The organism is Maribacter halichondriae (assembly GCF_027474825.1).
Lineage (GTDB): Bacteria > Bacteroidota > Bacteroidia > Flavobacteriales > Flavobacteriaceae > Meishania > Meishania halichondriae.
Map to the genome: position 1 here is coordinate 2,080,758 of NZ_CP107030.1, position 57,671 is coordinate 2,138,428.

Consider the following 57,671-nt stretch of genomic DNA (forward strand, 5'->3'; position numbering starts at 1 on the left):
TGTACAATGGCTTGCACTTGCCAGATACTACCTATGCCTTTACGACCTTACGAGGAGGGTTGATTATCATTGGCGAAAATGGCAAAATACGCAGGACTATCACAACAAAGAATGGACTTTTAAATGATGAAATATATGGTATTTGTTTAGATGACCGGAATGGAATTTGGCTGGGGTTACAAACAGGAATTTCACATATTGAACATTTACGACCCTATACTTTTTTTGGCAAAAAAATGGGGCTCGGAGGAACAGTGGATGCCTTTGCAAGACATAAGGGAAAATTATATGTGGGTACCTACGACGGAATCCACTCTTGGGAACATTCGTCCACGGAGAACGGGTATCGATTCAAAAGAATAGATGAGATAAATAGTGGATGCACATCACTTCTTTCCACCAATGATTGCCTTTTGGCACTTACAGACGATGGAACGTTTGAAATCAGGAACGGGGCCATCGAAAAGTTGAACAATCTAAAGGGAGTTTTTTCTTACCGATCCCAAATAGACACCAATAGAATATTTATAGGCCACAAAGAGGGTCTGGCTACGTTATATTTCTTCGAAGGCGCATGGCAGAACGAAAGTACCATCGGACAAATTGACGAAGAAGCCATATCAATGACCGAAACAGGAACCAATACACTTTGGTTGGGGACACGAGTTGACGGAGTCGTTAAAATAGAATTTCCTTCGATGCGTGGCGAAAAATGGAAGCGGAACCCCGAAAATCTTAAAATTTACCACTACAACCAAAAGCACGGCCTGCCACATGGCTGGAACAAAGTTTATACCATTGACGGACAGTTGCGGGTTACCGCGAATACCGAAATGGGGCCACCCTTGTTCAAGTTCGATGCTACGGCGGACAGCTTTATACCAGATACCGAATTTGGCAAAAAGTTCGGATTGGATTCCGTAATGGTACATCCTTTGGCAGTTCAAGACAACGGCACCTATATGCTATTAAAATCACTTTCCATAGCAGGATGGCCGTCTAGATTTTCTTCGTATAAAAACGCACAAACAGGAAAATACAGGGTCACAAAACTACAGGATTGGAGGTTTAGTGGCCATTACAAGGTTTTTTGGGAAAATCAAAATTTGTTTTGGTTAGGAAGTGAGGACGTAGTACGTTACGAGATTCCAAAAAATCCCGAAAATGTTCCACCGTTTAAAACATTTATTCGAAAAGTAATATCCGGACAAGATTCCATTATATACGGAGGGGTGCAAGTCGCCTTTAACAATCCCAAGCTTAAACACTCCCATAGAGGGCTACGATTTCAGTTTGCGGCACCTATTTTTGATGATTCCCAATCCAAAACATATCAATATTTCTTAAAAGGATTTGATAAAGAATGGTCCAATTGGAGTCATGAAACCCAAAAAGACTATACGAATATATATGAGGGGGACTATCAGTTTTTGGTAAGAGCTAAAGATGTTCATGGTGAAGTAAGCGAACCCGCTTTTTTTCTTTTTCAATATTGCCCCCTTGGTATCGCTCTTTGTGGGCCTATTTAGTATACCTGTTACTTTTTGTCGGATTTTTTGGACCATCTTAAAACTGCGTTCCCGCCAATTGAAGGCACAGAACGAAGCCTTGGAAAAACTAATTGCCGTGCGAACATCCGAAGTACAACATCAGGCCAACCAACTAAAAATACAAGCAGAAAAATTGCAGGAATTGGACAAGGCCAAGTCCCGATTCTTTGCCAACATTTCCCACGAGTTCCGTACGCCACTTACGTTGATCAATGGCCCCATTGAGCAGATGGAACAGAACTTCACTGAAAAACTGAACATGGATACGGTAAAAATGATTAGACGCAATGCCAATCGCCTGCTCAATATGGTCAACCAATTGCTGGATCTTTCAAAAATAGACGAGGGCAGTTTAAAGTTGGCACCCACCGAGGGCGATGTCTATAAATGTATTCGTGCAGCGGCATCCTCTTTTAATTCGCATGCCGCACAACGCAATATGGATTATAGAGTAGAGATTCCCCCAACCGTGCTTTGGGCCTCTTTTGACCGGGATAAACTGGAAAATATAATTTATAATTTATTGGGCAACGCCTTTAAATTCAGTAGTGACGGTGCTAAAATTTCTTTTGTGACTGATTATAATAAATATGGCCTCCAAATTCAGGTTTCCGATGCGGGCAAGGGTATCGCTGCCGAGAAACTTCCTTTTATTTTTGATCGCTTTTATCAGGCCGATAGCAGCGACACTCGTGATAAAGGGGGTTCGGGTATCGGACTTTCACTGTCCAAAGATTTGGTGGAATTGATGGACGGCACCATCACCGTCTCAAGTGAAGAGGGTAAGGGCACCTTCTTTACCGTGCAATTGCCCATTCAAGAAATCAAAACACGCCAGAAGAAAACTTTAGAAGATGTTCCAACCTTAGAAATACCTGTGCTTAAAAAACCGTTCGCCTTGTCCAGTACCGATAAAAGAAAGCTGCCTACCATCTTGTTGGTAGAGGACAATAGCGACATGCGGTACTTCATAACGCAGCATCTGATTGAATTCTATAAGGTAAAGGAGGCCGTCAATGGTGAAGTAGGCCTGCAAAAAGCAATTGCCGACTCCCCAGATTTAGTAATTACAGATTTGATGATGCCGAAATTGGATGGGATAGAACTCTGCAAAAAGTTGAAGACCGATTTACATACCAGCCACATACCGGTAATCATGTTGACCGCCAAAGCGGGAATGGACAATAAATTGGAAGGTCTTGAAACAGGAGCCGACGACTATTTGACAAAGCCATTTGATGGCAAGGAACTACTTGTGCGGGCAAAAAACCTTATAGAGCAGCGACAAAAGCTCCGGGAGCTGTTTAGTAACAAAGCAGTGAAAATCGATCCGAAAAAAATAACAGTCACTTCCGTTGACCAAAAGTTTTTGGAACAGGTTCTGGAACTACTCGAAACGAATTTCTCCAGTCCCGATTTTGGGGTGCCCCAAATGCAGGATAACTTGGCCATGAGTAAAACTCAACTGCATAGAAAATTAAAAGTGCTGACCAACGAAGCTCCCGGAGAACTGCTCCGCAATTTTCGGATAAAAAGGGCTGCCCAATTATTGTCACAAAAAGAGGACAGTGTTACTCAGATTGCCTACAAGGTCGGGTTTAGCAATCTCTCTTATTTCGCAAAGTGCTTCAAGGAACTTTATGGAGTAGTACCGTCGGCATATTGATTCCCGATAGCTATCGTCAACATCTAAGAAATTTTAGGAATTTGTCATAACTTTTACAGTAGACCTAAATTTCTGTACCCGTTTACATATCACAATATCGAGCTTAAAAAATTAAGCATTTTAGAAACTTCAAACGGAGCGCTCACGGCCTGCTTTTTCACCATCCATCATCACAATATCTCCAGCTATAATTAAATAGCTACCATTTATCATTTGAACCAAGATTCCAACCCTGGAACCCTATTGTTATCATCTGGAACCCAGCTGTTAGCAATCTGGAAACTAATGAAATAGCTTTGATTCATCAATTGGTTGAAATAAAAAGACAACTAAAAAATGCTCCCCATATATAATGGTAAATCCAAAAAATCTACAGTTATGAAAACAGTAAGAAACAACAGGACTATTAAAGGCGATGTTTTATTTACGGCCATGATTCTTTTTTCAATGGTGCTTATGGCATGCAGTAAAAGTGACCCACCTCAAAACCCAGAACCAATACCCATTGGGGGGTCGGCCATAAAGGGTACGGTAAAAGATGAAAAAGGCAATCCCTATCCTAAAACTGGAGTTACATTTTCAAAAGGATCGGAGAAAGTTGAGATGATTACAAATGTCTCCGGCAATTTTGAAGGCGAAACGAAAGACCTCGGCACATATAGTGCTACCCTATTACCGCCCTTGTCAACCGAAATAGTGACCAACCTTCCCGTTTCGGTAAATGTACAGGCAAATCAAACGGCGACTGTAGATTTTGTCATTCAGCCACAATCTGTAAAAGCCCATTTGAACTTTGGGAGCGTCCAAATATTGGAAGAAATTGTCGATATGAATGGAAATACCCCAACAGATCCAAATGAACCGTTATATGCCAAAAACAACTTCGATGAACCTTTAGGCTTGCTCACTGAAATTAAGGCTCCTGATGGGCATCAGGTTATTTTGTCAGAATTTCAAACCGCACAAGGAAACATGATTGTGCATTGCAATGGCAATTCTTCTACTATTGAAATTGCTCTGGAGGGGATGATCCCTAATGGCACCTATACTTTTTGGTTGGCCTTTCTCAAAAAAACGAGAAAAGTAGGTGAACAGATTGATTTTGCCAATGATTTTGTCAACTTCAACAACCCACCGATAGGTGCATCCAACGGTACGGAGAACATTGCGGTTGCCGATGCTAGTGGAAAAATTGACGTGACTCTCGAACATGGTTCGTGCATTCTTACCGATGAAGTGGCCCTTGTAATCCCAGTCCTATACCATATAAATGGACAAACCTTTGGGGGCGGCCATGTGCCCGATCCCGAAGAAATGGTGCATATGCTGGTTTACTTTCAATAGGCCTTTGGCTAAATCTGGCAAAAAAAGTTCCTCATAATTAAGTAGTAAACTATTAAAAATTTAGATTATGGAAACAAAATTTCAAATCAAGAATCTCATAAGTTTGACTTTGGATCGGCGAATTAAAAATGCTCCATTTCTACTTTCGCTTTTAGGAATAGTTTTGTTCTTAGGGGCATTTATGGGTTGCAGTAAAAGTGAACCGGTTGAAAATCAAACTCCCGACCCTGTAGCGAAGAACCCTACGATAACATCGATTAGTCCCACAAGTGGAATTGAAGGGACTGAAGTAACCTTTACCGGCACAAATTTTAGCAGTTTTTTGGACGACAATGCTGTCACCTTTAATGGTGTGGCAGGTACCGTAAAATCATCTTCCACCAAACAATTGATTGCCGTAGTTCCTGCGGAGGCAACTTCGGGAGCTGTGGCTGTAACTGTTAACGGTAAAAATGCACAAGGACCCTCATTTACGGTTGTCACTGGTACCGCATTCGATTGCGGCAACAATGAGATTACCGAAGATACTGTTTGGGAAGATGTAGAAGCAGGTGATGCCATTGATTATATTGTCCAATGCGAAATTTTGGTTAAAGGAAATGCCCTGCTCACAATCGAACCCGGAGTAATCATTGCCTTTGAGGGAGAAGCGAGTGGCATTTTTACTGTTGAAGGGGGAGGATTAAAAGCCATAGGCACAGCTTCAGACCCCATAAAATTTATAGGTACCAGTGAAAACAAAGGAGTATGGAAGGGAGTTTATTTTGCCTCTAACCATCCTGAAAACCGGCTAGAACACGTTACCGTGATGAATGCCGGGAGGGTGGCATCAGGGCAATCCAAAGAAAAAGGGGCTGTTCAGCTAAGTCAAGGCGATGATTCGCGAGGCGCCATTGTGAACTGCACCATTAGCAACAATAACGGATTCGGAGTTTTTATTACGAATAATAGTGATTTGGACGAATTCTCCGGTAACAACATTACCAACAATGAAAGTGCACCCGTAGGCCTGTTTTTTAACCAAATCGGTGCGTTGGATGAAGCTACGGCATATACGGGCAATGGCAAGAATTACATAGAAGTTCGTCAAAATGACCTTGAGGAAGAAGTAAGTATGGCGACCTTGAACGTACCTTACCGTTTTGTTGAAAGTAATAGATATAATATCAACAATGCCTTGACCATTGGCGCAGGTAATATTCTGGAATTTACGAACGGAGCTGGATTTAGGTTAGGAGAACAGGCATCAGATTGTATTACCACCACAGGTTCCTTGAATGCCACTGGTACCGACGAAAATCATATTGTCTTTAAAGGTGTGACCGCGGGCAAAGGCACTTGGCTGGGTATCGGTTTTAATTCAACCAGTCCGAACAATAATTTGATTTACTGTGACATTTCTGGAGGGGGAAGCGCAAATCTTTATAATGGTTCTTCCTTTGCAGCCAATGTTACCTTGCAGTGCGAAGCCCGTGTGAAAATTCAGAATACCAGTATTACCGATAGCGGAGGTTTTGGTGTCTATATGTTGGATGAGGACACGAAACTTGAAGATTTTGAGAACAACATGCTGACCAATAATGAACTGGCTCCTATTTTGATCCACTTTCCCCAAGTAGACCAGTTGGATGTGGCTTCGTCCTATGCAGAAGGGAATGGCAGGGGCTATATTGAGGTAATGGGCCAGTCAATTACGGACGCCGACCTTACGATTGCGAAACTGGAAGTGCCCTACCGCATTGGAAAGGCTAGATCAGGAACGGCCCCCTATGTGGGAAGAGCATTGACCATAGAACCTGGGGTAATTTTAGAATTTGAACCCTCTATAGGAATAATTCTTGGGCATGCGAGTTTTGATTGTACACCGCTTACCGGCTCCCTGCATGCCGAAGGTACGGAGGAAGAACCTATTATTTTTAGGGGGATTACAGAGGGACAAGGAACATGGCGCGGTATTGGAATAAATTCGAGCACTTCTGCCAATGTTCTGAAGTATTGTGAGATTATAGGTGGCGGCGGCAACCAAATGTACAATGCCGGTGGGCAAGGTAACATAGTGATTCACTGTCAAGGATCCCTTGCTATTGAGAATAGTACTATCAAGGATAGTGGTTCGTGGGGTATTGATTTCGTACAGGGTGGCAACGTATTGAGCGAATCGAGTAATGATTTTTCCAACAATGCAGCTGGGGATATTGCCCCAAATTAGTTCTTTACAAAGAGTGTTTCAAAAAAAAGCCCCGCACTAGCGGGGCTTTTTTTTTGTAAGTAGGTCTATTCGTAAAATTTGGTCTAAGCTTTTATAGGTTCTAAAAGTTGGCTTTGGGGAAACCGGTTTTTAGATTTTCGGTCAAGCTCACAGTGCGATTTGGGGTCAACACTATCACTTAATTACATTGTAAATCTAAGCCGGTTTCCCGAGGTATCTAAATAATTGTTGTGAACTTACCTGAGAATGTTGTGAAAAATATGAGTGGTGCGATTTCTTGGATGAACTACATCTCAATTAAGAAAATGAAGGTCTAATTTACTTTGCACTTAATTCCAATTTCTACCCAGTTTCAATTTTTGGAACCTACCTGCCAGCAGCCAGGTTTGGCATTTTCTTCAATACTGATCTAAATGCTCCGGGTACAAGAAGTTATTGTATGGAAAACGCGTGACATGAATTTCACGAACCTCATCGTAGACCCGTTTTCGAAACTCGTCCATGTTCTCTTTGTTTAGGGCGGAAATAAAAATAGCATCCTTACCGACACGTTGCATCCAGGTGTTTTTCCATTCATCGATCGTGAAGTGCCTTTCGGTCTTTTCTGTGGTCAAGTCATCACTATCGATGGTCTCATGTTCATATTGATCAATTTTATTAAAGACCATGATTGTTTTTTTATCGGCACTTTCGATTTCTCCCAAAATATTGTTTACAGAATCGATTTGTTCCTCGAACTGTGGGTGCGAGATATCGACTACGTGAAGCAACATATCGGCCTCCCTTACCTCATCCAGAGTACTTTTGAAACTTTCGACCAATTGTGTGGGTAGCTTTCGAATAAAACCGACAGTATCGCTAAGTAAAAATGGAAGGTTTCCAATGACCACCTTGCGTACCGTAGTATCGAGGGTAGCAAAGAGTTTGTTCTCGGCGAAGACATCACTTTTGCTGATGACGTTCATTAAGGTAGACTTTCCGACATTGGTATATCCGACAAGGGCAACTCGAACCAAAGCGCCACGATTGCCACGTTGGGTTTCCATTTGCCGGTCGATTTTTAACAACTTCTTTTTGAGCAAAGAAATACGGTCGCGTACGATTCGTCTATCCGTTTCGATTTCGGTTTCACCGGGGCCACGCATTCCGATACCACCTCGTTGGCGTTCCAGGTGTGTCCAGAGTCCGGTCAATCGGGGCAACAGATATTCATATTGGGCCAGTTCAACTTGAGTTCTTGCATAACTGGTCCGGGCACGTTGGGCAAAAATATCGAGGATCAGGCTTGTTCGGTCGATGATTTTACAACGCAGTTGTTTTTCGATATTTCGTTGTTGTGCCGGGGTCAGTTCATCATCGAAGATGACCGATCCTATTTCATTTTCTTCCACAAACATCTCCACCTCCTTCATTTTTCCACTCCCTATAAGGGTTTTGGGGTCGGGCGGGTCCATGCGCTGAACAAAGCGTTTAACGACTTCTCCCCCTGCCGTGTAGGTCAAGAATTCAAGTTCGTCTAGATATTCCGTTACCTTTTCTTCATTCTGTTCGCGATTGATGACACCGATCAATACCGCCTTTTCATAGTCTATGTCTTTCTTCTCTAGCATGTGGTGGATTAAAGTGCAAATTTAATCAATACCAAGCTAGCTTATTTCGTAATTTTAGTATCCTTATCCCACAAGCACATGATTTTTTCATTTTTAAAACGGAAAAAAGGCAAACAGCTATTTACGATAGCCTTTTATAATCTGGAAAATCTGTTCGATACCGAGGATGATCCCAATACCTTGGACGACGACTTTACACCAACTGGTTTTAAAAAATGGACAAAAAAGCGATATAAGCGGAAGTTGTACAAACTGTCGAAAACTATTTCCGAAATCGGTCAAAAATCTTCACAAAAAGTACCTGTTTTGGTGGGGATTGCCGAAGTGGAGAACGAAACCGTGATCCGCGACCTGATAGGTGCCGAGCCGCTAAGGGATATTGACTACGGGTATGTGCATTATGACTCTCCCGACGAGCGTGGTATCGATACAGCATTACTCTATCATAAGGATTTTTTTGAAGTGCTCCATTCCGAACCCATAACCTTATATGTAGAGAACTTAAACGGCGAACGCGATACGACCCGTGATATTTTATATGTACATGGAAGGTTGAACGGTGAAGAAGTACATATTTTTGTAAACCATTGGCCGTCAAGAAGAGATGGCGCTGAAGAAACCGATTATAAGAGAATTGTTGCCGCCCATACCATCCAAGATTTTATGAAAAAAATCGAAGAACATCAAGAAATGCCCAATTATATTGTTATGGGCGATTTTAACGACGACCCTTCTTCGACCAGCATTCAGACCTTGATGAAATCAGGTGCGCTATATAACCCTATGGAAAAACTACATGCCCCGTTTGCGCGTGGAAGTACCACCCATAGACGAAGCTGGAGCCTGTTCGACCAGATTATGGTCTCGCATAATTTTTTCAACTATCAAAAAGGCACCCATAGCTTTGCCCATGCCAACATTTTCGACGACCAGTTTTTGACCGAATTCAAGGGAAAATATAAGGGCAGCCCCTTTCGTACGTTTGCAGGGAAAAAATATTTGGGCGGGTATAGCGACCACTTTCCGGTGTATATTCAGTTGAAGTTTAATGGTTAAATATTAATTTACACCTTCTTAATCTCCCCATCATCTAATAACTCCTCATTCCGCAACCGAAGAAATACCTGCGCCGTAGTCACTACATCCAATTCGCAATAGGTAATAATTCGGTCGAGGTCTTTTTCTTTATAGTAAACCTCACGCACCATACTACCATCGATATCCTGTTTAGGGGATGGTATGCCCAACACATTGGCCATCAATTTTAAGGAAGTATAATGTTTATAATCACCGAATTTCCAGAGCTCCATGGTATCGAGATGTGGAACTTCCCAAGGCTTTTTGCCGAACAGGTTCAGCTTATACGGTAGGTCGATACGATGGATCAACATACGACGTGCGATGTACGGAAAGTCGAACTCCTTGGCATTATGCCCACAGAGCAATTTTTTGGGATGGTTGAAATGTGAGTTCAAGAGGTTTTTGAATTCCTTCAATAATTTGGCCTCCTCGCCGTGAAAAGTGGTCACTCTAAATTCGCGATGGTCCCCTTTGATATTGAAATAACCGACCGAGATACAGATGATTTTTCCGAATTCGGCCCAGATGCCTGCACGCTCGTAGAATTCTTCCGCGGTCACATCCTCTTTTCGCTGATATTGCGATTTCTGCTCCCAAAGTTCTTTTTTGGCACCGTCCAGTTCCTCAAAATCGGAATGTTCGGGTACGGTCTCGATGTCAAGAAAAAGAATATCCTCTAAATTGATTTTTTGTAGCATCTCAGTCCAAATAAATACCAGAAGTGCGGCTTCAAGGTAAGAAATTTATTATTCTTGTTTTAGAAACATATAGGCTCGTGAATGATTAATGATAATCGAATCTTTACTTCTATTGAATCCCAAATCGGTAAAAATAAGTTGTACCAAAATACTATCATTTTTGAATTCCAGGGTCATTTCTTCGACATCCAATTGACCCAGGTCGGGTCCATGTTGGGTCAAATCGAGCAACTTTTGTTTGAGGGGCATATCCAGAACTTTTAGGCTGTCTTGATTTGCCCTTAAGGAAAGCGAAACCACATCTGTATCAAATAGAACGGTATAATCGCCTATTTTCATGTTATCCTTGGCATGACTACTGAAAGTAAGGGTCGATAGATATTGATATGCGCTGATATCATAGGTCATGTTTGAATAGTGGTCGCCATAATAATTATAGTACGTGCCATTAGGATTATTATAGCTCAATTCTTCGGCACTTATAGAGATCCCCAATGAATCCAATATTTTTTCGGTTTCGAGATAGCCGTAATCCTTGAACTTTGCGTTAACCGTATCTTTTATGGCATTTTCCGAGGAAATCTGCGTGGTTTCGTCCAATCGGGAAAGTGCCTTTCGGTCGTCAAGGTAGTTCAAGATGGATTTCAGTTGATCATATTCTTTAAAGGTCGCCACCTTGTTGTTTGATTTTACCTGTTCGTACACCTTTTTGAACTGGCTTACCTGACTGTTTTTTGATACGGTAAATGCGCCCCAAGGCCCAAAACTTGATGCCAGGGCCAGTATAAATAAGGATATGGGCAGCACTTTTAGACTTTTGCCTTTGCCAAATAAGAGGTAGAGCGAAATCCCCAGGATCCAGAAGGCAATAATCAATACAAAATATCGGTTTTCGGTAATGCCATAGTCCGCAATACGTCTAAAGATGGCCGTAAACAGCAATACGATAAGCGGCAGCAATAAAATATAGAACCATGGATAGAAACTGTTGATCGTCCATGATTTTATAGTTTTTTGTACAGGATTAATGATGACCTGTACCACAAAACCCAGAATGGCCAGAGCGGTGACCAGATACGAGACCCAACCTTGGGGAAGTTCCCATTGCAATAGAATCTTGATGCTGTACGCATATAGAATAACGATGTAAAGCATTACCAAGGGAATCAAGATATATTTTACAAATACTTCCAAGGCCTTGTCAAAGTGAATGGTCATATTCTCCAGTATATTTTTTGGAAAATCGGAGAGATAGATCCACGTATTCACAATACCCAAGCAAAAAATAAAGAGTTGTCCATACCGCTCACCGGGAATATGCACATTAAACAATGAATCGATGGCCAGCAAGGCAAAAACAAGGCCGAGGTAAAGCACCCCTGAAAAGAGGGCACTACGTACAATGGCGAAGGCAATGGACTTGAGATAGTTCCAATACGAGGCCTTGTCCCATTTCGCTATGAAGGGCGCAAAAAACACGAATAGATGTCCGGCGATGAAATAGAGAAAGAAACGACCTAAAAATATGGGATTGTCCTCAATACGTTCTACATCCGGCAAGTGCCAATAAAATAGGAACAAAAGCACGAGTACCACCAACTTCGAAAACTGCCACTTTTTCATATCGCCGCGCTGCTCGATATAGAATTGGATCCCGATAAGCCAACTGACCCCTAAAATCAGGGTCAAAAAGACATCGAGGTGGTCGTCAAAAAAATTGTTTGCGTTGTTTCCGATGTGATATATACAATAAAAACTGCCGAAAACCGCCCAAATCAAGGTGACCGGAAAACGCTTAAAAGCACCTTGCGCCTTGTCGGAGATTTCTTTGATTGAAGGGAATGCCATAGTATCTTTTTTAAAATCAGTACAACAAATGTACTCCTAACAACGATTAGACCCTACCCTGTTTATAGGGATTTTGTCATCCCAACGGTAAAATGCCCAATTACTATGGAACCAACTACAAAGTCGGTTTTTGTTGTTAAGAAAAAGAGTTTTTAAATTAAAACCCCTATAATTTACATGGCTTTATCGACGAAATGTAAAGAATTGGAATAATAAATCATCGATAAACACCTGAACAGACCGCTTGGTCTGAAAAAATTAGAACAAGGACTGCTGTTTTACAGGACTCTCATGCTCCAAAAGCCATTTTTTACGGTGCAATCCGCCAGCATACCCGGTTAACGAACCGTCGCTGCCGATGACTCGATGGCAGGGAACAATAATCCATAACGGATTCTTTCCGTTTGCCGCTGCGACAGCTCGAATGGCTTTGACATCGCCCAGGGTTTTGGATAATTCCAGATATGAGACAGTTTTTCCAAAGGGAATATTCAAAAGGGCTTCCCAGACCCTTCGTTGAAAATCAGTACCTTCGGGATTAAGTTCAAGATCAAAGACTTTTCGTTGTCCCTCGAAATACTCCTGTAGCTGGTACATGGCATCCTCTAGCGCTTCTGGGATGATTTTAGTGATTTCCTCCGAAGTATCAAGAACGGTAATGGCACTTAGGCCATCTTCATCACCCTCGATTTTGGCAATGCCCAAGGGGGTTTGTATAAAGGCCTTTTCCATTACTCTTTATTATTGTTCTTTTCCAAAACCCCAGAGCGTTGTGCCCTGGTCTCCCAATTTTTTCGGGCCAGTTCCTGTAGATCGGCGACGCTATCGCTTTCGTCCATAATCTCGAGCCCTAGAAGTGTTTCTATGATGTCTTCCATAGTAACCAATCCGCTTACCGATCCATATTCATCGACCACCAGTGCTATATGCTCTCGCTTGCTGATCAAGGTGTCGAAAAGTTTGGGAATCGGTGTATTTCGTTCTGTGACCAAAATCTCGCGTTTGATTTCGGATAGTGGAACTTCTCCATTGCCATTGACCATTTCCTCCAAAATATTGTCCTTGAGTACAAATCCCTCGATATGGTCCATCTTTTCTCCGTGTACCGGAATTCGGGAAAAGCGCATTTTAGGATTGTCCTCAAAAAATTCGCTTATCGTATTTTTCTCGGAGGCTATTTTCATGACCGCCCGGGGAGTCATCACGTCCTTCACCAAAACTTCTTCAAAACGCAACAGATTCTTGATTATGGTCGATTCCGATTTTTCGAATACCCCTTCTTCATGCGCGATATCGGTCATGGCCGTGAAGTCTTCGCGGCTCAGCACACTTCCATGATGACCTTTGCCACCTACCAGTTTGGTAAAAAGCTGTAAGATCCAAAGAAGCCCCGTCCATTTGAGCATCAAGACCATGATCTTGAGTGTTTTGGCGGTGAAGTTGGCCAATTGACGCCAATACGTTGCCCCAATGGTTTTCGGGATTATCTCGGAAGCGACCAGAATAAGAATGGTCATTAGGGTTGAAACCACGCCGACCATAAGATCTTCGGTAAATTCAATACCTAAAATAGATCGGGTAGTACTACCGTACATTTGGGCATAGGCGACCTTCGCCTGTACACCTACGAGAATGGCTCCCACGGTATGGGCGACGGTGTTGAGGGTCAAAATGGCGATTAACGGTTTATCGACATCTTTTTTTAAGGCTTCAAGGGTAAGGGCATACGATTTTCCCTCCTTTTTTTTCAGGTTGACAAAAGTAGGATTTATGCTCAAAAGCACGGCTTCTAGAATAGAGCACAGAAAAGAAAAAAAGATGGAAATAAGTGCGTAGAATACGAGTAACCCCATGTATCGTTTTTTGTGGCACTAAGATACGAATTCGACAAGAACCGAATGAGATTAATCGGAAGCAAGGTTACCTTGATAAAATATCTGTTGTACCGCCGACCGAATATTCAACGTATAGATATTGGAATGTTCCCTGCTCGGATAAACACGGTTGGATAAGAATATATATACCAATTGGTTTTCAGGGTCCGCCCAAACGAAAGTACCTGTAAATCCACTATGTCCGAAACTATCATTACCCACCTCAGGCGCGGGATACGAATCTTTAAGTGATAATTCTGAATTGTTCAGTGAAGGTTTATCAAACCCCAAGCTCCTTCGATTATCGTTTTCGGGATATTGAACCTGCGTAAATCCTTTTATCGTTTCTTCGGATATATACCGTTTTCCTCCATAGCTACCGTACTGCATATACATTTGCATAACCTTCGCAAGGTCGGTGGCGGTGGCGAAGAGTCCCGCATTACCGGAAACTCCGCCCAAAAGCGATGCGTTTTCATCATGTACCCAACCTCGCGTCAACGTATGGCGAAATAGCGTGTCGATTTCAGTAGGCACAATATTATTCGGATAGTTCTTGGTCATGGGCCGAAATCCTAAGGTCGTTGCACCCAAGGGGAGATAAAAATTCTTTTCCAAATAGTATTCGTACGACTGTCCTGTAAGTTGTTCAATTAATTCAGGGAATATCAGAAATGTAAGTCCTGAATACCTGTATTTCTTTTCACCGACCGAAGAGCGGTCTATGAGGCGGTACATTTTTCGATTGAAATTATTTTTGACGAAAAGTCCGTCGTAGGCTTCGTACTTAAACCTATTAGTTGGTACGGTTCGCACAAACCGCCTTTTGATCTTGCCATTTTTTTTGATGACTTCGTTCAAAAAAACAATATATGGGGTCAAACCCGCTTGATGTGCCAAGATTTCCCGCAGAGTGAGGTCTTTTTTATTTTCGACTTTCTGCCAAGGTTTCCAATAGGTACTAAAGGGTTTGTCCAAATCAAGTTTTCCTTCGTCGACCAACTTCATGATAGCGGGTAATGGTCCTATAATCTTGGTTACGGAAGCCAAATCGTAGATGTCTTCCAAACCGACTGGTTGAAGCGAATCGTAGGTGTGAAATCCGTATGCTTTGTGAAAGATTATTTTTCCTTCTTTGGCCACCAATATTTGCGCCCCAGGGAAAGCCTCCTGCTTTATACCGTTCGTTATGATAGAATCGACTTTGATGTGGATGTATGTGGGGTCGAGGCCCATGGAAGATGGGTGGGCATAAATTAATTCGTCGGCCATTGATAGGTTGAGGTCGACCGATGCGTTTTCTTGGGCTTTTAGAACAAAAGAAAACAAGCAAATTAGTATGGTGGTTATATTTTTCATACGATTATTGGTCCGCTACGCTCTGAATGACGCCAGCAAAGACTATCCCATCAACTTCACTGCGTCCTTTGCGAAATAACTCGCAATGATATTCGCCCCGGCCCTTTTAATGGCGATCAACTGCTCCATCATTACGGCATCATGGTCGAACCATCCTTTTTCGGCCGCCGCTTTGAGCATGGCATATTCACCACTTACTTGGTAGACTGCCACCGGCACATCGACCTCATTTTTGATTTCACGAACGATATCCAAATAACAGAGTCCGGGTTTTACCATGACGATATCGGCACCTTCCTCGATATCCATCTGGGTTTCCTTAATGGCCTCGAATCGGTTTGCCGAGTCCATTTGATAGGTTTTTTTATCCTTGGGCACATTTTTCATATCGACAGGAGCCGAATCTAAGGCATCACGAAATGGACCATAAAAAGCACTGGCATACTTGGCACTGTAGGCCATAATACCGGTATCATAGAGTTCTTCTTCTTCGAGGGCTTCGCGAATGGTAAGAATTCGGCCATCCATCATATCGCTGGGAGCCACGAAGTTTGCGCCGGCCTGGGCATGTGAAATGCTCATCTCGGCCAAAATTTCGGAAGTCTCGTCGTTCAATATTTTTCCGTCTTGTACGATGCCGTCGTGACCAAAAGAAGAATAGGGGTCGAGGGCAACATCGGTCATGACCAACATCTCGGGGCAAGCATTCTTGACGGTTTTGATGGCCAATTGCATCAGTCCGTTTGGGTTCAAGGCTTCCGAACCTTTATTGTCTTTTAGATTATCGGGCACCTTTACGAAGAGAAGTACGGCACAAAGTCCTAGGCTCCAAAGTTCTTTGACCTCTTTTTCAAGGTTGTCTAGACTTAATCGGTAGTAATCGGGCATTGAGGGAATTTCTTCCTTTACTCCTTTTCCTTCCACCACAAAAAGTGGGACCAAAAAGTCGCTGGGCGTTATTATGGTTTCGCGAACCAAATGTCGAATGGCATCATTGGAGCGGAGTCTTCTATTTCTTCGAAGTGGATACATGATTTAATGCTTGTTTTAAATTAGATATTTATTTCACCTATCAAATAAAGAATGGCTTTTCCGGCTATCTTGATCCGTGAACCGAGATATTCACAAATCAGGTCTCCACCCCTTGGCGACAACTGCTTTGCGGTCATTTTGGTCTTCCCCAAAACTTTGGACCAATAAGGGGTCAGGGTCGTGTGAGCCGAACCCGTTACGGGATCTTCGGGAATACCACATTGCGGAAAAAAAGCACGTGAAACAAAATCAACCTCATTGCCGGGTGCGGAAACAATGACTCCGCGACAATTCAATTGATCGAGCAAATGAAAATTCGGAGTAATTTCTTCGATTTCCTTTTGCGAACCATAAATTAGAAGATAGTCCGTTTTTCCTTGTATGGTTTTAATAGGTTCTGCACCTATTGCCTTTGTTATCTCTTTTACTTCGGCTACTTCTGTTGTTTCATCCCTAGGAAAATACAAGGTCAAAAAACCATCGTCACTTTTCTCAACGTTCAATATGCCACTTCTGGGAGAATAGAAATCAAGTTTCGCGACATTCTTTTCAATAAAACGGAACAAGACATAAGCCGAGGCCAAGGCAGCATGACCGCAAAGGTCGACCTCAAGTTCAGGGGTGTACCAGCGAATTTCATAATGCTCGGATTTTTTGACCAAAAATGCGGTCTCGGCCAAATTGTTTTCCATGGCGATCTGTTGCATGATCTTGTCATTCAACCAAGTGTTTAATACACAAACTGCGGCCGGGTTTCCCGAAAATAGTTTTTCCGTAAAAGCATCAACTTGATATAGGGTCAGTTTCATTATTTCATGGTCAATTACCAAGTTAAAGATATGGATTATTGGGCGGTTTACGAGGAGAGATTGACATTAGTGAATACGGTCCATTTCTTTTTTGCAGGCTATAATTCGTTGCAAGTCTTGGCCAAATCCTCGTTCTGCCCAAAGACCGATATCATCTTTAAGTTCGATGGGATTTTGGTCGGCATCTATATATTTTCGAAACGATTGGATCAAGGGGTCGTCGAAACCATTGATTTTTAAAATGGATTTTCTACCAGGAATACTATAATCACCTTCATAATCGTAACAAAAGACCAATACTTGGTCGCCCATTGACAAACCGGATTCATGAAAACAATCGGTCGAGAAGAATTTTTGATTGGCATAGGTGCTTTCGTCCAAATCCTTGATTTTGAAAACTTTTTCTAGCTCTATAATTCCCCTTTGCGAAGTGTATAAGGGGCCTGGGTCATCAGTAGGTGTTTCCAAGCTTGTTATAGTTCCGGTAAATACCAGGGAAAGCTCTTCGCCACAGTTACCAATAAAAGGCCCGTCTTGTGGCCACCAATAGGTGTAGCCCACATTTAAAGTGTCTTGGGTGAAGATGACATCGATATCGCTTTTTGATTTTTTGGTATTACAAGCAACGATTAAACCGACGAGCATATAAAGTAGTAAGGCATTAATTTTTTCAATCCAACCCGTATTTTTTATTAAAACGATTTGCTTTCTCTATCCATTTCTTTGGGGCATTAAAACGATATCCAAGATAAAGTTCTGCGAAAGTAATATAGTCATCTAATCGGGCAGTTTGGTCGTCTCCTTGTCCCAATGTCTGGACACTGAAATTTATTCCGGTAAAAAAACGTTCTGAGTTGTAGCCGATTACGGTTCGTAATATAACTTGAGCCAAACTAGAGGTCACCGTTTCACCTTCCGATCGCGTAAAATTCGCGCCTATTCCGACGGTCGCACCGGCCCCGATAATGAAATGTCGACCAATTACAAGATTGTAATAATACCCGGGGCCAATGGCAAGGTTGTACGAATGGTCGTTGGTTTGCTGACCGTCTTCATCAAGACGAAAGCGAGTGTAATAGAAGGTAAAACTCGGGATAAAACTACCCGCACTTTTCTTTTGCCATTCGTTCTGGAAACCAACCGCTCTGAACGAGAAGCGTTTGTTGAAAATGTAACTTGTAGAACCTCCTACTTTTAATGTACCGAATTCAGGAAAGGGCAAAGTCTCGTCATTGGTAATCGCAAAAAACCCTTTTTGATTGTAGAAGTCCAAGGTTTGCATCCATTTGCCCAAGAACATGCGAAAATTCAGCGTGAACAATTTAGATCCTTTATTGTCTTGATTCTCGGAGAAGAAATTAGGGGCATATCCCAAATCGATTTCAACAGATCTGAACAGCACCGAAAGCCCCAAATAAGTTTTGTCATTGGGTATGAGTTCTATTATCTCATTGTTCTCAATATCAGTAAGGATAAAGCTGTTCGAAGTATTCTGAATGCCGATACGTGTAGTCAATTTCTCTGGGAACGTTCGAATATAGTCTTCGACATTTTGGGAAAAGGAAGCAGAGCTAAAAAGTGCACTAAAACAAAAAATCCATTTTCTCAAACCCATTCTTTCGGCATTTTGAGAGTGGCCAACAAACGCTCCTCCTCACTTCCTTTTTTGGGATGATGGTCATAACGCCATTGTACATGTGGTGGAAGGCTCATCAAAATACTTTCGATACGACCGTTAGTCTTCAGACCAAAAAGAGTGCCCTTATCATGCACCAAATTGAATTCCACATAACGACCCCGGCGGATTTCTTGCCAATCACGCTGAAGCGTTGTAAAACCGATAGCTGAACGTTTTATAACAATAGGTATATATGCTTCCAGAAAACTGTTCCCCACCTCGGTTACAAAGTTGTACCAGTCTTGCATGCCCATATCTCCCGTTGCTTTACAATAGTCGAAAAAGAGTCCGCCTACGCCTCGGGCTTCATTTCTATGGTTATTCCAAAAGTATTCGTCGCACTTTTTTTTATAGGTAGGATAAAATTCAGGATGGTGTGCATCACAAGCCCTTTTACAAACGGAATGAAAATGAACCGCATCTTCATCGAACAGATAATAGGGAGTAAGGTCTTGTCCGCCTCCAAACCATTGATCTACAATATTCCCCTCTTTGTCATACATTTCAAAATAACGCCAATTTGCATGTACGGTCGGCACCATTGGGCTCTTTGGGTGGATGACCAAACTCAATCCACAGGCAAAGAAATCTGCATCTTCGACACCAAAATAGGTTTGCATGCTTTTAGGGAGTTCGCCGTGAACGGCAGAAATATTGACTCCGCCTTTTTCGAAAACTGCTCCATTTTCAATAACCCGCGAACGGCCCCCACCACCTTCCGGCCGCTTCCAAATATCTTCACGAAATTTGGCTTCTCCATCTACTTCCTCGAGTTTTGAGGTGATGGTATCTTGGAGGGTTTGGATGTATTGGTAGAATTTGTCTTTCATGCGTATAACTCATAAAGCTCCATATCCAAAGCAGGTTCATGGGGCGGGGTATGTTCTTTGAGCAATGTAGTTTTCCAAATATAGCCACATTTTTCCGCAACTTTAATGCTCGCTAAATTGCTTTCGTGAACAATGATTTGAAGGGTCTTCAATCCAAGTTTTTCAAATGCATAAGTAGAGAGTGCCTTGGTGGATTGGGTCATCCAACCTTTTCCTTCATATTGATAACCGATGCAGTAGGCCAGCTCGGCCTGTTGTCGCTGCCAATCCATTTTTTTGATATAGACCAGACCAATTACGGTTCGGTTTTCCTTTTCCTTGAGAACAAAAAGGAATTCCTCTTTGTTCGAAAATTGCTTGACCTTCTTTTCGACGAAGTATTTTGATAAATCGGGAGTCAGATTTTGCTCCAAAGTTTTTGGAAAAAAGCGCTTTAACCGATCAGCGTTCACCGTAACAAAATCGCAGATCCGCCATGCATATTTTTCATGGATGGGTTCGATGGTGTAATTTTCAAATTCTGCAATCATTGTAATTTTTTCAACTTTTGTATTGGAGAGACCTCCCTAAACCTGCCTGCCGGCAGGCAGGTCCCTCTCAAGGAGGGAGTTTACTCTTTGCAATATTTTAAAACCTTCGAATGGTTTGAAACATTCTAGTTTTTGTCCCTCCCCTTGGGGGAGGCTAGGAGGGGACTACGTCCGAGTTGTAGTTCTCCCGCCTGTGGCGGGGCTAGGGAGCTTCTTTCCACTCCTTCACAGCATCAATAAAAGCCTTCGCATTTTCAACGGGAATATTGGGCAGAATACCGTGCCCTAGGTTTACCACATACTTATCCTTCCCAAATTCATGGATCATTTGGGTAACCATCTTTTTGATTTCGGAAGGAGGTGACAATAGCCTAGCCGGATCGAAGTTGCCCTGAAGTGTGATATTCCCTCCGGTCAAATACCTGGCATTGCGTGCGGAGCACGTCCAATCGACCCCAAGGGCGGAAGCTCCTGATTTTGCCATATCGCCCAGGGCGAACCAACAACCTTTTCCGAAAACGATAACCGGGGATTCGTCTTTTAAAGCATCGATAATCTGTTGAATGTACTGCCAAGAGAACTCTTTATAATCGCTTGGGGATAACATACCTCCCCAAGAATCGAAAACCTGGACGGCATTGACACCAGCTTTGACTTTGGCCTTCAGATAAGCAATTGTCGTATCGGTAATCTTTTGCAACATCTCATGGGCAACTACAGGTTGTGTGAAACAAAACTCCTTGGCCTTGTCAAAGGTCTTACTGCCTTGGCCTTGGGTTGTGTAGCACAATATGGTCCACGGTGAACCGGCAAAGCCAATAAGCGGCACTTCATCGTTCAACTTTTCTTTTGTCGCCTTAATGGCCTGCATAACATAATCAAGTTCTTCATTAACATCGGGAACGATAACGCGATCCACTCCTTTTTCATCTCGAACAGGATTTGGCAAATACGGTCCGAAGTTGGGTTTCATTTGTACCTCGATGCCCATTGCTTGAGGAATTACCAGAATATCGGAAAAAAGAATAGCGGCATCCATACCATATCTACGGATGGGCTGTACCGTGATTTCTGAAGCCAATTCAGGAGTTTGACAGCGTGTGAAGAAATCATATTTCTCCTTGATTTCCATAAATTCAGGAAGATAACGGCCGGCTTGGCGCATCATCCAAACTGGTGGGCGGTCTACGGTTTCGCCTTTTAGGGCTCTTAGGAATAGGTCGTTTTTTATCATACTTGGCAGATAGCTTTTAGCCTTAGGCTATTGGCTATTTTTGATTTTACGAATTAGACTATTTAGCATTTTTGCCTCTTTATCGAGAAGGTCAAATGCACTTTTCAAACCTTCTTTAGAAATAAAACCCAATTCAACTGCTATAATAAGTTGGGTCTCTACTTCAAAAAGAGAACCTATTGCAATTTCCAAAAAACGTTTGAATTCTATTTCACTATTTCTGCTACACCCTTCGGCAATATTTGAGGGAATGGACACGGCCGCTCGTGTAACTTGACTACGAAGGCCGAATTTTTCTTGAGCAGGCAGCTTATCGGATAATTTATAAATTTCTTTAACGATTTGAATGCCGTTCTTCCAGATATCGAGTTTTCTAAAATCTCTCATACTTTATTTGCCAACAGCCAACAGCCAACAGCCAACAGCTAACTTCTATAACTTTCATTAACCAACTCGATCAAACTTTCCACATCGGGAATTTTCGCCACTCGAACATCATCAAAATGCTTTCGCGCCTCGTTGGCGGTGGTCTCCCCGATACAGTAGGCGATCTTATCAGGCTTATTCTTTAACAAATAACTCTCGACGGTAGACGGACTAAAAAATAGAACCCCTTTTACGGTATCATCGATTTTTGAAGGGGAATGTTTGGTCTCGTACGCCTCGATTTCAGTTACCTCAATATTATTTTCTGTCAAGATATTTGGTAAATCCTCCATTCGCAAATTGCTGCAAAAATAGGTTACCCCCAATCCTTCTATATATTCGACTAAATATTCGGCCAGTTTTTTTGCATTTTTTTCTTGATGTTTTACCGGACCTATACGGCGTTCTATCAAGCGTTTGGTCTTTCGCCCAACGCAATAGATATTTTTGAAGTTCAATTGATCGGCGCTTACGTTCGATAAGATGGCCTCGACCGCATTTTGACTGGTAATAATCACGTTCGTCATTTCTCGTTTCAACACGGCGGTGGAAATACGGTTCGGACTTATCTTGATAAAGTCGTCGGATTTGACCCGAATACCATTATTGAATGTCTGTAGCTGATCGGAAGTCAGTTTTTTGGTCGAAAAAATTTGGGCGCCGATGTTCACTCCGACCAATTTGTTCATCAAGGCCTTCCCACCACGACTTAGCATACTGTTTGCGCAGTCACGGCCGAGATTTTCGTGTTTTCCGATAGGAGCTTTAAATTCGGCTTCCAATTTTTTGCTTCCGTCAACGGTTAAAAGCACACCCTTTAAGGTTATTTCGTCTTCTTTGTCGATGGTCGCAAGGGCACCGATGGGAGCAGTACATCCTCCTTCCAAAATACGTAGAAATTCACGCTCTAGTTTGGTACAGATGGCCGTCGGTTCGTGATTGAGTTCTGAGCAAGCATCTCGTACAAAATCATCGTTCTCCATGGCTACGACCATGATCGCACCCTGCGCCGGTGCGGGCACCATCCAGGTGAGTCCGATGGTGTTTTCAGGTTCAAGCCCGATACGTTCGAGTCCGGCAGCGGCAAAAATGGCACCGTTCCAATCGTTATTTTTTAATTTTTCATAGCGACTGTTTACATTGCCCCGTAGATCGACAACGGTATGGGTTGGGTAGCGGTTGAGCCATTGTGCTTTACGGCGCTGGCTTCCGGTAGCGATAATAGCTTCACGTTGTGCCAAAAATTCCTCGTTTTTTTTGAAGGCAAGAATATCCCAATAGTTAGCGCGTTCCAAGACGGCGGCCTGAACGATACCTTGAGGAAGTGCCGTTGGTACATCCTTCATAGAATGCACGGCAATATCGATTTCGCCTTTGAGCATCGCAACATCCAAGGTTTTGGTAAAAATGCCTGTTATGCCGAGTTCATAAAGGGGTTTGTCGAGCACAAGGTCTCCGGTAGCTTTCACGGGAACAAGCTCGGTCTTATGACCTAGCGCTTCCAATTGCGATTTAACGGTGTTTGCTTGCCATAACGCCAATTCGCTATCGCGGGTGCCAATGCGTATGACCTTGCTCATCGTGGATTCACTTCAAGTTGAAACACCTTTTGAATGAGTTCTAGGCTATCATCCGCATCCGTATTCGAATCTTTTAAATGATTGGCGAATTGTTTGGTGATCTTTTGAATAATGCGATCGGAAATAACATCGGCTTGCTCCGAGTTAAAATCAGCCAGTTTTTTGGATTGGTAGTCGAGCTCCTCTTCCTTCATGGTCTTTAATTTCTTTTTCAAGGCCTTGATGACCGGAGCGAACTTTCGGGTTTCCAACCACTGTATGAAATCATTTTTCACTTCTTGAATGATTTCTTCCGCCTGCGGAATGAATTGTTTGCGCCGCTCCAAAGTCTCATCGGTCATTTGCGATAAGTGATCCAAATGGATAACGGTCACATTTTGCAGATCAAGAACATTGTCGGAAACATTCTTCGGAACGGAAAGATCAAGAATGAGCAATGGTTTTTTAGGATAGATCAACTCTTTTGAAATGGTGGGCGATTGCGCGCTGGTAGCGACGACGAGTACATCGGTCTTGCGTATTTCGGCCTGCAGGTCACCGTAGTCCTTGACCAGTAGGTTGAATTTTCCCGCAATTTTTTCGGCCTTGTCCTTGGTACGGTTGATCAAGGTAATATGTGGATTCTTGGTATGCTTTATCAAGTTCTCACACGTATTGCGGCCTATTTTGCCCGTACCGAAGAGTAGAATGTTCTTCTCGGAAATGTCAGGAACGTTTTTAAGAATGTATTGAACAGAAGCAAAAGCTACCGAGGTTGTGCCCGAGGAAATTTCGGTTTCGTTTTTGATGCGCTTGCTCGCCTGAATGACCGAATTGCAGAGTCGCTCGATAAACGGGTTAGCAAGATCATGCTTTTTAGAGCGATTGAAACTTTGCCGTAATTGGCTGATAATTTCGAAATCACCCAAGATTTGGCTGTCCAATCCAGTGCCGACACGGAACAAATGGTTGATGGCTTCATTGTTTTTATAAACATAGGCAACCTCTTGAAATTCTTCGACCGTGCCCCGTGTAGTATCACACAACAGTTTAATAAGCTGGAACGGATGTTGGGCAAAACCATGAAGTTCTGTTCGATTGCAAGTCGAGGTAATCAAGAGGCCATCGATATCTTGCGATTTGGCACCTAGCAAAATTTGCTCCATACCGGCATCGTCAACACTAAATTTTCCGCGTACCTCGGCATCTGCCTTTTTGTAATTGAGGCCAATGGTGTAAAATGAGTTGTGTCTTGAAATGTGGTAGTCTTTCATGTATCCATGCAAACGGACACAAAAATAAAAGCAATGAACGAATAAAAACAACGCTAGAGGAACAATAAGTATCGGATTATGACTTTTTGAACCTTTTTCGACATCTTTGCTGGTAAAATCCGTAAATTTATAGGAATCATTACGCTTAGGGTATTTTTTATTTAGAACGCTTCTAAATAAAAAATAAAATATTTATATAAAAATGGATAAAAAAAGTATCGCCAAAGGTTCATTTGATGAGGTGCTTATTGAGGATGGATTTTATGTATTGAAAATCCAAAATGATACCTCTGATATTCAAAAAATTACGCGTGATATCGATAGTTCTTTCATTCAATTTCATTTTTGTTTGAAGGGTCAAGCCAAGTTTATTTTTAATGATGGGCGATATGCCTTGGAGGTAACCGAGGAAAATTCATTGCTACTTTATAATACACAGCTGGATTTGCCCATGAACCTTGAATTGGCCTCGAATTCTTGGATGTTGTCCGTTGTCATGACCATTCGAAAATTCCACTCCCTTTTCTCGCGTGAGGCAGACTATATTCCATTTTTGAGCGATGAGTATAAAGAGAAAAAATATTACTCCCAAGAAGGAGTATCACCGGCGATCGCCGTGGTGCTCAGCCAGATAATGAACTATAATCTGCATCCATCAATAAAAGAACTTTATATAAAAGGCAAGGTGTATGAACTTATTGCGCTCTATTTCAACAAAAGTACCGATGCCGACATCGAGCAATGCCCGTTTCTAGTCGATGAGGATAATGTGAGCCGTATCCGAAAGGCGAAAGAAATAATGATAGCCCGAATGGCGGAACCTCCAACGCTTGTAGAACTTTCCGAAGAGATCGGACTAAGCCTTAAAAAGCTAAAAGAAGGGTTTAAACAGATTTATGGCGACTCGGTGTATAGTTTTTTGTTCGACTATAAAATGGAACATGCACGAAAACTGCTGGAAGCCGGAAAACATAATGTCAATGAAATTGGACTCAAAGTGGGGTATAGTACCTCGAGCCATTTTATTGCCGCTTTTAAGAAAAAGTATGGCACGACGCCAAAAAAATATGTGATGTCCATTGCTAATTAAGTTCTTTTTCAGTTATTAGGGCTAGTTTAGTCTCTAAGTATGAACCTCAATTCTCTTGTAATATGCGAATATTTCTAAAAAGCACCCTCCTAGTTTTTTCAGTTGTTTTGTTGAACGCCTGTGGCGCGGGCAAGATAGATGAAGATGTCAATTTTGTTGAACGTGAACCGGTCCAAAGAATTACTTCCCCCTTCTGGTATTGGAAACCGATTTGGTACTTGTTTTTACGAAGACCAATGGGTATCGTCACAAATCCATTGAAAAAGGGGTCAACACCTTAAAATTTTTGGGGTTGAAAAATGATTTTGTCATTACCCACACTGAGGATTCCTTAGCTTTCAATACCAAAAATTTAAAAAAATACGATTTAGTCGTTTTTTTGAGTACGACCCAAGATGTGTTGGGGCAGGAACAACAGGAGGCTTTTGAAGACTATATACAAAATGGCGGAAGTTTTATGGGCATTCACGCCGCCGCCGATACGGAATATGAATGGCCTTGGTACGGAGAACTCGTGGGAGCTTATTTTAAGAGCCATCCGAAACAACAGGAAGCCAAAATCGACGTGGTGGACAGAAATCATTCGGCAACCTCACATCTGAACAGTACTTGGATGCATTTTGATGAATGGTACAACTACAAGAATATCAACCCTTCGATGAATGTTCTCATGAGATTGGATGAAAGCAGTTATGAAGGTGGTGAAAACGGAGGCAACCATCCCATTGCCTGGTATCATGAATTCGATGGGGGGCGCGCTTTTTACACAGGCCTTGGTCATACTCACGAATCATATGACAATCCCGATTTTCAAAAACATTTGGTAGGGGCCATTCGCTGGTGTCTCGACCGCTAGAGCGGTCTGGCTACCATAATCCCGATATTATTCTTGATCTTCTTGAGGTAATCGGCCAAAGGAAGTTTTGAAACTTCGACCTCCATCGAGCCTGTAGAGGCATGAAGCAAATGAATACGCCCATCTTTTTCTCGGGTGGCAATTCCGGTATGGGTTACGTCGAGTCCATTGATGGAAGTGGTAAGGGCAATGATATCTCCAGATTGGATCAAATGTTCGTTCGCCTCGATCTGCTCTTGGGGCAAATAGCAAAAAGATTCATTGTTCAGGGCCTTTTCGGTTTCAACGATTTTTTCAAAATTAGCATCATCTTCAAGAAAGGGGTAGAGGTCGCGATGCGTGCCCATGAAATTAATCTCCTTTTTGATTTCGACGCCGCCGATGTCCGAGGTGATTTCTTTTAGCAAACCTTTTTGCTCATTGTTGCGGATCCACTCCGAAAAATAATGGAGGCGTGAGCCATACCCATCGAGGGTGCCATCTTTATACCGAATGGTTTCCAAGGTTTCCGTGAAACTATCAAAATCTGATTTTCCTTCTTTCAGAAGTAAGCCAAAGGCCAAGACATTTTCGACAAAAGTAGTGCAATCGAGTCCGTGTAGGTTGATGACCAGTGATTCGGTTTCGCCGATTTCCAGGGTTTTTGCAACGTACGGCGTACCCATAAAAGTTTTGCCGATAGCGACCAGTGTTTTGCCAAAATCTTTTTCTAGCAGGCCGTCAATTTCTATTGTCTTGTTTTCGAAGGCTTGTTTATCGGCGGGCGAGCAGGTGATTTGTTGGGCCGAACCGATTTTCAGCAATAGGAAAGCAAAAAATACAAAATAGGTCTTCATATCATCCCTTTCATCAAAAATACGAATATCACAGGTGTCAAAATAATATTAGGGCATAGATATGAAAAACCAAAATTAACGGCCTATTCAAAAGGTGCCCACATAGTAAATACTTCCTGAACGCCTGCTGACAATGGCACATACGTGCCATAAAACGAATTGAATTCCTTTTGAACGGTAGTTGATTTGGTAAAGAGATCGACATGTTGCAATTCAATTTTGTCAAGATTGAAGTCAGGATAATTCATAAGGATTTCTTGAGGTAGTTCTCCTATTTTATGTGGGTTTTCGGCTGGTGATATTACCGTCCATCTCGTAAACATGGGCTCGTCACCGTAAACATTATAGGACCATTTGGCGGTTTTCTTAATAAAAGTCTGATCGCTTGCAAATTCAAAATTATAAACTGAGTTTTCTACAATGGTGAAACTTGGTTTTGGCAGAATAGTAAGCTCCTCTATTTTATCTCCCATTTGCGAGTACCCATATGAATACCCATCCATTTTTATACCGAAATAAGTTCTATACGTTTTGAATGTATCGAGATAACCTACTTTCGCATTACTTTTTCCGTAAGTAAGGTCTCTACTTACCGTATGTTCATAGAGGTTGTAATCGGGCTGCTCACTAGCATATCCGGTACTCATAAACATAGAAAATGTATTCTCGGGCAGGTTGTCAAGTTCAAAGTAACTGTCGTACTCGGGTAGCTCTTCAAAAGCGAATTCATATTCCATGCCATCCACAGGATTCTCAATCATCACATATCTCAAATTATCCTGATTATCATAAAGACTGAGAATGTAAGTTTCATTTTCGTACAATGGAATTTGGCCCAGACTTAAAATCTGCAATCCAGCAGTTCCTTCAAAATCCGTACTTCCAGTGTTTAGATTGCCATACGAGTTGGATATAGAATAATCGCGAACGCCCCCCATAATATTCGAAACCCTAATATTAAAATCACCAATTATAGGGTTAGGGTTATTTCTGAAATTATGATTTCTATTCCAAATACTTCCGCTTTCAAGATTTGCGTATGTCACCAACGAGTGATCAGGGTTAAATCCACCTCCGCTTAAAAAGTAAAAAAACTTTGTGGCAGTAACACTTTCGGGAACCTTATCTTTTTCAACCTTAAACCCAATGCGTTCACCATAAACAACCTTTCTATATTCCAGAATATCGCCATTCTGATCGTGCAAAATAATCCACTCATCTGCATTTTCGTTTAGAGAATTACTCTCGTAGGTAAAATAGACTACATTTTCGGAATCGTTCGGATTTTCGGTTTCCTGTTCTTTTTGTTCTTTTTCGGTTTCTGGTATCAAGGTGTCTTCTTTGCCGCAGTTGGCTAGAAGAAACACACATGAGATTACTAAGGCGAGTTTAGTAATTTTCATAAAATGGTTTTTTTGCCTGGCTAATGGGCTAAAGAAGCCGTTAGTTACTAACGTAAACCTTCTCTAATTATTTTGGTAGAAAGCTATTTAGAGGTATCGGGTAAGATTGGGCAAGATGAAGTTCTGTCGTTTTAAAAACATGGATTAGGGTTATGGTTTAATACCCATGAAACCCATACGCCCCGTACCCACCGGGCCGATATACGATGGCGCGTTGTCTTTTTTTGAGTAGAAACTCTTCGGTCACGAACTCCAAGGCATCGGCGTCGGTATCGGTGTCCTCGATTCGAAGCCCGTCATTTTGATAATAAGGCTTCGTACTGAACCCTTTTCCATTTTCGAACACGACCAAATGCATTTTAAAATTCTTGTCGTAATCTTGGTTGTTGCGTACCTTAAAGTAGTAGCCTGTATACCCTTTGCCGTTATATTGCAACGGCCTCTGTTCCAAGAATACCGTTTTATAGTACTTTTCATCATACTTTTTAAATTCGAACAACAACGCTTCTGCGATTGATTTCTCCGTGCGGTATACGGAAGGAATACGGTCTAGTTTTCGAATTTTCTTGAATTTATTGAGCAAGAGATTACGGCTGTTGATATTCGAAGCCAAGGAGTCCAACATGCCCAACGGCAGCCCAATGTCATCTTTGGCCAATAGGGCGGCATAGGTCGTCTGGATTTTCTCGTTTTGAACGAGCTTCAATCGTTCAAAAAACTGTTTCACCTCTTTCTCCTGAATGAACGGATAGAGCAGTACGGCATAGTCTTCAAGAAGGTCGTTGCCGTTATTGCGATTGCCATTGTTCTGATTACGGTTCAGGTGGCGATAGTTCGACATTCCCAATTGGCGCTTCAGTTGAATTTTGGCGTCGTTCAACATTTGTTTTCGATACTTTTTATAGCTTTTTGGTTTGATTTCATCGGCTGCCATCAACTGGGCGAGCATTGAAAAAATCGGAAATTTGTATTCATCGATTACACTATAGTCCAATAATTCGGGATATAATTTTTTCGCCAAGGGCAGACTGTCCAAATAGGGTTGGAAAATGGAATGGATCTCAAATTTGTTGGAGACCAATGGCAGATCTTTCGAGAGCAGTTCCAACAGCAATGAAACGGATGCATCATCTGCCTTTTTAGAAACGGCCTGTAATATTTTGGTCTGGGCGTACGAGTTGTTATACGATTTGGTATAGAAATCCTGAAAAAAGGGAAACACTTCAGGACTAACCATTTTTCCCAGTTTTTGAATGAGATGTGATTGGATGTTCTTTTTATCAGCCGGGTAATCGAATTCCGAAATATAATATTTTAAGGAGTCGATATGCTCGGGCCCAAACTGAATGAACCTATATCCCTTATTCAAAATACTATCATTGGCTCGTAATGCGGAAAAAAATGCGGGTGTTTTATCCGTTAAAATTCCAGTGCCTATGAGCGTATCGTTCGGAGTGAAATTCGCAAAAAATTCACTCACAAAACGACTAGGGGTTCCCTCGGTATCTACAGTCGTCTTGACTTCATAGAGCAGTCCTCCCTTAACAACATTCTTGATTAGAATTCCACGTGTGCTAGCGGTGTCGCCCAAGACCAATTCTAGTTCGTGACGCCCATCGGCATAACTGCTATCTTTCTCTCTAAGAATATTGAAACGGTCGTCGGCCAAGATTTTTTTTCTCAGCGCCCAAACGGAGTCAATGCTCGGAAACATCAAAAAGTCATGTGACTTATTCAACTCGACGGTGATGGCCTCATTGTTCTTGTTTTGGTATACCGTCTTTTTATTGAAGGCATTGTAGGGTTTTGGTTTATTCCTTCCGTTATTGTAATTATTGCTGTTCTCGACGAATTTTGGGGGTTTTACCGAACTTATTGTCGTAAAAAAAAGCGCGGTATCCTGAACTTTTTTGAATACCGAAGTATCGTCGGCCTCTTTGATTTTCAAAGATTCGAAATAGGAAGTTGCTTCCTCATCATTCTGTGTCACGACTCCCATTAAATAATAATCGCCCTTTCGAAAAGTAGTTTTCAGATGCAATTGCTTTCCGTTGACAGAATCAATAATGGCCTTTGAGGTAAGTGTATTTACAGTATGCTTGCCATATGTGGGATTTATTTCTAAATCTTGATAGAAACGCTTTTGAATCTGCTTTAACTCAAAACTGTCTATTTCTATAAAATTGAAATCGTTCAACGTGGCCTTCTTCAGAAAATAGTACGAACCTGATATCGAATCATATCCTTGCAATAGTCGGTCACCGCTGCGATACTTGTTCGGAAAGGTATGCTGTGATGGCATACGCACCTCGAAATCATCAAACCCGGAAACTATGTTCTCCAACTTTGCACTAGGTTGTCTAAAGCGTAGACTGTTGAAAATGCTATCGGCATGTTGCAATACAAAATCGCCTTCACCGCCCATTTTAAATATGAGTATCTCTAAAGGAGTGACATAAATCTGGTAGCGTTGATGATCCCCATTTTTCAGTTGGTTCTTGATATCAAGGCCTTTGAAACCATTTCTTGTAATCTTGGTCTTTTCCAAAATTGTTCCAGGGATGTTCTCGAAAAGTAACTTATCGAGATCCTCCAAGATATAGGTGGCATCCTGTTTTAAAAATTGAAAGGTCGGAATTCGATTGACCATGACATAACTTCCGTTGGCCAGATCTGGCGAAATATAAGTGGTGTTTACAAATTCGGAAACGGGATATAATTTATTGGTCAAGTTCAAGCTAAAGTAGCCATCGTCCGGTCGTGCCGTTTCATAGGAATTTTCGCGAATCGAGTTTTCGAATTTTTCCTTTAAGCGCTTTCCTTTTGAAGTAGATCGTGACACCAAGGGGTTTACGGTATAGCCCATACTGCGTAACATTTCGATGACCCCTTTCTCACCGGGGAGATGGGCTGCGCCTATACCGGTGAATACCTTTCCGGAGTGCATGAGCGAGTCTAGTTTTTTGGCCATGTTCCGATTTCTGATAAAGAGCATATTTTTTAGGTAGTGCTCCGTGTACATGGCCTTGTCGATACTGTCGAGCAATGCGATATTGCGATTGCGATAGGCATCTTGCAACAAACTCATGGGGTCTTGTTGTTGCATTTTCTTCTGGAGCCACTCGTCCGGTTTTCGCTTCATGGCATTCATACTGGCACGGCCGACGAGTGCCGAAGACTCTTCAAGGTCTTCAAGTGCGATGACCGGCTTCTCGAATTTCTTGCCCGCCTGATAGATGAACATATCCAAATAGGTCTCCTCTTCAAAATTTTGGGAATATTCATCGGTACGGTAGAGAATGTTATTGACGCGATTGTCCTCAAAGGCCAGATAGGCACCGATTTCTTCTTTTTTGGGATTTTTAACTTGAAATGGATAGGTATAAAATCCTTTGGCTACGAAACCATTTCCTTGGCCATATCCCATAAAACCAAGATTATCTGAATTTTCGAGCCAAGTACCTGGATCCGATTCCAAAGCGACGATCTCACTTTGGTCTAGGGCCTCGTAAAAAACATCGTCCAGCCGGAAGGCAATACGCTTGCTTACATGCATCGTTCCATAGAGATAAGACGATTCTTGAAGTCCGTTGCCTGAAATTTCCCAAAGCAGACTGTTCTCTTTTTGAGCGGAGAGAGCGGTTATCGTAAAAATAAAAATTAGTGTAATAATCCGCATAGATGCAGCTAGTTTGATTTAAAAATGGCCCAAAAAATAAAATTTCGAAAATGTATTGTGCCAATTAACTTTTAATTGACAATTTCGATTCGAACTCGACATGATCAAAAATCCTTATGATACCATTGATACTATATTGAATATTGCTAACGTATTTTCATGGCAAGTAGTATTTTTGCGCTCACAAATTCGGTGGGTTGTAACATGCTGCAAATGCCCAGAGGATTAAACTAGTCGTTTTAAAAATATCCAAAAATGAAAGGAGTACTACTCGTAAATCTAGGTTCGCCCGACAGCCCGACGGCAAAAGATGTAAAACCTTATCTTGATGAGTTCTTGATGGATGAAAGAGTCATTGACGTACCGAAAATTTTACGCAATATATTGGTTCGGGGCATTATTTTGCAGACCCGCCCGAAAAAGTCGGCAGAGGCCTATTCAAAGATTTGGTGGGATGAAGGTTCGCCGTTGGTCGTGATCTCGGAGCGATTCGCTGAAAAACTTGGAAAACATACCGAGATGCCCGTAGCTCTTGGAATGCGGTATGGAAGCATGTCCATCAAAAAGGCGCTGCAAGAACTACATGAAAAAGGAGTTGATGAGGTGTTGTTGGTGCCGCTATATCCGCATTACGCCATGTCGAGTTATGAAACAGTGGTTGTCAAGACGATGGAAGTGCAAAAGGAGCATTTTCCGAAGTTGCAAATTACCACGCTTCCCGCTTTTTATAAAAACCCTGATTACATTAAAGTACTTTCCGAAAGTATTGCAGAAGGGTTAAAGGGGTTTGACTACGACCATATTCTTTTTTCATACCATGGTATTCCTGAAAGACATATCCGAAAAAGTGACCCAACACGCTACCATTGCAAAATAGATGGGAGTTGTTGTAGTATAAATTCGGTTGCACATAATACTTGTTATCGCCATCAAGTCTACGAGACGACTGAATTAGTAAAGGCTTATTTGAATCTGCCCGAGGAGAAAGTCAGTTCTTCTTTTCAATCGCGGTTGGCGGGCGACCCATGGTTAAAGCCATACACCGATTTCGAGTTCGAAAGGTTGGCCATGGAAGGAAAGAAAAATCTAGCCGTTGTTACCGCTGCTTTTGTCAGTGATTGTTTGGAGACCTTGGAGGAGATTGCCATGGAGGGCAAACACCAATTTCAGGAAGTCGGAGGTGACAATTACAAACATATTTCCTGTTTGAACGATGGTGATGCTTGGGTGAAGGTGATGGCGAAGTGGGTGAATGAATGGGAGAACAGTGGGGCGTTGCCTGTTTGATGTCTTTGCGAGGAGCGAGACGAAAGGGTATCGTAAAAACTAATTTTTCATCGCGATGCGGCAAACTGTTGAACCTTGATTAAAAATTCAACAGATTGCCACGCTTCGCTCGCAATTATATATGGCAAAAGTATCATCGGAACAACTCGGTTCGGAACCCATTGGCAAATTGCTCGTAAGACAGGCGGTACCTGCCAGTATTGGAATTCTGGTGATGTCTTTGAATATTCTCGTCGATTCGATATTTGTCGGTAATTGGATAGGCTCGATTGCCATAGCCGCAATTAATGTGGTACTTCCCGTTTCCTTTTTTATCGGAGCATTGGGTATGGCAATCGGTGTCGGAGGATCAAGCATCATCTCTCGTGCACTTGGGGCCAACAATAAAGAGAAAGCACTCAAAACTTTTGGAAACCAGATTACCCTAACGCTATTGGTCACGATTTCGATGGTCGCTTTAGGACTTTACTTCGTTGATTCATTGATTCCGGCTTTCGGCGGAAAAGGAGCCATTTTCGAGCCTGCCAAAATTTATTACGTCATCGTGTTATATGGAGTGCCCTTACTGGCGCTCTGTATGATGGGCAATACGGTCATTCGGGCCGAGGGAAAACCCAAATTTGCCATGATTGCCATGATAATTCCCTCGGTAGGAAACCTATTGATGGATTATATTTTCATCTATATTCTTGATTGGGGCATGCATGGTGCGGCTTGGGCCACTACTATAGGTTACTTCTTATGCTGTGCCTATGTGGCCTACTTTTTTCTTTCCAAAAACTCCGAATTAAAATTGGATTGGTCGCATTTTGGATTGGACAAACCCATACTAAAGGAAATTGGTTCATTAGGTTTTGTAACCTTATCGAGACAAGCTGTGGTCAGTATTATTTATTTGTTGATGAACAATATCCTTTTCGGGCTGGGCGGAGAGGCCATGGTCGCGGTATATGCCATTATCGGTAGAATGCTGATGTTCGCACTTTTTCCAGTGTTTGGGGTTACTCAGGGATTTCTGCCCATTGCAGGCTATAATTATGGGGCATATAAATATGATCGTGTGAAGCAAACCATTTATACGGCCATAAAATATGCGGCGATACTAGCTACGATAGTATTTATTGGCTTGATGATATTTCCCGCCGAGATTGCGGGACTCTTTCTTAGCGACCGTCCCGATCTTTCCGAAATCGATTTGGCCACTAATGCTTTTGTTTTGGAGCATACGCCGAGTGCAATGCGTTGGGTCTTTGCCGCTACCCCGATTATTGCCTTGCAGTTGATCGGTGCGGCTTATTTTCAAGCCATCGGAAAAGCTGTGCCTGCGCTTTTGCTTACCCTTTTGCGCCAAGGGTTTTTCTTTATTCCTTTGATATTGATATTGCCTAATTTTTTAGGAGAATTAGGGGTTTGGATTTCCTTCCCAATCGCCGATGTGTTGGCAGCCATTGTTACGGGGTTCTATTTGCGAAAGGAAGTAAAAACCACTTTGGTCAAGAATAAAGGGTAACAGTACACCGTATGTGCAAAATTCACCTTTTCAAAAATCCAACAATCCAACAATCGAACTTGTCACTCTATCCCTTCGGCATACAACAATTCCATTCCCGTAGAAGATCTGGGTTTGAAGCCCGGCCAAGTCTCCTCATTGGAATTTTTGGGAATATTGAGATATTTCGAATGGTCCTCTCTTTTTAAATGAGTACCCAAAAAAGCGGTCACGAAATGTTGATTGACATTGTTGATTTTACGCTGGTCCCATGACGAATCCGCGTAGCGATAATATTCATCGATATGGAGTCCCGGTGCCAAGGATTTTGCCGGAGGAGGATTCGGCGCCACATTATGCCGTGCATTTTTATAAGTGAGCAAATAGCGGTCAGAGTTGATTGCACCTTCATAAATCGCCTTTATGCCCTTTTCATACCCTGAAATATCGTCTTGGCTTCCGGCGATGAACATGGTCGGTTTTTTAAGTCCTTTTAATCCTTCGGCATTCCAAACGCCGCGCTCCATGCCCCATGGGGCAAAAGCGACCACTGCTTTGATTCGAGGGTCTATTGAATTTTGATACTCTGCGTTACTGGCCACCAAACTTTTGATTGCAGTACTGCCGCCCGTCATTTGGGTAAAAAAGCCGGCGGCCCCATCGCTATATCCTGCACCGCCCACGTTTAAAACTCCGTATCCACCCATGGAATATCCAACGATACCCGTGTTGTCCGAATCTATGAGTTCGGCTAGTGCATCTTTGCTATTTGTGGCCCCCAATTTGGCCATGGCATCAACTACGAAACGTATGTCCTTTGCTCGATTGAGCAAGGTGCTATGAAAGGCATTTGCATCCTTGAAGGTGGAATCGGTATGGTCAATGGAAACGACCACGTAACCTTTTGATGCAAGATTTTCGGTCAAATAGGTCATCAAATATCGCGAGCCCACATAGCCATGTGAAACCACTATTAATGGAAATTTCCCCGCGGTTGTCTTTGGTTGTGCATCACGTATGGCCCTGCCCTTGATGGTAAACGGAACCAAAGGCCGTAGCGAATCACCTCTAGTGCCCATAACTTCTTCATAATTTACCGAGGCTTCCGTGCCATTGGACACATCTGCCGGATACCAAATCTCAACCGTCAAGGGTCGGTCGTATATGGGGTCTTTTCCTTCTTTGGAATTTAAAATATCAATTTGGTTTTTATTGATCAATTGCATCGTTCGCACTCCGATGGTATGTTCACCACGCGCGGAAAGTTCTGGCGCGTCCGGTAACGGATCGCCATATAGAAATTCGTGCTGAGCGCTGAGTGTGGCACTTGAAAAGAACAAGAAAATAAAAATCATGTAAAACATGTACGTAGAATGGCCTTTCATACTTTAAAATTTTGGTTCTGTCTAAATGTACTGAAATAATTGCTGATCGGAAGATCATGTGTTTTTAATCATTGAAAGATAGATTTTAATTCTAAGTTATAAAATCACAAGCTGAAACTTGCTTCGAGACAAGACTACAAAATCGCTAAGACCTAAACGATTTGTGAAGGGGTGTTTACCCCTTTTTATCCCGCTACACCGCCCTTTTCCCTGTAAGAATGAAATCGCAAATAATTGTTTTTCAACTGGTTACAAAAATCATTATTTGTAAGTCAAAAATCCATATGTTTTTTGGGCCGTCTAATACAGTATCTTAGAGGTAAGAACCTTAAATCATATACTATGGAAACTTTATTGAACCAAAAAGTTGTACAAGCCATTCCGTATGCCATTTTATTGAGCATGGCGGCTTTGGGTATTGCCTTTTTTATTATCGGCCTGTTGAACATGGCCAATTAGACCTAAAAGATTTCCCTCAATGCAAAGAAAAATGACATATTCCATACCAAATCGCCCACAGCAGTTTACTGTTGCTGGGCTTTAGGTGTCTGGAAGCCAAACAATTCGTAAATTACGTTGACACTAGTTCCACATACTAACAACCTAAATAACTAATATCATGAGAGAAAACAGAAGCAACAACAACATGTTAATGGTCTTGATGGCGGTCATCACAATAGCCGCGCTCATTTTTGCCTTTATGTTTCGGGGGCCCTTGCCAGAGGGCGAAGTTGGCCCCAAAGAAGTGCCTGCCCCAGCTCAGGCCATCGATTTAAAAGTGGCTCAAGAACTTCAACGGGAATTTGTAAGCACAAGGGCAGGCATCATCAATGATAGCCTGAAAATTACAGATACACGGGATTTTTGGTTTTCTTTGGAGACCATGGAACAGTATATTGACTACGTCAAAAGCGAAGGCCAAAAAAAGGAGTATAAAGATATGGGCATTCGTATTTTTTATGCCGCCTACCCGAAGCACAGTAGCGACAAACGGGCAGATGCGGGATATTCGACGGTGGTTTTAGTGCCTACGACGGGAAAAGAAATGGTCGGCAATGGATTTTTCCCGATGGCACCTTTTCAAGAAACAGCTGGAGGTATAAAATCTTTGAATTATGGCCATGGAGGAAGACCTCCGACAAATCCATAATACATAAATGGAAGTTTTTTATCTCACGTACTTAATTACGCTAGTGCAACTATTGGCGGCGATTTGGGCTACTATTTCCTTTAAAAAGTATAGACATTCAGCCGAACGTTATTTTCTTCATTTTTTGTGGTTTACGGTCGGCATTGAAATTACGGCCGGCGTGCTCTCAGATGTTTTTTCTATAGATACGTATTGGCTCTATAATTTTTATATGGTTGTAAGTTTTTTGTTCTTTTTTTATTGGTACTATACAATTCTTAGAACAAAAACGCAGAAGAAGGCAATATTAGTTTTTGTATTGATTTTTATAGGAATGGTCATCTGGGATTTTATGTATCGTGATGAATTGGGATATCAAGAGTTCACTTTTGTTTCTGGGGCTTTCTTGATTATGATTTGCACGATGTTTCACTTTCGGCAATTGCTTTATAGTGATGAGGTTTTGGTTTTAAAGCATAAGCTCAGTTTCTGGATATCGACAGGGCTCTTACTTTTCAATATGGGTATGATTCCGTTAATGTTGCTTACTGATTATTTTGATTTCGGGGCAAACAAATATTACTTGACAACCATAATAGGTTTAAACTTTATACTTAATGGCTGCTACATAATCGGTTTTCAATGGACCAAGGAGAAATACAATCGTTTCTAATAATATTTTCCGTAATCGCCGTTTGCTTGGCGCTTACCGTGATTATATTGTTCATTCTTTTTCTAAGGAGGAAGAATGCCCTGCTATTGGAACAAGCCAAAGCCAAGGAAACATACGAACGTGAACTCTCGGAAACACAGATTGAAATTCGCGAAGAAACCTTGCGCAACATCAGTTGGGAGCTCCACGACAATATCGGACAATTGATGACCTTGGCAAAGATTCAAGTGCAAATGGTACCTGATAAATCAGAATCTCTTGAAGAAGCCTCGGAAACCATTGGAAAGGCCATCAAAGAATTGCGCGTGCTCTCCAAATTGATAAATCCAGAGGCGTTGAAGAATCTTTCTCTGGAAGAGGCGTTGGAATTGGAAATAGAGCGTTTCAACCGGTTGCAATTTATCGAGGCTTCCCTAACGGTTGATGGCACTCCCAAAGCGCTAAATCCGAAGGAAGAAGTGATTATATTTCGCATTTTGCAGGAATTTTTTTCGAATACCATCAAGCACTCCAAGGCATCCACATTGTGTGTTGGAATCGATTATATGGATGGTAACCTGACCATCACTGCCGATGACAACGGCATAGGCTTTGACGAAAATCTTGATTTTGCGGGTATCGGTATCAAGAACATGAAAAACAGGGCGCGATTGATCAATGCGGATCTGCAGATAGAATCTGAAAAGAACAGGGGTACGATGCTCAGGTTACAATATAATTTTTAAAGCGGAAAACTTCTTTGTGGGGAGCCTCAAAGATGTCAATTATAAAACAAAAAAAGGTAAGGGCAACATGGCAAGCTATTGAAATTGATTAAGTGACAAACAGATTGCCGCGCTTTGCTCGCAATGACGTAAAAAATGAGCTATACAGTAGCCATAGTAGACGACCATACCCTTCTTTCGCAGGCCATCAGCGATTTGGTACAAAGTTTTGATCAGTTCAAGTCTTTGTATATATGCAAAAATGGAAAAGAGCTTCTGGACCGATTGGGAGAGCCTAGCAACATTCCCGATATCGTGCTGATGGATATCAACATGCCTATCTTCAATGGGATCGAGACTACTGAGGTCCTCACGGAAAAATATCCCGATGTAAAAGTATTGGCCCTTTCAATCGAAGAAGACGAAGATACCATATTAAGTATGCTAAGGGCAGGAGCCCGGGGATATCTCATGAAGGACACAAAACGTGAAATATTGGAAGAGGCATTGATTCAAATTGCCGAAAAGGGATATTATCATACGAATACGGTGACCCAGATTTTGGTTGGCACCCTGCATCACAAAAATAAGAATACCGAACTCAAGGAGCGCGAACTTGAATTTCTGAAACTGGCCTGTACCGAAATGACCTATAAAGAAATCGCAGAGGTTATGTTTCTTAGTCCGAAGACTATTGAAGGGTATCGCGATGCGCTTCATGAAAAACTACAGGTCAAAAATAGGATCGGACTAGTACTCTACGCCATTCGGAACAAAATTTTCATGCCTTGAGATTTACCCCGCAAAATTGTCTCGAACGATAATTTATTTTTACATTTAAGCTTGACTAATTAAGAACGCTAATTCAAATTTGAGATGAAAACTTTCTACACTTGGGCAAGCCTATGCCTCATTGCCATTTTTTTAATCCCTATAGAATCACAGGCGCAACGCCGCAAAAAGACAAATACCGTCGCACCACAAGTTCCGCAAGAACTATATTCTAGTGCGGAGTACCGTGAACTAGGTCCGTTTCGTGGAGGTCGTTCCGCAGCGGTTACAGGCGTGCCCGGAGAACCCGATCTCTATTATATGGGCGCGACCGGTGGCGGTGTTTGGAGAACCACCGATGGTGGTAAGGAATGGGAAAATATTTCCGACGGCTTTTTCGGGGGCAGTATCGGCTCCGTCGAAGTCGCCCAGAGCGATCACAATGTGATTTATGTAGGCGGCGGGGAAAGCACGATCCGTGGAAACGTTTCCTCAGGATATGGTGTCTGGAAGTCCGTCGATGCCGGAAAAACATGGACTTTTGCCGGTTTGCCGGAAAGTCGGCACATTCCGAGAATCCGTATCGACCCTAAGAATCCCGATATCGCGTATGCCGCGGTTTTGGGCAATCTTTATAAACCTACCGAAGAAAGGGGCGTATATAAGACGACCGATGGCGGCAAAACATGGAACAAGACTTTGTATGTTACCAATGAAGCGGGAGCCGTCGATTTGATTATCGACCCCAACAACCCACGTGTGCTGTACGCATCTACATGGTTGGCCAAACGTACTCCTTATAGTATGATAAGTGGTGGCAAAGGTTCCGCACTTTGGAAAAGTACGGACAGCGGTGAGACTTGGACCGAGATTTCCAAAAACGAAGGTTTTCCAAAAGATACGTTGGGAATTATAGGAGTAGCGGTATCCCCATTGAATTCCAATCGTGTGTTCGCCATGGTCGAAAACAAGGAAAAAGGTGGGCTCTACAGAAGTGATGATGGCGGAAAAAAATGGACCATGATCAACGATGATCGCAAATTGCGCCAGCGTGCCTGGTATTACACGAAGGTCTATGCCGATACGGAAGATGAAGATGTGGTCTATATCATGAACGTATCGTACCATAAATCAACGGATGGCGGTAAAATGTTCGATAATCGCAATGCACCTCACGGAGACCACCACGATTTGTGGATAGCGCCCGAAAATTCCAAACGAATGATTATTGCCGATGATGGGGGTGCACAGGTCAGCTACGATGGTGGCGAAACCTGGAGTACCTATATGAACCAGCCTACGGCGCAGTACTACAGGGTTACCACCGACAATTCTTTTCCATACCGTATTTTGGTGGCCCAACAAGATAATTCTACCCAACGTGTACGTCACCGCAGCGACGGTAGTGGTATTTCAGAGGATGATTGGGAAGAAACGGCCGGTGGCGAATCGGCATGGATAGCCGTGGATCCCACGAACGACGATATCGTATATGGCGGAAGTTATGGCGGATTCCTGACCCGTGTGAACCATGAAAAAAATACGGTTCGCGGCATCGATGTCTGGCCCGACAACCCCATGGGGTATGGTGCAGAAGGTTTCAAATACCGTTTTCAATGGAATTTCCCCATAATTTTCAGTAAGCACGATCCTAAAAAACTATATACTTTCTCGCAACATGTACACATGAGTACCAACGAAGGACAAAGTTGGGAATTATTGAGCGATGACCTTACGCGTAATGACCCCACAAAACTCGTTTCGAGTGGTGGACCGATAACGCAAGACAATACGGGCGTAGAATATTATTGCACCATCTTCGCCGCTAATGAGAGTCCGTTGAAAGAAGGTCTTCTATGGGTCGGTAGTGATGACGGCTTGATTCATGTCACAAAAGATGGAGGCGATACTTGGGAAAACGTTACTCCGTCGAACATGCCCGAATGGAATATGATCAACAGCATCGAGCCTTCCGCTTTTGATGAAGGTACCTGTTATGTGGCTGCGACCCGTTATAAATTAGGCGATTTTCAGCCCTATCTCTATAAAACTACCGACTACGGAAAAAGCTGGACGAAAATAACGAACGGTATTCCCGCAGAACACTTTACTCGTGTCGTCCGTGAAGACCCGAAGCGTAAAGGCCTGCTTTATGCCGGTACCGAAACGGGTATGTATATTTCGTTTGACGATGGTGCCAACTGGAGTCCGTTTCAATTGAACCTTCCTATCGTTCCGATTACCGATTTGACCATCAAGGATAATAGTTTGATCGTAGCCACCCAGGGCCGCAGTATCTGGATGCTCGATGATCTTTCCGTAATCCATCAGGCAGAAAAGGCAGATCGAAACGCCGATATGATTCTCTACAAGCCAAAGGATTCTTACCGTACCCAAGGAAGGGCACGAACGGAGCCTTCAAAGACGGAAGGCCAGAACCTTCCCAATGGTGTCATTTCCCATTACTACCTGAAAAATCTATCGGAGAAGGACAGCATTTCGATGACGTATTTTTCAATGAAGGGCGATACTTTGGCATCCTTTAACAATACCGCCAAGGACAAGGATAAAAAACTGGAGGTCGAAAAAGGAGGCAATACCCATGTTTGGGACACCCGAAGCAAAGGTGCTGAAAAACTAGATGGTATGATCCTTTGGGGGGCGAATTTGAACGGGGCAAAAGCTGTTCCCGGAGAATACAAGGTAACCCTGAACGTCAACGGAAAAGAGTCTTCCCAGAACTTTACGATTTTGCCAGATCCACGTGGCGAATCAACGGTCGAGGATATGCAAAAGCAGTACGATTTTATCCATGAAGTCAACACCACGGTCGACAAGGCGCATCAATCCATAAAAAATATGCGAAAGGTCAATGCGCAACTCGATGCCTTTATGAAACAGTACAAGGGCAATGCGCAAACAAAGGATTTGGTGGAAAAAGCCAAAACGATGAAGGAAAAATTCGAAACCGTTGAAAAGGCATTATACCAAACACAAAACCGAAGTCGTCAAGATCCCCTGAATTTTCCCATACGTCTGACGAACAAATTGGGCGCATTGACGGGAATGATGGGCTACGGAGATTTTCCGCCGACCGATCAAGATATCGAGGTAAAGAATGAACTGACCGGAAAGATCAACGAACAGCTCGCGACTTTTGATGCCCTGATCACAAAAGAAATCGGAGAATTCAATGACGAGTTCAATAGTTTGAAATTGAATTATTTGTTTGTGGAGGAATAGGCGAATGAATAAAAAATATGGCTCTTTTTTCGTCATGGCGTTTTGGGTGCTGCATTTTGCGATGTGGGCCCAAACCTCCGAACGACCCAATGTCATCATAATAATTACCGATGACCAAGGGTATGGTGATTTGGGTACAAACGGTAATCCGCATGTAAAAACACCGAATCTCGATGCCTTCGCCAAAAAAAGTGTTCGATTCAATAATTTTTATGTTTCCCCGGTCTGTGCACCCACAAGGGCTAGTCTGATGACTGGGCGCAATTCATTGCGCACAGGCGTGCGGGATACGTATAATGGGGGTGCCATCATGGCAACCGGTGAGGTGACCCTTGCTGAATTATTGAAGGAGGCGAATTACCGCACGGGCATTTTTGGAAAATGGCATTTAGGGGATAGTTATCCATCACGACCGATGGATCAGGGTTTCGATGAATCGGTCATTCACCTATCCGGTGGAATGGGTCAGGTTGGTGATTTTACGACTTGGTTTCAAGGTGACCGCAGTTATTATGACCCGGTATTGTGGCACAATGGCAAACAAGAATCCTATAAAGGGTATTGCAGTGATATTTTTACCAACAAGGCTTTGGATTTCATAGCTGCGAATCGGAAATCACCTTTCTTCTGTTATCTTTCCTTCAATGCCCCGCATACGCCCTTGCAAGTTCCTGATAAATACTATCAAAAATATAAAGATATTGACCCATCCTCAGGGTTTGATGATAATCGACCTTTTACCGAGATGAGTGAAAAAGACAAGGAAGATGCCCGAAAGGTCTATGCCATGGTCGATAATATTGATGACAATATTGGAAGATTGCTGAATACTTTGGAAACGCTAAAGATTGCCGATAACACCTTGGTCATTTTTATGACCGATAATGGCCCGCAGCAAGTGCGCTATGTGGCCGGTATGCGTGGCCGAAAAGGAAGTGTCTATCGTGGCGGTACCCGAGTACCTTTTTATCTTAGATATCCGAAACTTGCTAAAAAGGGTTCCGATATCGAAGCAATGTCGGCTCACATTGATGTACTTCCAACAGTGGCCGAAATATGTGGTTTGGAAGTTCCTCAGGATCGAAAAATTGATGGAAGAAGTCTCCTTCCCTTATTGACCGATGGAACGAATGGTTATGAGGACCGTTCTTTTTTTCATACTGGACAAGGCGATATCCAGAGAAATATCAAAATGTTTCAATTCAAAAAGGCAACTACAAATTAGTTGGTCGTACAGACTATAATGCTAAACCAAAAGATTTTGAACTCTTTGATTTGAGCAAAGATCCTTACGAACAAAAAAATATCGTCACTGAAAATGGTTCTATTGCCACTGGCCTCTTGGAAGAGTTGGAACGGCTTTTTTTTGAATTGACCGCTTCCGAAAATTTAATAAATCCTCCGAGTATTCACATAGGCACCCAGTATGAAAACCCAGTATTTTTGAATCGAAATGACGCAGGCGGTGAACGTAACATTTGGGATCAAGAGGAGGTCTATGGAAAATGGAGGGTCAAAATTGAGGAAGGTCATTATAATGTCAAATTCAAGTTCATTGAACCTTTAGATGAGATTGGTAAAATGTACATGGAAACTGGAGCGATTATTAATCAATTTGAAAATAATCGAACCAACATTGATATCCTTGAAATGAAAAATGTGCATCTGCCCAATATTGATGGTGATCTGGTCCCTTTTTATACATCAAAATCGAAAAGGATATTTCCGTTTTGGGTAGAGATTGAACGTATTGCCAATTGAAATCAGAGAAAAACTAAACGTGTAAAACCTATATCTCAATGAAAAATTCAATCTTTCTTCTACTATTCTTAACGAGTGTTTCGGCCTTTTGCCAGACAGCAGAAGAATATTTCAAACCCATGAAGTACCGAAATATTGGTCCCTTCCGTGGTGGGCGGTCCGTTTGCGCAACGGGCGTGGTTGGCGACCCGAGGACCTATTATATGGGTACGACGGGTGGCGGACTCTGGAAAACCACTGATGCCGGACAACATTGGAATAATATTTCCGATGGATTTTTTGAAATGGGATCCGTGGGCGCTGTAGAAGTTTCCGTCTCAGATCCGAACGTAATTTATGTAGGTATGGGCGAGCATGCGCCCCGGGGTGTCATGGCCTCTTATGGAGATGGGGTCTATAAATCTGCCGACTCGGGAAAGACTTGGAAAAGGATGGGATTGGAAAAGACCCAACATATTTCTCGTATCCGTATCCATCCTAAAAACCCTGATATTGTTTATGTCGCGGCCCAAGGAGCTTTGTATGGCCCGACCGAGGAACGTGGCGTTTATAAAAGTACCGATGGAGGAGTGACTTGGAAAAAGACACTTTACAAGAACAATCTTAGCGGGGCAGTTGAACTTTCGATGGATGCCAACGCGCCAGATATTTTGTACGCGGCACTTTGGCATCATGAACGGGATCCCAATGTAATGATCAGCGGTGGCGAAGGTAGCGGACTCTACAAATCAACGGATGCTGGAGAAACTTGGACGGAGCTGATGGAAGGTCTTCCCAAAGAAAAAGGGAAAATGGCGGTAGCCGTGAGTCCTGAAAATTCGAATAAAGTTTGGGCTTTGATTGAAAGCGATAGCAATAAGGACCAAGGCGGACTTTTCGTATCGAACGATGCCGGAAAAAACTGGAGTATGGTCAGTGGCGACAACCGTTTAGTACAAAGGGCGTGGTACTATATCGAGGTATTTGCGGATCCCAACAACGAGAATGTGGTCTATGTGATGAGCGCACCATTTTTACGGTCCATCGATGGTGGAAAGACCTGGGAAGATCTGAATGTTGCCCATGGCGATTACCATGATCTTTGGATAAATCCGAACGATTCGGACAACATGGTCTTGGCCGATGACGGTGGCGCCGCCATTACGTTTGACTTCGGGCGGCACTGGTCGACCCAAGATATTATGCCCACGGCCCAATTTTATCGTATCGATTTGGACAACCTTTTTCCATATAATATCTATGGAGGACAACAGGATAATTCTTCGGTAAAGATAGCTAGCCTTTCCTTGGGAAGCAGTGGCATTTCGGAGCGCAACTGGAGTGCTTCCGCTGGTGGTGAAAGTGCCTTTTTGGCCTTTGATCCCGATGACCCGAGATTTGTTATGGGCGGAGGATATTTAGGAAGCCTTGAGCTGCTCGATGTGAAATCGAAGGCGACGACAAATGTCTTTACGGCACCGATCCAATATTTGGGCCGTGAGGCGCGAGACATGAAATATTTATACAATTGGAACGCGCCCACCTTAAAATCGGTTCACGAACCAGATACCTATTATCACTGTGCGCAACTCGTTTTGCGTACGAGAGACAGAGGTATAAATTGGGAAGAAGCCTCACCAGACCTTACCCGTGACATTGATGAAAAACAGGGCAATGGTGGCGCCCCATATACTAATGAGGCCGTAGGTGCAGAAAATTACGGCACGATTGCCTATATGGTCGAATCGCCCCATGAAGCTGGTATTTTTTACACGGGCAGTGATGACGGGCTGGTACATATTACCAAAGATAATATGGAGACGTGGCAAAATATCACTCCAAAAAATTTGGGAGAGACCTTGGTCAATGCTATGGAAATTTCTCCACATGACCCGGCTACGGTGTATATTGCCACTACAAAATATAAGTTTAATGACCATACGCCCGCACTATATAAATCCACCGACTATGGCAAGACTTGGGCGAACATCAGCACAGGCATACCCTATGGCTCTTTTACGCGTGTTGTTCGAGAGGATAAGGATCGAAGGGATTTATTGTATGCAGGAACCGAAAAAGGGGTCTACCTCTCTTGGAACGGCGGAAAATCTTGGGAACCCTTACAATTGAATTTGCCGACCGCACCGATTACCGATGTAAAGGTACATCGCGGTGATCTGGTCGTTGCTACTTCTGGAAGGTCTTTTTGGATTTTGGACGATATTTCGGTCTTGGCACAAAAAAATACCGAAAAAGGGTTCAAGATTTACAAACCTGACGATGCCCTGAACGGTTCGTGGGGCAGCCCCATGAGCGGTAACATCGACGAGTTCGATGGCAGTACTGACTTTGTAGGAGTTAACCCAGCAAGTGGAATGGTGCTCTATTATGAGCTTCCGAAAGGGTTGGATTCTGTGCCTGTTTCCATGGAAATTAAGGATGCCAAAGGAAATCTGGTGCGCAGTTTTTCCTCGGAAAAAGATAAAGACTACAAACCGCACAATGGAGGTGGACCACCGCCTGCCCCAACAATTTCTAAAAAAGAAGGTCTCAACCGTTTTGTATGGGATATGAAGACCGATTTGCTTCCTGGTATTCCCGGGGTTTATATGGAGGCCAGGTTTAGAGGGCATGTCGTCCCTCCTGGGGATTACACCATAACTATAAAAGTCGATGAGAAGACCGTGAGTATAAAAGGTACGATTGTCCCTAACCCCTTATTTGAAACCAAGGAAGGGCAATATGAAGAATATCACGGCTTTATGAACGAACTGGAGGCAAACCTGACAGAAATGCACAATACCGTCAATACGTTGTTCAAGGCGCAAGGGCAACTAAAAGAGGTATTAAAAACCTTGGATAATGCTTCCTTGAAAGCCGAAGGTCAAAAATTATTGGAAGAAATGGATGCTTGGGACGAGGATATGGTGCAACGAAAATCCCAAGCTTACGATGACGTGGAAAACTTCCCGAATAAATTTACCGCTGAATATCTTTTCTTGATCGATGCGACCAACAGTAGCATTCCAAGGGTAAACAAATCGTCGCACGATCGAAGAGCAGAACTGGATTCGCAATGGAAAGGTTTAAAATCAAGGGTCGATGCATTAAGCAAGACAGCTATTCCTGCCTTCAATAAAAAACTTTGGGAGGCCGGTATCGGGGCGATACGGTTCTAAAGGTTCAAAGTTTAAGGTTCAAGGTTGATTCGTTAACTTTGAACCTTTAACGTTAAACCTTGAACTTCGTTGTACAACTATATCAAAGCCCTACATCTGATTTTCGTCGTGACCTGGTTCGCGGGGCTGTTCTATATTCCAAGATTGTTCATTTATCATATTGAGGCTTCCCAAAAACAATCTCCTGAAAAAGAGATTTTGACGACCCAATTGAAGTTGATGACGAAACGGTTATGGTACATTATTACATGGCCTTCAGCGATTTTATGCACCCTATTTGCGATTTGGTTGTTGGTAATCATGCCCCAATGGCTACAACAACCTTGGATGCACGTAAAGTTGGCGTTCGTTGTGCTTTTGATAGTTTATCATATAAGAAACCATATCATTTTCAACCAATTGCAGCGTGATGAGGTAAATTACACCTCCAACTATATGCGTATTTGGAACGAAGTGGCAACAATTGTTCTTTTTGCCATCGTCTTTTTGGCCATCTTAAAAAGTGCCGTCAACTGGATTTTTGGAGTTGTAGGAATAATCGTTTTAGGCATTCTACTGATGCTAGGCATCAAACTCTACAAACGGGTCCGCGAGAAAAACCCTGAAGCCTAAAAAGTTCAAGCTCGAACAGCGTAGCCTTATAAAATTTTGAACTTGCGCTTGACACTTGAGCTTGCTCTTGATATGGCGTGATATTTGCTACCTTTAACACGAAAAACCAAGACACTTGTTCAAAAAGTTATCTCTTAGATTTCGCATTTTCTTTGCCATGATCTTATTGGTGCTGATATCTTCTGTCTTGATATCGGGTATTGCGGTCTATCAATATCGTGAGCAACTACGAGATTATCATGAAGATCGTATGGAGCGCAAAGAAGAACAGATTCGACAAAGTATTGAATATACCTTGCGTAAAACTACCTATCCGCCGACGACAGAAAATTTAGGACTGATTTTCAGGGATGAAATTTATGAAATTGCCGATGTGCAGAACAAGAATTTCAATATCTATGACTTAGAAGGTCAACTTATAAAGAGTTCCAGACCTAAATTCGAAAACGACTCTATTTCCAATTGTTTGGATGCCGAGGTGTTGAATTATCTACAGGGTAGTGCCGACAAGCGCTATGTAGAGGAAAAATCAGCTGCAGGAGATCGATATCAATCTTCATATTCATACATCACCGACAGAAAGTTCAAAACGATAGGCATTTTGAATATGCCCTATTTTGAGGACAATACTTTTAATGATATGGAACTCCGAGAATTTTTGGCAAGATTGGGCGGAGTTTATTTTATTATGTTGCTTATTGCAATAGGACTGGCCTATTTTATCTCAAAATACATTACACGATCCTTGCAGACGGTTTCCGATATGATGAGCAAGACAGATTTTACCAGGAGAAACGAGAAAATCTTTATCGAGGGGCCCAGCGAAGAAATTGCAAAACTCGTGGACTCTTATAATGCCATGATCGACGAACTTGAGAAAAGTGCAGTGAAATTAGCGCGTAGTGAACGAGAACAGGCGTGGCGCGAGATGGCTAAACAAGTGGCGCACGAGATTAAAAATCCGTTGACCCCCATGCGGTTGAGTGTGCAAAGCTTTCAACGTAAGTTCGACCCTAAAGATTCCGATATCGAAAAAAAGTCTCTGAATATTCAAAAACATTGATTCAACAAATCGATACGATGAGTAGTATCGCCTCGGCATTCTCGAATTTTGCCGAGATGCCCGCCCAACAGAATGAAACATTGAACGTGGTGAAAATCGTAAAATTGGCCCTCGATATTTTTAATGAGGATTATATCCATTTTATTTCCGAGGAGAAAGAAATCATTGCGAAGTTAGATCGTACACAGTTAATACGTGTGGTTACCAATTTGGTGAAGAATGCGATACAGGCAGTTCCTGAAGTTGAATCGCCCCGAATATTGGTGTCTGTCACTTCGGAAGAGAATATGGTCAAAATCTCGGTGGCCGACAATGGTATTGGAATATCCGACGATTTCAAGGAAAAGATTTTTGAACCTAAATTCACTACGAAGTCCAGTGGAATGGGTCTTGGCCTCGGAATGGTCAAAAATATAGTGGAAACGTATAGGGGAAGCATTGACTTTACGTCACAGCCAGGAAAAGGCACCGTTTTCACCGTCAAATTTCCGAAGGGAGAGTTAATGAAAGCTGTTTAGTTTACTAATCGAATCGTAAGAGTTATGAAATTCAATAATCTATTAATTGCCGAAAAAACGCAATGGGCCATAATCACTATAAATAGGCCAAATAAGCTGAACGCACTGAATCGAGAAACTATTCAGGAATTGCACGATGGGCTTAAAATGTTGGATGAAGACAAAAAAGTTAAGGCCATCATTGTTACAGGTAGTGGCGAAAAAGCATTTGTTGCTGGTGCCGATATTGCCGAGTTTGCCGATTTTTCGGTGAAGGAGGGTGGAAAACTAGCTAAAAAAGGTCAAGAGCTGTTATTCGATTTTGTGGAAAACCTCTCCACTCCCGTAATTGCAGCGGTAAATGGTTTTGCCTTGGGTGGCGGACTCGAACTTGCCATGGCCTGTCATTTTCGATTGGCCAGTGATACTGCAAGAATGGGACTTCCCGAGGTGTCTTTGGGTGTCATTCCAGGGTATGGCGGCACACAGCGGTTACCACAATTAATCGGTAAGGGCCGGGCCATGGAACTCATCATGACGGCGGGAATGATAGATTCTGAAAAGGCCAAGGAGTATGGTTTGGTGAACCATGTCGTATCCCAAGAAGAACTGTTACCCTTATGCGAAAAGATAGCAATGAGAATTGCCAATAATTCCCCTGTGGCGATCAGTAATGCAATAAAAGCGGTAAATGCGGGTTTTAAACATAGTAACGACGGATTTGCTTCCGAAATAGAAGCTTTTGGAGCTTGCTTCGGAACGGCCGATTTTAAAGAAGGAACTACGGCCTTCCTCGAAAAACGAAAAGCTGTGTTTCCCGGCAAATAGCACGTCCCCAAACAACCTACTTATGAACCTGCGAAAAAGTCTAACCACACTTTTTTTCCTAGTGGCCTTTATAGCCCCAAAAGCTCAGGAAATACCTGTCAAACATACGCTTGGAGAAAAATATAGCGATAGGTATAAATATTCGAACCTATTGACAATTTCCGATAACGAGAAAGGTGGAACTGTCTTGGTACGAGCCTATTTTACTGGAATGATCCTCCGACCAAAGGGATATTTTATAGAGACCTACGATGAGAATCTACAGTTGGTTTCGGAATACAATTACAAGCTGAAAAATGCGAATTTCGTGGACGGCTATGTAAGAAACGGACAAATTTACCTGCTTTTCTTAGACTATAACTACGATTCGCTTTCATATGAATATATCGTGCACCGTAGTCCGATGGACGAGATAAGTTTTACAACTGAAACGATTCTTTCGATACCTTCAGATGAGGTACGCGAACCTTTGGACAGAAATTACTACAATCGCAATTTTACTTCTGGGTTTACGACTTCGGTCTTATTCGATGATGCGAAATCCGCTTTTGTAATTAGCGCGCATTTTAAAAAAGGAAAGAATAACCAACATTTCATTTACCTGTTCAATTCAAGTCTAAAAAAGGTGATAACCCATGATTTTTCGGCCGAGGTCGAAGAAAAGAATTATTCCTTTGAAAATATCGCCTTTTCAAAAGACCTTCAGAAGGCCTATATCGTTGGCAAGGCCTACTTCAAGAAAAAGCGTTTTCAAGCGACCGAGCGTAAGTTTCAGTACGAAATGATCCAAATTTCCAGCAGTGGAGCCAAAATACAGACGTTCGACGACCCCGGAAAATATTCTGAAGCGCTAAAACCGGTTTTTGCCGGCGACAAACTATTATGTCTTGGGTTCTATGCCGATAGAAAAGATAATCGCTACAACGGCCTCTCATATTTTGAGCTCGATCCGAACAGTTTGGCCATAAAATCCAAAAAATACAACCCGTTCTCAGCCCAATTCATGATGGATAAGTTCGGTCGTGAAGATGATAAGGAAATCAAGAACCTTGTCTTTAAAAATGTTGCCGTAACCAATGATGGATCCATACTGTACAATGCCGAAGAATACTTTGTTACGACAAGTGTACAGTCCAATTCAAGTGGTGGTAGGGTCAAAGTAGAGCGTTTTCACCATAATGACATTGTCAGTGCCAAGTTGAGCGCGTCAGGCGATGTGGCTTGGATACGGAACATCAATAAGGCAGAAGTTACCCAGGGCGATGGTGCCTATGCTTCCTACAGTTCGATAAGTAAAGATGGTAAGACCTATTTTTTCATTAGTACCGCATCAGAGAATCCACAATTATTGAGTGGGGAGCGCTTACTCTTTAAACAAGGGTTGAGTCGTAATCGAAATGTTTTTGTGATACAGTTGGACAAGGCAGGAAAAATCAGCTTTGAAAAACTCATCGATGATAAAGACGCAAGATTACCCTTAATGGTTTCGACACCTTTGATCAACGATTCTAATGACAACCTACTGTTTTACGCCAAAAGAGGCACAAAAAAACAGCTGGTACGGGTCGCAATTCAATAATATATTCCTTCACACAAGAACGTATCGAACAGACTACTTGGTCTGTTTGATTGTTTGTCAGAATACAATAGATGTTGACAACTCTGGATGTAATATTGATTTATATCGATAAAATTCAGTGCCATGTTGGTCTATATCCTATAAAGAGACTCTAGAAACCGATCGGTTTGTAAAGAGGAATAAATTGCTTTCCGGAAATAATCAAAGTATATCATTTACCCACCTTTCTTTAACATATAGAATATTTCATATTATGGAAATATTCCATAAATTTGGAATAAATCCACATATTGAAACAACAAGAATTTCGTAAAGGAAGAGGAGCGCAACAGAACACGCCCAATCGTTTTTTGGAGCATATTTACGAGACCCGAGATGATTTTTTAGAATTCTGCCGTATCGAAGGAGAGGAAGCCGATAATAATAGAACGCAGTACATTCCTATTTTCCCCAAGACTATTGTGAACAAGGTGACGAGTCCCGATGTGGGGATGATGTATTCCATGAATCCATATCAGGGTTGTGAACATGGATGTATCTATTGCTATGCCAGAAACACCCATGAATTTTGGGGATATAGTGCCGGATTGGACTTTGAGCGCAAAATTTTGGTCAAGAAAGATTCCGCTAAGCTTCTAGAATCCAAATTAAAGAGCAAGAACTGGAAAGCCTGTACCATAGTACTTTCCGGAAATACGGATTGCTACCAGCCAGCCGAAAAAAAATTTGGTATTACCCGAGAGTGTTTAGAAGTATTCTTGAAATACCGGCATCCCGTCGGGTTGATTACCAAAAACGCCCTAATTTTAAGAGATTTGGACATCCTTAAGGAATTGACAAAAGATAATCTGGTCGGAGTGAACGTTTCGGTTACCTCATTATCGGAGGAAACAAGACGAATTTTAGAACCAAGGACCGCCACCATAAAAAGGCGTTTGCGGACCATCAAAATCCTTTCGGAAAACAACATTCCGGTCAATGCGATGTTAGCACCTATCATTCCGGGCATAAATAGCCATGAAATTATGAACTTGGCCAAGGCGGTTTCTGAACATGGGGCATCTTCTTTCGCTTTTACCGTAGTACGTCTGAACGGTGCCATCGGGGGAATCTTTACCGATTGGATAAAAAAAACCATGCCCAATAGGGCCGATAAGGTATTGCGCCAAATCGAGGATTGCCATGGCGGAACTCTGAATGATAGCCGATTCGGTATCAGAAGCCGTGGCGAGGGCAAGATTGCCGCTCAAATCCATGATCTTGTACGTTTGGCAAGACATACTTATTTTAAGAATAAATCTTTTCCTAAATTGAATACTGAATTGCATGAACATTACAAGGATAGGCAAATGCGCTTGTTTTGAAAAATTTTAAAAAATTGTCCAATAGGGCTTTGGCGGTACGTCTTTAGCTCGTAGTAACATATAAAACAATATAATCATGAGTAATTTTTTGTATTTATTTAGGGGCGGAGACGCAGAATGGAAGCAGCAACCACCAGAGGTAGTTGAGGCCCATATGCAAAAATGGGGCGCTTGGATGGCCGGCCTTAAAGAACAAGGCAAACTGGTGGATGGTCTACCATTATCAGGGGATGGAAAAGTAGTCGAAAAGGCCGGTGAAGTCATTACCGATGGACCATTTGCCGAAGGGGCCGAAGTCGTTGGTGGCTACCTGATAGTCACAGCGGACGATTTGAACGAAGCCGTAGAGATTTCAAAAGGCTGTCCAATTTTCGAGCATGCCGGTAATGTCGAGGTTCGCGAAATCATGTCGATGAACATGTAAAGATTGCATAGAAAATCAAACCAAAGTCCGATAAGATTATCGGACTTTTTACATGTAAGGTATGGAGCAGTCAAAAAACAATCATTTCGTAGCGCATGTCTTTCGACATGAATACGGTAAGATAATCTCCTACCTGGTTCACAAATTCGCCCCGTCCTATTTAGAGAAAATAGAGGATGCCGTTCAGGAATCTTTAATAAAGGCCATGCAGGTCTGGGGCTATAAAGGGCCACCGAAAAATCCCACGGCTTGGCTACTTCGGGTAGCAAACAATCAACTGATCGACTCACTTCGAAGGGATAAAAAGATAATTTTTGATGAAAATGACCGGAGCTTAGAAAAAGAAAAAACAATGCCGGATGAAATTGAACTGGACTATACTATCAATGATAGCCAGCTGAAAATGATTTTTGCATGCTGTCACCCATCCTTATCAAAAGAATACCAGATTATTTTAAGTTTAAAATTGATTGGTGGTTTTGGAAATAAAGAAATCGCAAGAGCGATGTTGAAAAAAGAGGAAGCCGTGGCCAAATCGTTTACCAGGGCAAAAAAAGACTGAAAGTACATGTTCAGACACTGGAAACACCAGTAGAATTGGGACTAAAATCGAGATTGAACATTGTTCTAAAAATAATTTATCTGCTTTTTTCAGAAGGGTATGCGACTACTTCTGGTGAAAATTTGATTAAGAAAGATATATGTCTTGAGGCCATTCGGTTGGCGCTGCTGTTATCCAACAACAAATATTGTAATCGGCCAGATGTGCATGCGCTGATTGCCCTGATGTGCTTTCATGTTTCTAGATTTGATGCAAGAATAGATGATCAAGGAGAAATGGTCGATATGGAACATCAAAATAGAAACCTTTATAATAAGGATTTGATTCAAGAAGGAATACGGCATTTAGAAGATGCCTCGGTGCCCTCAGATCCTTCGGACTATCATTTGCAGGCCGCAATATCATATTATCATTGCACGGCTCCAAGTTTTGAAGAAACCGATTGGAAACGCATTTTAAAATTGTACGACCTTCAATTGCAACGACAGTATTCACCTATCGTTGAATTAAATAGAATTGTTCCGCTTCACAAAGTATTTGGACCCAATGCGGCAGTAGGAGCACTTCAAAATTTCGAAAGAAGCTCATATTTTATTAAAAATGCGCTGTTTTATGCCATTAGGGCCGAAGTTCTGTATGAATTAAAGAACCTGAAAGATTCAAGGAAAGCGATAAAAGAAGCTATCAAGTTGACCCACAATGAACTTGAAAAAAAGCATCTGAGTAAGAAGCTTCGCGTTCTTGAATCGCAAATAAAATAGAAGATTTCTTGATTCGCTTTAGGAATTGGCATTCCACTCCTTATAAAACTGCTCCAAATAATCAAGCATAAACTGGTGCCGTTCTTCGGCCAGTTTTTTGCCGGTTTTGGTGTTCATTTTATCCTTTAGGAATAAGAGCTTTTCATAGAAATGGTTGATGGTCGGAGCTTTTGATTTTTTGTATTCTGCTTTGGTAAGATTTAGTTTCGGAGGAATTTCCGGATTGTGTATTTCCCGATTCTTGAATCCGCCATAATTAAAGGCCCTGGCAATTCCTACTGCTCCGATGGCATCAAGGCGGTCGGCATCTTGAACGACCTGTAATTCTAAAGAACTGAATTTTGATTTTTGATTTTTTTCAAGACTGTTTTTAAAGGAGATGTTCTCGATAATCTTTACGACATGTTGCGCTACTTTTTTGTCTACTGGCAGCGAACTTAGAAATTGTTGTGCCAATTTTGGACCGACCTTCTCATCACCATCATGGAATTTTGCATCGGCGATGTCATGTAAAAGTGCGGCAAGACTTACAATCAAGATATCGACCTTCTCGTCTTTAGCGATTAGCAACGAATTTTTAAAGACCCGTTGAATGTGAAACCAATCATGTCCGCCTTCGGCCCCTTGCAGTGTCTCTTTAACAAAAGTAATGGTCTCTTCGACCAGTTGCGTATCGGTCATGCTTCGATTTTGATTCCTGAATTTACTAAGGCTTCCGTTTGGGCGACCATTTCGTCGAGGTTTTTTGAAATTTCAATTGCGCGGTGTACCTCGAAAGTCAAATGATTACCTATTCCATAAGGGAATTTTCCATACTTCAACATTTTCCATGAATTATTGATGCTAATGGGAACAACGAGGGCCGAGGGAGCATTTTTCATTAACATTTTGAGTCCGGTAGGTTGAAATTTTTTCGGATGCCCGGTACGGCTTCGTGTGCCCTCCGGAAAAATAACGGCACTTCGGTTATGTTGTTCGATATACCTACCCAGTTTTGCAATCTGTGCAAGGGCCTGTTTGCTATCCTTCCTATCGATCAATACCGAACCGCCATGTCTAAGATTGTACGAAACACTGGGAATGCCTTTTCCCAATTCGATCTTGCTCACGAATTTCGGATGATGCTTGCGCATATACCAGATTATAGGTGGAATATCGTGCATGCTCTGATGGTTTGGGACAATTATTAGTGGCCTATCTGTTGGAATGTCATGGCGGTTGTCAAAAGTATATGTCGTACCGAGTGTATGTGTACAGCGCATCAAGCAGAGGTTTAAGAGCGCTACACTTTTTCCGTGAGCCGAATATCCAAATAGGTTAAAGCAGATCCATTGTATCGGATGAAAAACGACCAAGCAAAATCCGAACAAGATCAGATAGATAATGGTGAGTGGACAAGCCAAGATTTTCTGCATACTGCAAAAATAAAAAACCACTCCTTGACGAAGTGGTTTTTCAATATAATCTTTTAAACTCCCCTTCTCTTTGGGAGAGGGGGCTGGAGGGAGATGGCTAACAGAACTCGTTATACGCCTCGGTCAAATTCTGTGCGATGAGTTCGGCCGGTCTTCCTTCGATATGATGGCGTTCGATCATATGTACCAATTCACCATCTTTAAAAAGTGCCATACTCGGCGATGATGGAGGAAAAGGTACCATCAGGTTTCGCGCCGCATCGACCGCTTCGGTATCGACACCGGCAAATACAGTGACGATATGATCTGGTTTTTTGTCGTTCATCAAACTCATTTTGGCAGCAGGTCTTGCATTGGCAGCGGCACATCCACAAACGGAGTTTACGACCACGAGTGTCGTGCCTTCTTGGGTGATTGCCTTTTTGACCGCTTCGGCCGTATATAATTCTTCGAACCCGGCCATGGCCAAGTCGTCTCTCATCGGTTTTACTA

Annotated in this window: 47 protein-coding genes and 1 pseudogene (2 of these 48 cut by a window edge); 25 read left to right on the plus strand and 23 right to left on the minus strand. The window is 42.4% G+C overall.

Annotated features, from left to right (window positions below):
* From N8A86_RS09475 to N8A86_RS09490, 4 genes are all read left to right on the plus strand, one after another.
* Positions 1 to 1,529, plus strand: partial view of a ligand-binding sensor domain-containing protein gene (locus N8A86_RS09475; RefSeq protein ID WP_273568840.1) — the 3' portion only. It extends 712 nt beyond the left edge of the window; only the last 1,529 of its 2,241 coding nucleotides appear in the window; its start codon lies beyond the left edge, outside the window; it ends in the stop codon at positions 1,527 to 1,529.
* 58 nt (positions 1,530 to 1,587) lie between these two features.
* Entirely contained in the window at positions 1,588 to 3,216 is a 1,629-nt protein-coding gene (locus tag N8A86_RS09480) for a hybrid sensor histidine kinase/response regulator transcription factor (protein ID WP_273568841.1), read from the plus strand.
* Positions 3,217 to 3,594: 378 nt separating this feature from the next.
* Positions 3,595 to 4,560 (plus strand): carboxypeptidase-like regulatory domain-containing protein, encoded by a 966-nt coding sequence (locus N8A86_RS09485; protein WP_273568842.1) that lies wholly within the window; start codon positions 3,595 to 3,597, stop codon positions 4,558 to 4,560.
* Between the two features lie 67 nt (positions 4,561 to 4,627).
* Entirely contained in the window at positions 4,628 to 6,769 is a 2,142-nt protein-coding gene (locus N8A86_RS09490; RefSeq protein WP_273568843.1) for an IPT/TIG domain-containing protein, read from the plus strand.
* Positions 6,770 to 7,167: 398 nt separating this feature from the next.
* Here the strand turns inward: N8A86_RS09490 and hflX are convergent, their stop codons facing one another.
* Positions 7,168 to 8,379, minus strand: coding sequence for a GTPase HflX (hflX, locus tag N8A86_RS09495; protein ID WP_273568844.1), 1,212 nt, complete (start codon positions 8,377 to 8,379; stop codon positions 7,168 to 7,170).
* A 78-nt stretch (positions 8,380 to 8,457) separates the two neighbouring features.
* On the opposite strand from hflX, the gene N8A86_RS09500 reads away from it, so the two are divergent.
* The gene (locus tag N8A86_RS09500) at positions 8,458 to 9,435 is read left to right on the plus strand and encodes an endonuclease/exonuclease/phosphatase family protein (protein ID WP_273568845.1); all 978 of its coding nucleotides are present in this window, start codon (positions 8,458 to 8,460) and stop codon (positions 9,433 to 9,435) included.
* A gap of 8 nt (positions 9,436 to 9,443) precedes the next feature.
* Here N8A86_RS09500 and N8A86_RS09505 read toward each other — a convergent pair whose 3' ends face one another.
* From N8A86_RS09505 to hemA, 15 genes are all read right to left on the minus strand, one after another.
* Positions 9,444 to 10,157: a 3'-5' exonuclease gene (locus N8A86_RS09505; protein WP_273568846.1), complete on the minus strand. Its 714-nt coding sequence runs from the start codon at positions 10,155 to 10,157 to the stop codon at positions 9,444 to 9,446.
* Positions 10,158 to 10,205: 48 nt separating this feature from the next.
* Entirely contained in the window at positions 10,206 to 12,005 is a 1,800-nt protein-coding gene (locus N8A86_RS09510) for a DUF4153 domain-containing protein (protein ID WP_273568847.1), read from the minus strand.
* A gap of 258 nt (positions 12,006 to 12,263) precedes the next feature.
* On the minus strand, positions 12,264 to 12,737 hold the full coding sequence (locus N8A86_RS09515; protein ID WP_273568848.1) for a methylated-DNA--[protein]-cysteine S-methyltransferase: 474 nt from the start codon (positions 12,735 to 12,737) through the stop codon (positions 12,264 to 12,266).
* Entirely contained in the window at positions 12,737 to 13,858 is a 1,122-nt protein-coding gene (locus tag N8A86_RS09520) for a CNNM domain-containing protein (RefSeq protein WP_273568849.1), read from the minus strand. The genes N8A86_RS09515 and N8A86_RS09520 overlap by 1 nt, the downstream gene beginning before the upstream one ends.
* A 51-nt stretch (positions 13,859 to 13,909) precedes the next feature.
* On the minus strand, positions 13,910 to 15,238 hold the full coding sequence (locus N8A86_RS09525; protein WP_273568850.1) for a serine hydrolase domain-containing protein: 1,329 nt from the start codon (positions 15,236 to 15,238) through the stop codon (positions 13,910 to 13,912).
* Positions 15,239 to 15,280: 42 nt separating this feature from the next.
* Entirely contained in the window at positions 15,281 to 16,270 is a 990-nt protein-coding gene (gene hemB, locus N8A86_RS09530; protein WP_273568851.1) for a porphobilinogen synthase, read from the minus strand.
* A 20-nt stretch (positions 16,271 to 16,290) separates the two neighbouring features.
* On the minus strand, positions 16,291 to 17,079 hold the full coding sequence (locus N8A86_RS09535) for a PhzF family phenazine biosynthesis protein (RefSeq protein ID WP_273568852.1): 789 nt from the start codon (positions 17,077 to 17,079) through the stop codon (positions 16,291 to 16,293).
* A gap of 66 nt (positions 17,080 to 17,145) precedes the next feature.
* Positions 17,146 to 17,724, minus strand: coding sequence for a hypothetical protein (locus N8A86_RS09540; RefSeq protein ID WP_273568853.1), 579 nt, complete (start codon positions 17,722 to 17,724; stop codon positions 17,146 to 17,148).
* A 25-nt stretch (positions 17,725 to 17,749) separates the two neighbouring features.
* A complete protein-coding gene (locus tag N8A86_RS09545) occupies positions 17,750 to 18,694 on the minus strand; it encodes a DUF4421 family protein (protein ID WP_273568854.1) in 945 nt (314 codons plus the stop codon).
* Positions 18,685 to 19,587 (minus strand): oxygen-dependent coproporphyrinogen oxidase, encoded by a 903-nt coding sequence (gene hemF / locus N8A86_RS09550; RefSeq protein WP_273568855.1) that lies wholly within the window; start codon positions 19,585 to 19,587, stop codon positions 18,685 to 18,687. Before hemF ends, N8A86_RS09545 begins: the two co-directional genes overlap by 10 nt.
* Positions 19,584 to 20,117 carry a GNAT family N-acetyltransferase gene (locus N8A86_RS09555; protein WP_273568856.1) on the minus strand — a complete coding sequence of 178 codons (534 nt, stop codon included), beginning with the start codon at positions 20,115 to 20,117 and terminating at the stop codon, positions 19,584 to 19,586. The genes hemF and N8A86_RS09555 overlap by 4 nt, the downstream gene beginning before the upstream one ends.
* 202 nt (positions 20,118 to 20,319) lie before the next feature.
* A complete protein-coding gene (gene hemE / locus N8A86_RS09560) occupies positions 20,320 to 21,351 on the minus strand; it encodes a uroporphyrinogen decarboxylase (protein WP_273568857.1) in 1,032 nt (343 codons plus the stop codon).
* Positions 21,352 to 21,378: 27 nt separating this feature from the next.
* Entirely contained in the window at positions 21,379 to 21,738 is a 360-nt protein-coding gene (locus tag N8A86_RS09565; RefSeq protein WP_273568858.1) for a four helix bundle protein, read from the minus strand.
* Positions 21,739 to 21,776: 38 nt separating this feature from the next.
* Complete coding sequence (gene hemC / locus N8A86_RS09570) at positions 21,777 to 23,357, minus strand: hydroxymethylbilane synthase (RefSeq protein WP_273568859.1); 1,581 nt, start codon at positions 23,355 to 23,357, stop codon at positions 21,777 to 21,779.
* Positions 23,354 to 24,610 (minus strand): glutamyl-tRNA reductase, encoded by a 1,257-nt coding sequence (hemA, locus tag N8A86_RS09575; protein ID WP_273568860.1) that lies wholly within the window; start codon positions 24,608 to 24,610, stop codon positions 23,354 to 23,356. The genes hemC and hemA overlap by 4 nt, the downstream gene beginning before the upstream one ends.
* A 202-nt stretch (positions 24,611 to 24,812) precedes the next feature.
* On the opposite strand from hemA, the gene N8A86_RS09580 reads away from it, so the two are divergent.
* A complete protein-coding gene (locus N8A86_RS09580) occupies positions 24,813 to 25,700 on the plus strand; it encodes a helix-turn-helix transcriptional regulator (protein WP_273568861.1) in 888 nt (295 codons plus the stop codon).
* A gap of 199 nt (positions 25,701 to 25,899) precedes the next feature.
* Positions 25,900 to 26,556, plus strand: coding sequence for a ThuA domain-containing protein (locus tag N8A86_RS09585; RefSeq protein WP_273568862.1), 657 nt, complete (start codon positions 25,900 to 25,902; stop codon positions 26,554 to 26,556).
* Here the strand turns inward: N8A86_RS09585 and N8A86_RS09590 are convergent.
* From N8A86_RS09590 to N8A86_RS09600, 3 genes are all read right to left on the minus strand, one after another.
* The gene (locus N8A86_RS09590; RefSeq protein ID WP_273568863.1) at positions 26,553 to 27,392 is read right to left on the minus strand and encodes an N-acetylmuramoyl-L-alanine amidase-like domain-containing protein; all 840 of its coding nucleotides are present in this window, start codon (positions 27,390 to 27,392) and stop codon (positions 26,553 to 26,555) included. The two genes, N8A86_RS09585 and N8A86_RS09590, sit on opposite strands and share 4 nt — an antisense overlap.
* Before the next feature lie 83 nt (positions 27,393 to 27,475).
* A complete protein-coding gene (locus N8A86_RS09595) occupies positions 27,476 to 28,795 on the minus strand; it encodes a hypothetical protein (RefSeq protein ID WP_273568864.1) in 1,320 nt (439 codons plus the stop codon).
* A 157-nt stretch (positions 28,796 to 28,952) separates the two neighbouring features.
* Complete coding sequence (locus N8A86_RS09600) at positions 28,953 to 32,474, minus strand: TraB/GumN family protein (protein ID WP_273568865.1); 3,522 nt, start codon at positions 32,472 to 32,474, stop codon at positions 28,953 to 28,955.
* A 255-nt stretch (positions 32,475 to 32,729) separates the two neighbouring features.
* Between N8A86_RS09600 and hemH the strand changes: the two genes are divergently transcribed.
* Both hemH and N8A86_RS09610 read left to right on the plus strand, forming a co-directional pair.
* Positions 32,730 to 33,761, plus strand: a complete 1,032-nt coding sequence (hemH, locus tag N8A86_RS09605) for a ferrochelatase (protein ID WP_273568866.1) — start codon at positions 32,730 to 32,732, stop codon at positions 33,759 to 33,761.
* Between the two features lie 121 nt (positions 33,762 to 33,882).
* Positions 33,883 to 35,271 carry an MATE family efflux transporter gene (locus tag N8A86_RS09610; RefSeq protein ID WP_273568867.1) on the plus strand — a complete coding sequence of 463 codons (1,389 nt, stop codon included), beginning with the start codon at positions 33,883 to 33,885 and terminating at the stop codon, positions 35,269 to 35,271.
* Positions 35,272 to 35,333: 62 nt separating this feature from the next.
* Here N8A86_RS09610 and N8A86_RS09615 read toward each other — a convergent pair whose 3' ends face one another.
* Entirely contained in the window at positions 35,334 to 36,635 is a 1,302-nt protein-coding gene (locus N8A86_RS09615) for an alpha/beta hydrolase family protein (protein WP_273568868.1), read from the minus strand.
* Positions 36,636 to 37,254: 619 nt separating this feature from the next.
* Here N8A86_RS09615 and N8A86_RS09620 point away from each other — a divergent pair.
* From N8A86_RS09620 to N8A86_RS09695, 16 genes and pseudogenes are all read left to right on the plus strand, one after another.
* Positions 37,255 to 37,785 carry a hypothetical protein gene (locus N8A86_RS09620; protein WP_273568869.1) on the plus strand — a complete coding sequence of 177 codons (531 nt, stop codon included), beginning with the start codon at positions 37,255 to 37,257 and terminating at the stop codon, positions 37,783 to 37,785.
* Positions 37,786 to 37,792: 7 nt separating this feature from the next.
* Positions 37,793 to 38,437, plus strand: a complete 645-nt coding sequence (locus N8A86_RS09625) for a hypothetical protein (protein ID WP_273568870.1) — start codon at positions 37,793 to 37,795, stop codon at positions 38,435 to 38,437.
* Positions 38,407 to 39,162, plus strand: a complete 756-nt coding sequence (locus N8A86_RS09630) for a sensor histidine kinase (protein WP_273568871.1) — start codon at positions 38,407 to 38,409, stop codon at positions 39,160 to 39,162. Before N8A86_RS09625 ends, N8A86_RS09630 begins: the two co-directional genes overlap by 31 nt.
* Positions 39,163 to 39,297: 135 nt before the next feature.
* Positions 39,298 to 39,933 carry a response regulator transcription factor gene (locus N8A86_RS09635; protein WP_273568872.1) on the plus strand — a complete coding sequence of 212 codons (636 nt, stop codon included), beginning with the start codon at positions 39,298 to 39,300 and terminating at the stop codon, positions 39,931 to 39,933.
* Positions 39,934 to 40,017: 84 nt separating this feature from the next.
* Entirely contained in the window at positions 40,018 to 43,155 is a 3,138-nt protein-coding gene (locus tag N8A86_RS09640) for a WD40/YVTN/BNR-like repeat-containing protein (protein ID WP_273568873.1), read from the plus strand.
* A 4-nt stretch (positions 43,156 to 43,159) separates the two neighbouring features.
* Positions 43,160 to 44,380, plus strand: a complete 1,221-nt coding sequence (locus N8A86_RS09645) for an arylsulfatase (RefSeq protein WP_273568874.1) — start codon at positions 43,160 to 43,162, stop codon at positions 44,378 to 44,380.
* A gap of 50 nt (positions 44,381 to 44,430) precedes the next feature.
* Positions 44,431 to 44,916, plus strand: a complete 486-nt coding sequence (locus tag N8A86_RS09650; protein ID WP_273568875.1) for a hypothetical protein — start codon at positions 44,431 to 44,433, stop codon at positions 44,914 to 44,916.
* 38 nt (positions 44,917 to 44,954) lie between these two features.
* Positions 44,955 to 48,074, plus strand: coding sequence for a glycosyl hydrolase (locus N8A86_RS09655; RefSeq protein ID WP_273568876.1), 3,120 nt, complete (start codon positions 44,955 to 44,957; stop codon positions 48,072 to 48,074).
* Positions 48,075 to 48,143: 69 nt separating this feature from the next.
* Complete coding sequence (locus N8A86_RS09660; RefSeq protein WP_273568877.1) at positions 48,144 to 48,686, plus strand: CopD family protein; 543 nt, start codon at positions 48,144 to 48,146, stop codon at positions 48,684 to 48,686.
* A gap of 157 nt (positions 48,687 to 48,843) precedes the next feature.
* Positions 48,844 to 50,267 (plus strand): annotated as a pseudogene (locus N8A86_RS09665) (sensor histidine kinase).
* A 24-nt stretch (positions 50,268 to 50,291) separates the two neighbouring features.
* Positions 50,292 to 51,074, plus strand: coding sequence for an enoyl-CoA hydratase/isomerase family protein (locus N8A86_RS09670; protein ID WP_273568878.1), 783 nt, complete (start codon positions 50,292 to 50,294; stop codon positions 51,072 to 51,074).
* A gap of 22 nt (positions 51,075 to 51,096) precedes the next feature.
* A complete protein-coding gene (locus N8A86_RS09675; RefSeq protein WP_273568879.1) occupies positions 51,097 to 52,653 on the plus strand; it encodes a hypothetical protein in 1,557 nt (518 codons plus the stop codon).
* Between the two features lie 290 nt (positions 52,654 to 52,943).
* Positions 52,944 to 54,017 carry a PA0069 family radical SAM protein gene (locus N8A86_RS09680; protein WP_273568880.1) on the plus strand — a complete coding sequence of 358 codons (1,074 nt, stop codon included), beginning with the start codon at positions 52,944 to 52,946 and terminating at the stop codon, positions 54,015 to 54,017.
* Positions 54,018 to 54,093: 76 nt separating this feature from the next.
* On the plus strand, positions 54,094 to 54,441 hold the full coding sequence (locus tag N8A86_RS09685; protein ID WP_273568881.1) for a YciI family protein: 348 nt from the start codon (positions 54,094 to 54,096) through the stop codon (positions 54,439 to 54,441).
* Between the two features lie 61 nt (positions 54,442 to 54,502).
* Positions 54,503 to 55,003 carry a sigma-70 family RNA polymerase sigma factor gene (locus tag N8A86_RS09690; protein ID WP_273568882.1) on the plus strand — a complete coding sequence of 167 codons (501 nt, stop codon included), beginning with the start codon at positions 54,503 to 54,505 and terminating at the stop codon, positions 55,001 to 55,003.
* A gap of 35 nt (positions 55,004 to 55,038) precedes the next feature.
* The gene (locus N8A86_RS09695; RefSeq protein WP_273568883.1) at positions 55,039 to 55,764 is read left to right on the plus strand and encodes an RNA polymerase sigma factor; all 726 of its coding nucleotides are present in this window, start codon (positions 55,039 to 55,041) and stop codon (positions 55,762 to 55,764) included.
* An 18-nt stretch (positions 55,765 to 55,782) separates the two neighbouring features.
* Here N8A86_RS09695 and N8A86_RS09700 read toward each other — a convergent pair whose 3' ends face one another.
* The 3 genes from N8A86_RS09700 to N8A86_RS09710 form a co-directional block, all read right to left on the minus strand.
* Positions 55,783 to 56,445: an HD domain-containing protein gene (locus N8A86_RS09700; protein WP_273568884.1), complete on the minus strand. Its 663-nt coding sequence runs from the start codon at positions 56,443 to 56,445 to the stop codon at positions 55,783 to 55,785.
* On the minus strand, positions 56,442 to 57,179 hold the full coding sequence (locus N8A86_RS09705) for a lysophospholipid acyltransferase family protein (protein ID WP_273568885.1): 738 nt from the start codon (positions 57,177 to 57,179) through the stop codon (positions 56,442 to 56,444). Before N8A86_RS09705 ends, N8A86_RS09700 begins: the two co-directional genes overlap by 4 nt.
* Positions 57,180 to 57,276: 97 nt before the next feature.
* Positions 57,277 to 57,671 carry the 3' portion of a BrxA/BrxB family bacilliredoxin gene (locus N8A86_RS09710; RefSeq protein ID WP_273568886.1) on the minus strand. Its footprint extends 16 nt past the window's final position, so 395 of the gene's 411 nt are visible here — the last part of the coding sequence; its start codon lies beyond the right edge, outside the window; it ends in the stop codon at positions 57,277 to 57,279.

Coding starts and splice junctions, on each gene's coding strand:
- N8A86_RS09555 (WP_273568856.1), bottom strand. CDS start 20,117: ATGATTGCAGAATTTGAAAATTACACCATCGAACCCATCCATGAAAAA.
- N8A86_RS09675 (WP_273568879.1), top strand. CDS start 51,097: ATGAACCTGCGAAAAAGTCTAACCACACTTTTTTTCCTAGTGGCCTTT.
- N8A86_RS09520 (WP_273568849.1), bottom strand. CDS start 13,858: ATGGGGTTACTCGTATTCTACGCACTTATTTCCATCTTTTTTTCTTTT.
- N8A86_RS09500 (WP_273568845.1), top strand. CDS start 8,458: ATGATTTTTTCATTTTTAAAACGGAAAAAAGGCAAACAGCTATTTACG.
- hemE (WP_273568857.1), bottom strand. CDS start 21,351: ATGATAAAAAACGACCTATTCCTAAGAGCCCTAAAAGGCGAAACCGTA.
- N8A86_RS09700 (WP_273568884.1), bottom strand. CDS start 56,445: ATGACCGATACGCAACTGGTCGAAGAGACCATTACTTTTGTTAAAGAG.
- N8A86_RS09595 (WP_273568864.1), bottom strand. CDS start 28,795: ATGAAAATTACTAAACTCGCCTTAGTAATCTCATGTGTGTTTCTTCTA.
- N8A86_RS09615 (WP_273568868.1), bottom strand. CDS start 36,635: ATGAAAGGCCATTCTACGTACATGTTTTACATGATTTTTATTTTCTTG.
- N8A86_RS09610 (WP_273568867.1), top strand. CDS start 33,883: ATGGCAAAAGTATCATCGGAACAACTCGGTTCGGAACCCATTGGCAAA.
- N8A86_RS09535 (WP_273568852.1), bottom strand. CDS start 17,079: ATGAAACTGACCCTATATCAAGTTGATGCTTTTACGGAAAAACTATTT.
- N8A86_RS09670 (WP_273568878.1), top strand. CDS start 50,292: ATGAAATTCAATAATCTATTAATTGCCGAAAAAACGCAATGGGCCATA.
- N8A86_RS09590 (WP_273568863.1), bottom strand. CDS start 27,392: ATGAAGACCTATTTTGTATTTTTTGCTTTCCTATTGCTGAAAATCGGT.
- N8A86_RS09645 (WP_273568874.1), top strand. CDS start 43,160: ATGAATAAAAAATATGGCTCTTTTTTCGTCATGGCGTTTTGGGTGCTG.
- N8A86_RS09620 (WP_273568869.1), top strand. CDS start 37,255: ATGAGAGAAAACAGAAGCAACAACAACATGTTAATGGTCTTGATGGCG.
- N8A86_RS09630 (WP_273568871.1), top strand. CDS start 38,407: ATGGACCAAGGAGAAATACAATCGTTTCTAATAATATTTTCCGTAATC.
- hemH (WP_273568866.1), top strand. CDS start 32,730: ATGAAAGGAGTACTACTCGTAAATCTAGGTTCGCCCGACAGCCCGACG.
- N8A86_RS09685 (WP_273568881.1), top strand. CDS start 54,094: ATGAGTAATTTTTTGTATTTATTTAGGGGCGGAGACGCAGAATGGAAG.
- N8A86_RS09490 (WP_273568843.1), top strand. CDS start 4,628: ATGGAAACAAAATTTCAAATCAAGAATCTCATAAGTTTGACTTTGGAT.
- N8A86_RS09655 (WP_273568876.1), top strand. CDS start 44,955: ATGAAAAATTCAATCTTTCTTCTACTATTCTTAACGAGTGTTTCGGCC.
- hemB (WP_273568851.1), bottom strand. CDS start 16,270: ATGTATCCACTTCGAAGAAATAGAAGACTCCGCTCCAATGATGCCATT.
- hemF (WP_273568855.1), bottom strand. CDS start 19,587: ATGAAAGACAAATTCTACCAATACATCCAAACCCTCCAAGATACCATC.
- N8A86_RS09580 (WP_273568861.1), top strand. CDS start 24,813: ATGGATAAAAAAAGTATCGCCAAAGGTTCATTTGATGAGGTGCTTATT.
- hflX (WP_273568844.1), bottom strand. CDS start 8,379: ATGCTAGAGAAGAAAGACATAGACTATGAAAAGGCGGTATTGATCGGT.
- N8A86_RS09485 (WP_273568842.1), top strand. CDS start 3,595: ATGAAAACAGTAAGAAACAACAGGACTATTAAAGGCGATGTTTTATTT.
- N8A86_RS09515 (WP_273568848.1), bottom strand. CDS start 12,737: ATGGAAAAGGCCTTTATACAAACCCCCTTGGGCATTGCCAAAATCGAG.
- N8A86_RS09635 (WP_273568872.1), top strand. CDS start 39,298: ATGAGCTATACAGTAGCCATAGTAGACGACCATACCCTTCTTTCGCAG.
- N8A86_RS09540 (WP_273568853.1), bottom strand. CDS start 17,724: ATGCTCGTCGGTTTAATCGTTGCTTGTAATACCAAAAAATCAAAAAGC.
- N8A86_RS09600 (WP_273568865.1), bottom strand. CDS start 32,474: ATGCGGATTATTACACTAATTTTTATTTTTACGATAACCGCTCTCTCC.
- N8A86_RS09690 (WP_273568882.1), top strand. CDS start 54,503: ATGGAGCAGTCAAAAAACAATCATTTCGTAGCGCATGTCTTTCGACAT.
- N8A86_RS09510 (WP_273568847.1), bottom strand. CDS start 12,005: ATGGCATTCCCTTCAATCAAAGAAATCTCCGACAAGGCGCAAGGTGCT.
- hemA (WP_273568860.1), bottom strand. CDS start 24,610: ATGAAAGACTACCACATTTCAAGACACAACTCATTTTACACCATTGGC.
- N8A86_RS09640 (WP_273568873.1), top strand. CDS start 40,018: ATGAAAACTTTCTACACTTGGGCAAGCCTATGCCTCATTGCCATTTTT.
- N8A86_RS09505 (WP_273568846.1), bottom strand. CDS start 10,157: ATGCTACAAAAAATCAATTTAGAGGATATTCTTTTTCTTGACATCGAG.
- N8A86_RS09545 (WP_273568854.1), bottom strand. CDS start 18,694: ATGGGTTTGAGAAAATGGATTTTTTGTTTTAGTGCACTTTTTAGCTCT.
- N8A86_RS09625 (WP_273568870.1), top strand. CDS start 37,793: ATGGAAGTTTTTTATCTCACGTACTTAATTACGCTAGTGCAACTATTG.
- hemC (WP_273568859.1), bottom strand. CDS start 23,357: ATGAGCAAGGTCATACGCATTGGCACCCGCGATAGCGAATTGGCGTTA.
- N8A86_RS09525 (WP_273568850.1), bottom strand. CDS start 15,238: ATGAAAAATATAACCACCATACTAATTTGCTTGTTTTCTTTTGTTCTA.
- N8A86_RS09705 (WP_273568885.1), bottom strand. CDS start 57,179: ATGCAGAAAATCTTGGCTTGTCCACTCACCATTATCTATCTGATCTTG.
- N8A86_RS09565 (WP_273568858.1), bottom strand. CDS start 21,738: ATGAGAGATTTTAGAAAACTCGATATCTGGAAGAACGGCATTCAAATC.